The 57,671-nt window shown below is 38.9% G+C and carries 53 protein-coding genes and 2 riboswitches (1 of these 55 only partly in view); of the genes, 36 read left to right on the top strand and 17 right to left on the bottom strand.

Features of this window, described 5'->3' with window-relative positions:
- Positions 1-147: 147 nt before the first annotated feature.
- From NC797_RS08230 to NC797_RS08210, 5 genes are all read left to right on the top strand, one after another.
- A complete protein-coding gene (locus NC797_RS08230) occupies positions 148-690 on the top strand; it encodes an NfeD family membrane protein (RefSeq protein ID WP_272436299.1) in 543 nt (180 codons plus the stop codon).
- Positions 691-779: 89 nt separating this feature from the next.
- On the top strand, positions 780-2,324 hold the full coding sequence (locus NC797_RS08225) for a flotillin family protein (RefSeq protein WP_272436298.1): 1,545 nt from the start codon (positions 780-782) through the stop codon (positions 2,322-2,324).
- Between the two features lie 41 nt (positions 2,325-2,365).
- Positions 2,366-3,076, top strand: coding sequence for a gamma-glutamyl-gamma-aminobutyrate hydrolase family protein (locus tag NC797_RS08220; protein ID WP_272436297.1), 711 nt, complete (start codon positions 2,366-2,368; stop codon positions 3,074-3,076).
- Between the two features lie 279 nt (positions 3,077-3,355).
- Positions 3,356-3,613, top strand: coding sequence for a hypothetical protein (locus NC797_RS08215; protein WP_272436296.1), 258 nt, complete (start codon positions 3,356-3,358; stop codon positions 3,611-3,613).
- Positions 3,614-3,854: 241 nt separating this feature from the next.
- Positions 3,855-4,235 (top strand): GNAT family N-acetyltransferase, encoded by a 381-nt coding sequence (locus NC797_RS08210; RefSeq protein ID WP_272436295.1) that lies wholly within the window; start codon positions 3,855-3,857, stop codon positions 4,233-4,235.
- Positions 4,236-4,301: 66 nt separating this feature from the next.
- On the opposite strand, the gene NC797_RS08205 is transcribed toward NC797_RS08210, so the two are convergent.
- The 8 genes from NC797_RS08205 to NC797_RS08170 form a co-directional block, all read right to left on the bottom strand.
- Positions 4,302-4,634, bottom strand: coding sequence for a helix-turn-helix domain-containing protein (locus NC797_RS08205; RefSeq protein ID WP_272436294.1), 333 nt, complete (start codon positions 4,632-4,634; stop codon positions 4,302-4,304).
- A gap of 95 nt (positions 4,635-4,729) precedes the next feature.
- On the bottom strand, positions 4,730-5,749 hold the full coding sequence (locus NC797_RS08200) for an ABC transporter ATP-binding protein (RefSeq protein WP_272436293.1): 1,020 nt from the start codon (positions 5,747-5,749) through the stop codon (positions 4,730-4,732).
- A 24-nt stretch (positions 5,750-5,773) separates the two neighbouring features.
- A complete protein-coding gene (locus NC797_RS08195; RefSeq protein WP_272436292.1) occupies positions 5,774-6,694 on the bottom strand; it encodes a S66 peptidase family protein in 921 nt (306 codons plus the stop codon).
- A 183-nt stretch (positions 6,695-6,877) separates the two neighbouring features.
- The gene (locus NC797_RS08190) at positions 6,878-8,521 is read right to left on the bottom strand and encodes a peptide ABC transporter substrate-binding protein (protein WP_272436291.1); all 1,644 of its coding nucleotides are present in this window, start codon (positions 8,519-8,521) and stop codon (positions 6,878-6,880) included.
- Positions 8,522-8,546: 25 nt separating this feature from the next.
- Positions 8,547-9,554: an ABC transporter ATP-binding protein gene (locus NC797_RS08185; RefSeq protein WP_272436290.1), complete on the bottom strand. Its 1,008-nt coding sequence runs from the start codon at positions 9,552-9,554 to the stop codon at positions 8,547-8,549.
- A gap of 9 nt (positions 9,555-9,563) precedes the next feature.
- The gene (locus NC797_RS08180; RefSeq protein ID WP_272436289.1) at positions 9,564-10,517 is read right to left on the bottom strand and encodes an ABC transporter permease; all 954 of its coding nucleotides are present in this window, start codon (positions 10,515-10,517) and stop codon (positions 9,564-9,566) included.
- Entirely contained in the window at positions 10,518-11,450 is a 933-nt protein-coding gene (locus tag NC797_RS08175) for an ABC transporter permease (RefSeq protein WP_272436288.1), read from the bottom strand.
- 11 nt (positions 11,451-11,461) lie between these two features.
- Positions 11,462-12,286 carry a M55 family metallopeptidase gene (locus tag NC797_RS08170; protein ID WP_272436287.1) on the bottom strand — a complete coding sequence of 275 codons (825 nt, stop codon included), beginning with the start codon at positions 12,284-12,286 and terminating at the stop codon, positions 11,462-11,464.
- A gap of 173 nt (positions 12,287-12,459) precedes the next feature.
- On the opposite strand from NC797_RS08170, the gene NC797_RS08165 reads away from it, so the two are divergent.
- The 9 genes from NC797_RS08165 (at position 12,460) to NC797_RS08125 (ending at position 22,179) form a co-directional block, all read left to right on the top strand.
- On the top strand, positions 12,460-13,284 hold the full coding sequence (locus NC797_RS08165) for an ABC transporter permease (protein ID WP_272436286.1): 825 nt from the start codon (positions 12,460-12,462) through the stop codon (positions 13,282-13,284).
- Positions 13,285-13,315: 31 nt separating this feature from the next.
- Positions 13,316-14,095, top strand: coding sequence for an ABC transporter ATP-binding protein (locus NC797_RS08160; protein WP_272436285.1), 780 nt, complete (start codon positions 13,316-13,318; stop codon positions 14,093-14,095).
- Positions 14,096-14,121: 26 nt separating this feature from the next.
- The gene (locus NC797_RS08155) at positions 14,122-15,228 is read left to right on the top strand and encodes an ABC transporter substrate-binding protein (protein ID WP_272436284.1); all 1,107 of its coding nucleotides are present in this window, start codon (positions 14,122-14,124) and stop codon (positions 15,226-15,228) included.
- A 253-nt stretch (positions 15,229-15,481) separates the two neighbouring features.
- Positions 15,482-15,608, top strand: a riboswitch (adenosylcobalamin (AdoCbl) riboswitch).
- A gap of 87 nt (positions 15,609-15,695) precedes the next feature.
- Positions 15,696-16,697, top strand: coding sequence for an ABC transporter substrate-binding protein (locus tag NC797_RS08150; protein WP_272436283.1), 1,002 nt, complete (start codon positions 15,696-15,698; stop codon positions 16,695-16,697).
- Positions 16,697-17,701, top strand: a complete 1,005-nt coding sequence (locus NC797_RS08145) for a FecCD family ABC transporter permease (protein ID WP_272436282.1) — start codon at positions 16,697-16,699, stop codon at positions 17,699-17,701. The genes NC797_RS08150 and NC797_RS08145 overlap by 1 nt, the downstream gene beginning before the upstream one ends.
- Positions 17,698-18,483 carry an ABC transporter ATP-binding protein gene (locus tag NC797_RS08140; RefSeq protein ID WP_272436281.1) on the top strand — a complete coding sequence of 262 codons (786 nt, stop codon included), beginning with the start codon at positions 17,698-17,700 and terminating at the stop codon, positions 18,481-18,483. Before NC797_RS08145 ends, NC797_RS08140 begins: the two co-directional genes overlap by 4 nt.
- Before the next feature lie 144 nt (positions 18,484-18,627).
- Positions 18,628-19,317 (top strand): adenine nucleotide alpha hydrolase, encoded by a 690-nt coding sequence (locus NC797_RS08135; RefSeq protein WP_272436280.1) that lies wholly within the window; start codon positions 18,628-18,630, stop codon positions 19,315-19,317.
- 172 nt (positions 19,318-19,489) lie between these two features.
- Positions 19,490-20,968, top strand: coding sequence for a D-alanyl-D-alanine carboxypeptidase/D-alanyl-D-alanine endopeptidase (gene dacB / locus NC797_RS08130; RefSeq protein ID WP_272436279.1), 1,479 nt, complete (start codon positions 19,490-19,492; stop codon positions 20,966-20,968).
- A gap of 377 nt (positions 20,969-21,345) precedes the next feature.
- The gene (locus NC797_RS08125; protein WP_272436278.1) at positions 21,346-22,179 is read left to right on the top strand and encodes a halocarboxylic acid dehydrogenase DehI family protein; all 834 of its coding nucleotides are present in this window, start codon (positions 21,346-21,348) and stop codon (positions 22,177-22,179) included.
- Positions 22,180-22,294: 115 nt separating this feature from the next.
- On the opposite strand, the gene mgrA is transcribed toward NC797_RS08125, so the two are convergent.
- Entirely contained in the window at positions 22,295-23,287 is a 993-nt protein-coding gene (gene mgrA, locus NC797_RS08120; protein WP_272436277.1) for an L-glyceraldehyde 3-phosphate reductase, read from the bottom strand.
- A gap of 334 nt (positions 23,288-23,621) precedes the next feature.
- Here mgrA and NC797_RS08115 point away from each other — a divergent pair, with 334 nt between their 5' ends.
- Positions 23,622-23,954 (top strand): MerR family transcriptional regulator, encoded by a 333-nt coding sequence (locus NC797_RS08115; protein ID WP_272436276.1) that lies wholly within the window; start codon positions 23,622-23,624, stop codon positions 23,952-23,954.
- A gap of 118 nt (positions 23,955-24,072) precedes the next feature.
- Here NC797_RS08115 and NC797_RS08110 read toward each other — a convergent pair whose 3' ends face one another.
- From NC797_RS08110 to NC797_RS08090, 5 genes are all read right to left on the bottom strand, one after another.
- Positions 24,073-24,231 carry a hypothetical protein gene (locus NC797_RS08110; RefSeq protein ID WP_272436275.1) on the bottom strand — a complete coding sequence of 53 codons (159 nt, stop codon included), beginning with the start codon at positions 24,229-24,231 and terminating at the stop codon, positions 24,073-24,075.
- A 21-nt stretch (positions 24,232-24,252) separates the two neighbouring features.
- A complete protein-coding gene (locus tag NC797_RS08105) occupies positions 24,253-25,656 on the bottom strand; it encodes an NAD-dependent malic enzyme (RefSeq protein WP_272436274.1) in 1,404 nt (467 codons plus the stop codon).
- Positions 25,657-25,705: 49 nt separating this feature from the next.
- Positions 25,706-27,142, bottom strand: coding sequence for an aldehyde dehydrogenase family protein (locus NC797_RS08100; protein WP_272436273.1), 1,437 nt, complete (start codon positions 27,140-27,142; stop codon positions 25,706-25,708).
- An 8-nt stretch (positions 27,143-27,150) separates the two neighbouring features.
- Complete coding sequence (locus NC797_RS08095) at positions 27,151-28,782, bottom strand: acetolactate synthase large subunit (protein WP_272436272.1); 1,632 nt, start codon at positions 28,780-28,782, stop codon at positions 27,151-27,153.
- A gap of 817 nt (positions 28,783-29,599) precedes the next feature.
- On the bottom strand, positions 29,600-30,790 hold the full coding sequence (locus NC797_RS08090; protein WP_272436271.1) for an MDR family MFS transporter: 1,191 nt from the start codon (positions 30,788-30,790) through the stop codon (positions 29,600-29,602).
- 342 nt (positions 30,791-31,132) lie between these two features.
- Between NC797_RS08090 and NC797_RS08085 the strand changes: the two genes are divergently transcribed.
- The 13 genes from NC797_RS08085 to NC797_RS08025 all read left to right on the top strand — a co-directional run bounded on the left by NC797_RS08085 (position 31,133) and on the right by NC797_RS08025 (position 46,457).
- On the top strand, positions 31,133-32,044 hold the full coding sequence (locus tag NC797_RS08085; RefSeq protein ID WP_272436270.1) for an NAD(P)/FAD-dependent oxidoreductase: 912 nt from the start codon (positions 31,133-31,135) through the stop codon (positions 32,042-32,044).
- A gap of 313 nt (positions 32,045-32,357) precedes the next feature.
- Positions 32,358-33,704: an MATE family efflux transporter gene (locus tag NC797_RS08080; protein ID WP_272436269.1), complete on the top strand. Its 1,347-nt coding sequence runs from the start codon at positions 32,358-32,360 to the stop codon at positions 33,702-33,704.
- Between the two features lie 31 nt (positions 33,705-33,735).
- Entirely contained in the window at positions 33,736-34,824 is a 1,089-nt protein-coding gene (locus tag NC797_RS08075) for a CdaR family transcriptional regulator (RefSeq protein ID WP_272436268.1), read from the top strand.
- A 133-nt stretch (positions 34,825-34,957) separates the two neighbouring features.
- A complete protein-coding gene (locus tag NC797_RS08070; protein WP_272436267.1) occupies positions 34,958-36,082 on the top strand; it encodes a glycerate kinase in 1,125 nt (374 codons plus the stop codon).
- A 13-nt stretch (positions 36,083-36,095) separates the two neighbouring features.
- Positions 36,096-37,457: a GntP family permease gene (locus tag NC797_RS08065; RefSeq protein WP_272436266.1), complete on the top strand. Its 1,362-nt coding sequence runs from the start codon at positions 36,096-36,098 to the stop codon at positions 37,455-37,457.
- 186 nt (positions 37,458-37,643) lie between these two features.
- Positions 37,644-38,570, top strand: coding sequence for a fumarylacetoacetate hydrolase family protein (locus tag NC797_RS08060; RefSeq protein WP_272436265.1), 927 nt, complete (start codon positions 37,644-37,646; stop codon positions 38,568-38,570).
- Between the two features lie 268 nt (positions 38,571-38,838).
- Positions 38,839-39,876 (top strand): N-acetyl-gamma-glutamyl-phosphate reductase, encoded by a 1,038-nt coding sequence (argC, locus tag NC797_RS08055; protein WP_272436264.1) that lies wholly within the window; start codon positions 38,839-38,841, stop codon positions 39,874-39,876.
- Between the two features lie 85 nt (positions 39,877-39,961).
- Positions 39,962-41,188, top strand: a complete 1,227-nt coding sequence (gene argJ / locus NC797_RS08050) for a bifunctional ornithine acetyltransferase/N-acetylglutamate synthase (protein ID WP_272436263.1) — start codon at positions 39,962-39,964, stop codon at positions 41,186-41,188.
- Positions 41,189-41,202: 14 nt separating this feature from the next.
- Positions 41,203-42,009 (top strand): acetylglutamate kinase, encoded by an 807-nt coding sequence (gene argB / locus NC797_RS08045; protein ID WP_272436262.1) that lies wholly within the window; start codon positions 41,203-41,205, stop codon positions 42,007-42,009.
- A gap of 28 nt (positions 42,010-42,037) precedes the next feature.
- Positions 42,038-43,186 (top strand): acetylornithine transaminase, encoded by a 1,149-nt coding sequence (locus NC797_RS08040; RefSeq protein WP_272436354.1) that lies wholly within the window; start codon positions 42,038-42,040, stop codon positions 43,184-43,186.
- A 14-nt stretch (positions 43,187-43,200) separates the two neighbouring features.
- Positions 43,201-44,097: a formyltetrahydrofolate deformylase gene (purU, locus tag NC797_RS08035; protein ID WP_272436261.1), complete on the top strand. Its 897-nt coding sequence runs from the start codon at positions 43,201-43,203 to the stop codon at positions 44,095-44,097.
- Between the two features lie 958 nt (positions 44,098-45,055).
- A riboswitch (PreQ1 riboswitch) is annotated at positions 45,056-45,103 on the top strand.
- A 175-nt stretch (positions 45,104-45,278) separates the two neighbouring features.
- On the top strand, positions 45,279-45,776 hold the full coding sequence (gene queF / locus NC797_RS08030) for a preQ(1) synthase (RefSeq protein WP_272436260.1): 498 nt from the start codon (positions 45,279-45,281) through the stop codon (positions 45,774-45,776).
- Positions 45,777-45,824: 48 nt separating this feature from the next.
- Positions 45,825-46,457: a queuosine precursor transporter gene (locus NC797_RS08025; RefSeq protein WP_272436259.1), complete on the top strand. Its 633-nt coding sequence runs from the start codon at positions 45,825-45,827 to the stop codon at positions 46,455-46,457.
- A gap of 558 nt (positions 46,458-47,015) precedes the next feature.
- On the opposite strand, the gene NC797_RS08020 is transcribed toward NC797_RS08025, so the two are convergent.
- Both NC797_RS08020 and NC797_RS08015 read right to left on the bottom strand, forming a co-directional pair.
- Entirely contained in the window at positions 47,016-48,800 is a 1,785-nt protein-coding gene (locus NC797_RS08020) for a sensor histidine kinase (RefSeq protein WP_272436258.1), read from the bottom strand.
- A complete protein-coding gene (locus NC797_RS08015; protein WP_272436257.1) occupies positions 48,797-49,480 on the bottom strand; it encodes a response regulator transcription factor in 684 nt (227 codons plus the stop codon). Before NC797_RS08015 ends, NC797_RS08020 begins: the two co-directional genes overlap by 4 nt.
- A 753-nt stretch (positions 49,481-50,233) precedes the next feature.
- On the opposite strand from NC797_RS08015, the gene NC797_RS08010 reads away from it, so the two are divergent.
- From NC797_RS08010 to NC797_RS07980, 7 genes are all read left to right on the top strand, one after another.
- The gene (locus NC797_RS08010; RefSeq protein ID WP_272436256.1) at positions 50,234-51,382 is read left to right on the top strand and encodes a hypothetical protein; all 1,149 of its coding nucleotides are present in this window, start codon (positions 50,234-50,236) and stop codon (positions 51,380-51,382) included.
- The gene (locus tag NC797_RS08005) at positions 51,383-52,165 is read left to right on the top strand and encodes a hypothetical protein (protein ID WP_272436255.1); all 783 of its coding nucleotides are present in this window, start codon (positions 51,383-51,385) and stop codon (positions 52,163-52,165) included.
- Positions 52,152-53,003 (top strand): hypothetical protein, encoded by an 852-nt coding sequence (locus tag NC797_RS08000; RefSeq protein WP_272436254.1) that lies wholly within the window; start codon positions 52,152-52,154, stop codon positions 53,001-53,003. The genes NC797_RS08005 and NC797_RS08000 overlap by 14 nt, the downstream gene beginning before the upstream one ends.
- Positions 53,004-53,023: 20 nt before the next feature.
- On the top strand, positions 53,024-53,677 hold the full coding sequence (locus NC797_RS07995) for an ABC transporter ATP-binding protein (protein ID WP_272436253.1): 654 nt from the start codon (positions 53,024-53,026) through the stop codon (positions 53,675-53,677).
- 565 nt (positions 53,678-54,242) lie between these two features.
- Positions 54,243-55,031 (top strand): C40 family peptidase, encoded by a 789-nt coding sequence (locus NC797_RS07990; protein WP_272436252.1) that lies wholly within the window; start codon positions 54,243-54,245, stop codon positions 55,029-55,031.
- Between the two features lie 345 nt (positions 55,032-55,376).
- Positions 55,377-55,721: a DUF2680 domain-containing protein gene (locus NC797_RS07985; RefSeq protein WP_272436251.1), complete on the top strand. Its 345-nt coding sequence runs from the start codon at positions 55,377-55,379 to the stop codon at positions 55,719-55,721.
- Between the two features lie 138 nt (positions 55,722-55,859).
- On the top strand, positions 55,860-56,234 hold the full coding sequence (locus NC797_RS07980) for a RidA family protein (RefSeq protein WP_272436250.1): 375 nt from the start codon (positions 55,860-55,862) through the stop codon (positions 56,232-56,234).
- 100 nt (positions 56,235-56,334) lie between these two features.
- Here the strand turns inward: NC797_RS07980 and NC797_RS18450 are convergent, their stop codons facing one another.
- Positions 56,335-56,487, bottom strand: coding sequence for a Spo0E family sporulation regulatory protein-aspartic acid phosphatase (locus tag NC797_RS18450; RefSeq protein WP_417168695.1), 153 nt, complete (start codon positions 56,485-56,487; stop codon positions 56,335-56,337).
- Positions 56,488-56,768: 281 nt separating this feature from the next.
- On the opposite strand from NC797_RS18450, the gene NC797_RS07975 reads away from it, so the two are divergent.
- Positions 56,769-57,671: the 5' portion of a DUF1002 domain-containing protein gene (locus tag NC797_RS07975; protein WP_272436249.1), read on the top strand. Its footprint extends 3 nt past the window's final position; only the first 903 of its 906 coding nucleotides appear in the window; it begins with the start codon at positions 56,769-56,771; its stop codon lies off the right edge, out of view.

Here is a 57,671-nt window from a genome sequence, read left to right as displayed (position 1 = left end):
TTTTCATAAAATTTAGTGAAATACGAAACTTTTCACTGTTTTATTCGTACTAGTAAATGACAGGATATTTATGAAGGTTTTTACTTTTTGAGATTAATAGGTATGATAAAATAGTATTAAAAATCCAAAAGTAAAGGAATTTTTTGTATGGAAATTTTAGGATACTCATTAGAAACTGTCTATTTGTTTGGGTTAATTGTTGGTGGTTGTTTCACTTTTATTTACATCATTCTGGGAGATGTATTGGAGGGGATGTTCGAATTCTTATCTGATGGCATATTCAATCCTACTCTCGTACTTTCTTTTATAACCTTTTTAAGTGCTTCAGGGTACTTATTAGAAATATCCACATCTCTTAACAGCCTGCTGATTCTTGTCATTGCACTCGTTCTAGCATTCATATTAGTGATCTTGTTAAATGTGTTCATCCTTATTCCGATTTCATCAGCGGAAGAATCACTTGTTTATTCTGAAGATGATTTAAAAGGGAGAATGGGAAAAGTAATCGTGTCCATTCCGGAAGATGGATTTGGTGAAGTATTTCTATCTGGAAAAAGCGGGTCTATTTCTAAGTCCGCGAAAAGCTTTGAAGATCAACCGATACGAGAGGGGACGGAAGTGTTAGTGGTTGATATTGCTGACGGCGTACTTTATGTATCACCCCGAGAGTCGCTGTTTTTAGACAATTAATAAGTGCGATCAGGACTCATTTGATAGGAGCTCGTATTGCGAGTTTTTATATAGAAGAATTCAAAAAAATATAATAGGGGAGTGGAAGAATGGCGCCAATCATTATTGTCATTGGAATTGTTGTTGTTTTGTTATTAGCTTTAATTGGTGTGTTCGTATCAAAATATCGAACTGCTGGGCCGGATGAGGCATTAATAGTAACAGGAAGTTATTTGGGATCTAAAAATGTGAATGTAGATGAATCTGGGAACAGAATTAAAATTGTTCGTGGTGGGGGAACGTTTATCCTACCTGTTTTCCAGCAAGCTGAGCCGTTAAGTCTACTCTCGAGTAAGCTTGACGTACAAACACCAGAAGTATACACAGAACAAGGTGTTCCCGTAATGGCAGATGGTACGGCCATCATCAAAATAGGTGGCTCCATTAATGAAATTGCTACTGCTGCGGAACAGTTTTTAGGAAAAACAAAAGAAGATCGCGAAAATGAAGCTAGAGAAGTTTTGGAAGGCCACCTTCGTTCAATTCTAGGCACCATGACGGTTGAGGAGATCTATAAAAATCGCGAAAAATTTTCACAAGAAGTACAGCGTGTTGCTTCTCAAGATCTAGCTAAAATGGGTCTTATTATTGTTTCGTTTACGATTAAAGATGTACGTGATAAAAACGGATATCTAGAATCACTTGGTAAACCAAGAATAGCACAGGTGAAGCGGGATGCAGATATTGCAACTGCTGATGCGGAAAAGGAAACACGAATTAAGCGTGCGGAAGCAAATAAAGATGCGAAAAAATCTGAATTAGAACGAGAAACAGAAATTGCTGAATCCGAAAAAACGAACCAAATGAAAACTGCCGAATACCGCCGGGAACAAGATAGCGCAAAAGCACGTGCTGACCAAGCCTACCACCTTGAAGAAGCGCGCTCGCAACAAGAAGTAACGGAACAAAGAATGCAAGTTCAGATCATTGAACGACAAAAGCAAATTGAATTGGAAGAGAAAGAAATTGCACGTCGTGAAAAGCAGTATGATTCAGAGGTCAAAAAGAAAGCAGATGCCGATCGTTATTCTGTGGAACAAGCGGCAGAAGCGGAAAAAAGGAAAAGGCTTGCTGAAGCTGATGCACATCAATACCACGTGGAATCAATGGCAAAGGCAGAAGCTGAAAAAGTCCGCATCGATGGTTTGGCTAAAGCAGAGGCAGAAAAAGCACAGGGTGAGTCAGAAGCCGAAGTCATTCGCTTGAAAGGTCTGGCTGAGGCAGAAGCGAAACAGAAAATCGCTGAGGCATATGAGCAATATGGGGAAGCGGCAATATTAGATATGATTCTGAACATGCTTCCAGCGTATGCGAAAGAAGTAGCCAGCCCTATTTCAAATATTGATAAAATTACGGTTGTTGACACAGGTAGTAACGGTGAAAATGGTGGCGCAAATAAAGTGACGGGCTATGCAACCAATTTAATGTCAACACTACAAGAGTCATTAAAAGCTTCGTCAGGAATTGATGTAAAAGAGTTAATCGAAAGTTTTTCTGGTAAAGGGACTCCAGGACCTTTGGCACAACCTCAAACACCTGATAAATCACAGCTAAGCTCCAGCAAAGGAACAAAAGCAGACAATACGTTAGAATAGTTTTAGAGATATCAAGTATTATCTAATGGAGAGGATAAACTTTGAAACCATTAATCGGAATAACATCATCAATTGACGTTGATGAACAATCATCGACAGTTGGTACGGATAATATTAAAGCAATTACAAGGGCTGGAGGGCTACCTATTATATTGCCAAACTTTTTGCAGGAGGAAGATATTGATCAAGTTGCAGATACGATCGATGGATTCTATGCGACAGGTGGCTATGATATTGACCCAACATTGTTTGGAGAAGAACCGCATCCGAATTTAGGGGTGATCACTCCAGAGCGTGATCGGTTTGAGGTGGCACTTATCAAGAAGTTATTGGAACAAAATAAACCGATTCTTGCTGTGTGCCGAGGTTGTCAAATCGTGAATATTGCAGCAGGCGGAACGATGTATCAAGATATTTATGCTCAAATGAATCAAGAATTACTGCAACACCAGCAAAAAGCGCCTAAAGGGCATGGGTCCCATTATGTTCAAGTTGAGACCAATTCATTACTGTATGACATAATTGAATCGAGAAAATTAAAAGTGAATAGTCGTCATCACCAAGCAAATAGGGAAGTACCGTCAACATTCAAGATCAGTGGAAAAGCAAACGATGGTGTGATTGAGGCGATAGAAAGTAGTAAACATACCTTTGTTCTTGGACTTCAATGGCACCCAGAAAACATGGCAGCAACTGATGACATAACTTCCTTAAGAATTTATCAGTCGTTTATTCGTGCATGTCAGAAGTGAAAGAAGTATAGGTGAAAAGATTCAGATATAAGAATCTGTTTATAAAATTAGGAAGATTAACAAGGAGTTTAGCAGGCCAAATCACCAGGTCTGCTTTTTCCTTATTATTTTTTGTAAAAACATAAAGGTGGGATTAGGTGCTTTCAATATTTTATGGAGCTTGTTTTTAGAGGATGTTCAAAAAGTCCCCAAATGATAAGCTGCGCATCTCGGGCCCACACGATGTGGGTCATGCAGGCGTTGCCACAGGACGTGGCGGTCTTAGCCTGTATTCCTTAAATGGCTTGTTTTTCCGTTACTCAAAACTACGCCGCCTCGACCTGCTTGCTTCTAATTTATCGACTTTTTGAACACGCACTTTTAGTAATATTTATTATTGTTATGACTTACCTTGATAAAAGAAAACAAAAAAAGAGATTTCATAGTCCATATCGTGAAAAAACAGAGCAGGAGAAAGAAGTTGAACGAGAAGTTGCAAAAGCTAAATCTCAACGAGGTGGTTCATCAGGAGGAATTGGTGGAGGAGGAAGTAGTTAATTTATTTATCAATCTAACTTATTAAACTAATGCAAACTGGCGATTATGGAATAAGCAAGTAGGTACTAACTAAACAGATGAAATTAAAATTTTAAATAGAGAAGGTGTGCGAATATGCCCTATGTGAAAACAGATAGACTAATATTAGCTACTTTTACAATTGAAATGATGAAAGCCTCGTTAGTTAGCAATAGAGAAATTAGAAAAGCTCACAAATTTTAATGTTCCTTCCGAATATCCTATGGATGTTTATAAAAAATTACTTCCATATAAAATTGAACGATTTAGTCAGTATCCTGAAGAAAATGTGTGGGAAGGTATTATCATTCGCACCGAAGATAATGTCATTATTGGTGATATGGGATTTAAGGGTGGACCAGACGAAAATGGAGAAATGGACCTAGGATATAGCATTCTCCCAAGCTATCAAGGTAATGGTTATGCTACTGAAATGGCAACTGCATTTGTTCAGTGGGGTCTTAAACAACCAAAAGTTAAAAAAATAACAGCAAGCTGTTCTAACCAAAACTATCCTTCTATACGGGTGTTAGAAAAAGTAGGTTTTAAACAAATTGGGAAAGAAGACAATGAAATCTACTGGGTTATTGAAGATTTTCGCTAGACTCGGGGCTGTTCCTCCACTCCCATTACAGGAGATTCATCAGTTGTACCCCTACCTTCGCAAGAATTACTGTCCAACTTTTAATGTTCCTACTTCAACTAACCATTTATCAATTGCCTTAACTGAGAAATAGAACTCATTTCCAATCTTTATATATGGAATTCCGCTTTTTATAATATCTTCACTAATAAACATTTGAATTTCCTCTTCTGTGATTCCGAGATAGTCTCCTAATTCAGATTGGGTTAACAATAGTGTTTCATGTGTCGTTTCCATATCATTTTTTTCAATAAGCATACGTTCTCCATTATTATTTAATCCACTTGAAATGAACCAACTGCCAATAACAATAGCAATCGCTAATGAAAAAATTGACGTAGCAATTAAATTATTTTTCATTTTATTTCCCCCCATTGTCTTAAATGTCCTTATTCAATTAACGGGCCGTTAGTTTGATGGGTATTTGAAATATCCGAGGGTACATCAAACATGTCCTAATTCGGGATGGTTTCCGTAGCCCTGCCATGAATTGGCCTTTTATCTTTAATGTCATCGTTATATATATGACATGCTACGTAATGCTTATCTTCTACCTTTTGCCACTTAGGTATCTGTTGTGCACATGCTTCCATAGCAAATGGGCAACGGGTACGGAAAACACAACCACTTGGGGGATCAATAGGGCTAGGCAATTCACCTTGTAAGATCATTCTCTCCCTGGTTTCCTCTACATCGGGATCTGGTATCGGGATTGCCGATAAAAGTGCTTTCGTATAAGGATGTAATGGATTGCTGTAAAGCTGTTCACTTTCAGTAAGCTCTACCAGGTTGCCTAAGTACATCACACCGATTCGATCGGAAATATGTTTAACCATGGATAGATCATGTGCAATGAATAGATAGGTTAGTCCTTTTTCTTCTTGCAGCTTTTGTAACAGGTTTACGACTTGTGCTTGTACAGATACATCTAAGGCAGAAATTGGTTCATCTGCAATAATAAAATCTGGATTTAATGCTAAAGCACGTGCAATTCCTATTCGTTGACGTTGACCGCCGCTAAATTCGTGAGGATAACGATTTGCATGGTCCCGACTTAATCCAACTTCTTCTAGTAGTTGATACACACGCTCAAGACGTTCCTTTTTGTTTCGATACAGGCCGTGAATTTCCATAGGTTCGGAAATGACCTCGCTAACTGTTGAGCGCGGGTTTAGCGAAGCATAAGGGTCTTGAAATATCATTTGCATGTTTTTTCGAAATGAAAAGGTCTCTTTTTCATCTAACTCATGAATATTTTTTCCGTCAAAAAGAACTTCTCCGTCGGATCGATCATATAACCCCATAATAGTCCGGCCAATTGTTGATTTCCCACAGCCTGATTCACCAACAAGCCCAAATGTCTCACCTTTATACACATCAAAGCTTACACCGTTCACTGCTTTTAATGTCTGCCCTTTTCCGATGTGGAAGTGCTTCTTTAAATTCGTAACTTTTAATGTACGATCTTTCTTCATGTTTTACCCCTCCATTCCAGTAAATCACTGCACCCCAGGTTGAATTTGTAATGTTTTGTCTACACTTGATAGCTTTGCCATTGCACCTAGTGGTACGGAGAAATGTGGAGAACAATGTCCGATTTTAAAGCCACTCATAACAGGAATATTTAAATCAGCAAAATAATCTTGTAGGACCTCTTCCAATGTTAGGGATGATTTTCCTTCTTTCGGTATGGCATTGTTAAAGTCACCAACAACAATACCCGCTGCATCATCAAATTTTCTAGTCATTTTAAGCTGATTAAGATAACTGTCAATTCGATATGGCTCTTCGCCAATGTCTTCGATCACTAGTAATTTGCCACTCGTGTTGATTTCAAATTTCGTACCAAGTGTGCTTATTAAAAGGGAAAGATTTCCGCCGACTAATGGGCCGATTGCTTCACCGTCTGAGAGTACTTGTAATGGACTAATTGCCTCGGTATAAGCTAAGTGCGTTGGTTCGAAAGTTTGTTTAAACATTTTTTTGGAGAGTGTTGCAAAATCCTTTGTACCAATATCGGAACTCACCATTGGACCATGGAAGGTAACGAGATCTGTTTGTTGCCGTATGGCGGTATGCAAAAAGGTGATATCACTATACCCCCAGAATATTTTTGGATTTTTCATAATCACATCATAGTCTATTTGCGAGGCTAATCGTGCTGTCCCATAACCACCTGATGCACAAATAATACCTGAGATGGAGTTATCTCTGAACATATCATGCACATCGTCTAAACGTTTCTGGTCAGTGCCAGCTAAATAACCATACGTACTGGTTACGTGTTTTCCTAGCTTCACATGTAAACCAAGGGATTTTAAGAAAATGATGCCTTTTTCCAGATTCTCAAGGTTGGGAGGACTAGCTGGTGCAATTATTCCAATTGTATCCCCTATGTGTAATCTTTTAGGTAAAAGCATGTTGTTCACCTCTATCGTTCGTTTAGAGAAAAGAAAATGGGTCTTCACATTTTTGCTCGGGTGGTACGCGTTCGATCCATTCACTTAGCGGTATGTATGTAAATATGGAAAAGGGTTGGCTCAAAGGGAACATCATCCCGTTTGGTGGAATGTACATAGAGCCAACCCTTTCTTTATTACACTCTAATTCTTATCTGCCCATTTCAACTCCATATACCCTACTGGATGACGCACAATTCCTGTCACATTTTCCTTTTGCAGTAATACTTGATTATAGAAATAGATTGGGAAAATTGGCATTTCGTCAAATAGAACTTTTTCTGCTTCATACATATATTCCCATCGTTTTTCTTCATTGGCTTCTGCTTTTGCCTTAGCAATTAGGCCGTCAAATTCTGCATTAGACCATCCTGTACGGTTCATGGATGAGTCAGTAATAAAGCTTTCCAATGCATTAATTGGATCGGCATAGTCATGTAAGAAAGAACTACGGGATAATTGATGCTTTAGATCCTTTTGATCTTGTAGGAAGACGTTCCATTCCGCGTTAGCAAGCTCCACATCAACACCGATATTTTGTTTCAACATCTGTTGAAGTGTTTCTGCGATTGCTTTGTGGCTATCGCTAGTGTTGTAGGATAATGTCACAGGAGGAAGCTCGTCATAACCTTCTTCCGCCATTCCTTCTTCTAGCAAAGTCTTTGCCTTTTCTGGATCAAATTCTACAAGATTACCGTTTGTTTCGCGAAAATCATTACCAGATGGCCCCGTAAATCCTGGTGCAACAAATCCGTATGCGGGTTTTTCACCGTTTTTCGTTACATATTCAACGATTTGCTGTTGATCAACTGCCATTGCAAATGCTTTTCTAATTTTAGTGTTTTGGAATGGTTCTTTCGTTACATTAAAGCGATAGAAATACGTACCTGCTTGATCTTCGATGATCACATCGTCGCCACTCATGAGCTCTTCCGCCATGTCGGATGGTACTCCAGATGTGTCCAAGTCACCACTTTGATACATTTGGTATTCGGTATTGGAGTCATTGACCATTGCCCAGTTTACTTTATCTAGTTTGACTGTTTCTGCATCCCAGTATTGATCGTTCTTGGCCATCACCATGGAGGTATCATGCTTCCATGATTCTAGAATAAATGGTCCATTTCCTACAAATGTGTCAGCTTCCGCAAACCATTCAGGATTTTCTTCCGCGACTGCTTGGTTGATTGGGAAAAATGCAGGGTTAGCGATCACATTTAGGAAATACCCTGTTGGTGCTGTTAAGGTTACTTTAAAAGTCTTGTCGTCTTCAGCTACGACTGCAACATCATCTGCAGAGCCCTCACCACTATTAAAGGCTTCTCCACCTTCAATAAAGTAGCCTAAAAATGCTGCAGGTGAGCCTGTTTCTGGATCTAACATACGTTTCCACGCATAGACGAAGTCATCAGCAGTTACGTCATCTCCGTTAGACCATTTTGCATCGTCGCGAATATAGAAAGTATATTCTTTTCCATCATCTGAAATATCCCAGTCCTCTGCAGTTGCGGGCTGAGGCTGATCATCCTTTCCAAGTCGTGTTAAACCTTCCATTAAGTTGTTTAACGCCTGCCACGAATTAGAATCAAATCCAATTGGTGGGTCAAAGGAAGTTGGTTCTACCCCGTTATTAAGATACAAAACTTTTTCACTCGGTTCTTCAGTTTGTGCATCATCTGAATCGTTTGATTCTGATGGATCGCCTTCACCAGCACTTTCATTTGCTGTACATGCTGTCAAAACAATAACTGCTAGTACGGCGAATAAAAAAAACAACCACTTTTTCATCTGTATTCCCCCTCGTATGTTCTTACTATTTACTGGTAACTGTTGAGCCAGCTACGAGCTTTGCCCTGTCATCCTGAAGCCAGCATTCTACATGGTGTGAATCGCTTATCTTCGAATGAGTAGGGTAAACTTTATCACACACCTCCATCGCATAAGGACATCTTGCTGTAAACGGACATCCAATTGGAGGTGAGAATAAATCTGGTGGTGTACCATCAATCGGAATTAATTTAGCCTCTTTTAAATCCAATCGTGGAACAGAATGTAACAGGCCTTTCGTATATGGATGCTGGGCGTGATAAAAAATTTCTCTTTTTGTCCCAGTTTCAATAATCTTCCCAGCGTACATAACAGCAATTCGATCCGCAATTTTAGCGACAACACCTAGATCATGCGTAATCAGTATAATAGAAACACCGAGTTGTTCTTGGATCCGTCCAAACAGGTCAAGAATTTGTGCCTGTATCGTGACATCAAGTGCAGTTGTTGGCTCATCTGCAATAAGTAGCTCTGGCTCACAAATGAGTGCGATCGCAATCACGATTCTTTGCCGCATTCCACCGCTAAACTGGTGTGGGTATTGCTTCATTCGCTCTTCTGGATTTGGAATACCGACAAGGTGCATCATCGCTATTGCTTGTTTACGGGCTTCATTATTAGATAACGTTTTATGATGCTTTAACCCTTCGACAAGCTGGGTTCCAACCGTTAAGGTGGGATTTAGTGCTGTCATCGGGTCCTGGAAAATCATTGATATATCCACACCACGGATTTTGCGCATTTCTTTGTCAGTCGCTTTTGTTAAATCTTTCCCTTTATACATGATTGAACCATTTACAATCTTTCCAGGAGGCGATGGAATCAGTCCCATAATGCTACTGGAGGTAACGCTTTTGCCACAGCCTGATTCCCCAACAATTGCTAGTGTCTCCCCTTTATTTAAATGAAAAGTTACTCCTCGAACAGCCTTAACTTCTCCACCATACGTAGTAAAGGAAATATGAAGGTTTTTTACGTCTAATACTTTATCCATAAGTAGTAATCACTCCCTCAGCTTTGGATCGAGTGCATCCTGAAGCCCGTCACCTAGTACGTTAAAGGCAAACATCGTTGCAGAAATAAAGAAAGCAGGAAAAAATAATCTCCACCAGTGTCCGGATAGAATCGTAGATAAACCGTCATTTGCCATGACGCCCCAGCTCGCATAGGGTGCTTGTATACCTAGCCCTAAAAAGCTTAAGAAAGATTCCGCGAAGATAGCGGAAGGAACCGTTAATGTCATTTGGACGATGATTGGCCCCATTGTATTCGGTAACAGATTTTTTCTAATAATTCGTTTTGTTTTTGCTCCAAAGGATTGAGAGGCAAGAACAAATTCATAGTTTTTCAATTGCAGGACCTGACCTCTAACAATTCGAGCCATTCCAACCCATCCTGTTACAGATAGTGCAACGATGATGGTGGTTAAACTAGGTCCCATAACAACTAATAATAAGATGACAATAAGTAAGTATGGAAGCCCATATAATATTTCGACAATTCGCATCATAATGTTATCGACTCGACCACCTTTATAGCCAGAAATCCCTCCATAAATGATTCCAACAAAAAAATCAATCAGGGCAGCCATCAGTCCCACGAACAGGGAAATACGTGCTCCATACCATGTTCGTGTAAATACGTCGCGGCCAAGGTCATCTGTTCCAAACCAGTGTGATGATGATGGCGCTAGATTTTGATTAGGCAGGTCTATCGTAGTTACAGAGTAGGGTGACCATATCGGGCCAAAGATGGCCATAATGGCTAAAAAGAAAAGAAACACCAATCCAGTCATAGCTAATCTGTTTTTTAACAATCTGTGCCACGCATCCTGCCAATAGGATAGAGATGGTCGAGATACTTTCTCAGCATTCTGTTCTGCTCTATTTATCGGCCTAAACCATTCATCTGGTACAGATGGAGAGTGTTGATTGTTTACTTCTTTTCGTAATCCCAATTATTTCACTTCCTTCTGATGCAGCTTGATCCGTGGGTCTAACAGTCCGTATACAATATCAACAAGAAATAACATAAAGATCAGGAATGCACTATAAAAAACAGTAGTCCCCATTATGACAGGATAATCACGTGTATTTATACTCTCAACAAAATACTTGCCCATCCCTGGAATAGCAAATATTTGTTCCAGAACGAATGTCCCAGTTAAAATACCTGCCAGTAAAGTCCCAAGAATCGTAACAACAGGCATGAGTGCATTCCTTAACGCATGTTTAAAAACAATCTTCGCGGGGGAAAGTCCTTTTGCTCTCGCCATTTTTATATAGTCCTGTGTTAATACCTCTAACATCGTTGATCTCGTTAGCCTCGCAATAATTGCCATTGGTCCAGTAGCTAATGCGATAGTGGGTAGGATCATGTGCATCGGACTTGACCAAGTAGCTGCAGGCAAAATTTTTAAATTCACTGCAAATGTTTGAATCAGTTGAGTAGCAAGGATGAAATTGGGAATGGAGATCCCTAATACAGCGATTGTCATTGCTATATAATCAATTATTTCATTGTGTCTTAGGGCAGCAATAATTCCCAATAAAATTCCTGATATGACAGCTATAATGATCGAAACAAGCCCTAGTTCAAGGGATACTGGAAATCCTCGACCAAGTAAGTCATTGACCGTTGCTGTTGGTTGTTTAATGGATGGACCGAAGTCAAAAGTAGCAACCGCTTTTAAGTAGATAAAGTATTGAACGTAAAGTGGTTCATCCAAATTATAAAATTCCTCAAGATTTGCTTGTACCGCTTCATTCGTTCCACGTTCTTGGTTGAACGGTGATCCTGGAATCGAATGCATGAGTATGAAAGTTAACGTGACAATGATAAAAAGGGTAACAGCCATTATCGTAAAACGCTTTAATATGTAACGTAGCATCCAACTTGCTCCTATCTAAATGTAGTATGCATGGCCAACTCCGTCATCACTAACATTGCTTGGTAAGCTTCAAGGATATCTTTTGCTTCAAATTTCACTGTGGGTGTGCCTGGTTCCATTTCCGTACCAGGCATAAGGTTGGCCCATTCTGCCTCACCATAATTCGTAAACTCAATGCGTAGTGTTGGCTGTTTTGGTGGAATTAATGGTTCTACGTTTTTCATGTTTTCCAAAGCAACCTTGGTCTGTTGCTGAAGGAGCTCCCCAGCTTTCTTTGGTGTTAAGGTTTTCGCTGAAGACCGAGAAATGTACTGTTTCACGGGGGCAGTTGTGATGTTCGGAATTAACTCCTCCGCTTCTTCACATGCTTTATCATCACCAGCCACCATTAAAAGGGGCACACCAAAATGACCAGCAACGTAAGCGTTAAAGCCTAATTCTCCAACACTCTTATCATTTATGTAAAAATTACGTACACCAAAGATCATCGAATGAGACATTACCCCTGGTTGGGCAGCTTTCGCATGATAGCCGAGAAACATAGCACCTGCAAAGCCACTATCTAATCCCTGTACCATTGAATACGGTTTTACATCTCCTGTAATTAAATAAGCATCTGGATGAAGCTCATCGATTAAAAGATTATTCATTTTGGAATGACTATCATTTATTAATACTTCCTCACATCCATGAGTATAGGCCGCATCAATGACATAATTCGTTTCTTGTGTCATGATCCGTCTGCCTCTTTCGTAATTAAGTTTATGGGAATCCACATATGTATGATCTGGCAATCCTGTAATTCCCTCCATATCAACGGATAAATAGAGCTTCATAAAGTCCAGCACTCCTTTACAATGGTGTTAAAATTTTCTGATAATTGCAGTTATATTGTAACACTTTTGTATGTTCTTGTCATTATGGTAATTTTCAAAATTTACCCTAATTTGTTTGAACGGTTCACACATCTGGGCGATCGCACATATTATACAGCGAGAGGTGGTACTGTATGAACCGGGAAAAAATACATGGAGTTGACTACGATCCATTCGAAATAGAACAACAGGAATGGAAAAAAAGGCAAGTAAGAGAACGATTAAAGCAAATTCTCACGATTACCTCACCAATATTTATTTTGATTTTGTGGGAGTTTTTGTCTAGAACGGGACTGGTCGATGCTCGGTTTTTTCCAGCGCCGACGGCAATTATAGCAACATTTTTGGATATGGGAGCGAATGGGGAACTTTATCAACATATCGGAATCTCGTTATATAGAATTTTTGCAGGTTTTTTACTTGGTGTCATCCCTGCCATTATTCTAGGGCTGTTAATGGGGTTATATTCGCCAATCAGACATTTCTTTTCTCCACTTGTTATGGCACTGATGCCGATTCCAACTCTAGCCTTACTACCGATTATATTAATTATTTTTGGTATAGGTGAAGTATCTAAAATCGTCACGATAGCGGGAAGTGTATTTTTCCCCGTTATTATTAATACGGTTGCCGGTGTGGTGAACATTGACAGGATCTATCTAGATGTTGCAAAAAACTATGGGGCTAGCACAAAGGACTTTTTCTTCAAAATAGCCTTGCCTGGTTCCTTACCAGTCATGCTTGAAGGGATTCAAATGGGTCAGGCAATTGCACTTCTTACAATTGTTGCAGCTGAAATGATGGGTGCCAATTCGGGTATTGGCTATTTAATCTGGACTTCTTACAGTTCCTTTATTTTAAAGGAGATGTATGTTGGGCTCGTGCTCATTTCATTTTTCGGTTATCTATTTTCGCTTCTTTTGCGCGGTTTACAGAGAAAACTTTTGCCATGGAAATAGAGCTATATAGATAACGAAGGAGGCAGGTACTATGAGTGATAACGCAAAAATTTCAATAGACGGATTAACAAAGGTTTTTTATAAAAAGAATAGTAGCGTCGTAGCCTTAAAGGACATAAATGTCGAGATTCAGGATGGCGAATTTGTTTGTTTAATTGGGCCCAGTGGCTGTGGAAAAACTACTTTATTACGTATTTTAGCAGGTTTAGAGACACCGAGTATTGGCGAATTTACAATTGCACAAGGAAAGGAAGATCGTCCGATACAGTCGATGGTCTTCCAAGAACAAGGGGTTATTCCTTGGTTGACAGTGTATGAGAATGTCGCATTTGGCCTTAAAATGCGGCATCTCCCAAAGGATACCGTTCAAGAAAGAACCGATTATTATTTGAGAAAAGTGGGCCTGGATAAGTTTGCAAATCTTTACCCTAAGGAACTATCTGGCGGAATGAAGCAGCGGGTTAGTATTGCTCGTGCATTTGCAAATGACCCTGAAATTTTGCTAATGGATGAACCATTTGGGGCATTAGATGAACAAAACAAGTTTATTTTACAGGAAGAGTTATTAAATATATGGTCCGAAACAAAAAAGACCGTTTTATTTATTACACATAGTATTGATGAGGCGCTTTTGTTAAGTGATCGTATATTGTTGATGAGCTCCCAGCCTGGTCAAATCATTGATCAAAAGACGATTGATCTAGCGCGACCAAGAAATATGGAACAGGTTCGATCGAACAAAGAAATGGCAGATGATTTCGTTAACATATGGAAGCATCTGCAGGTTGAGGTACAAGGTTCAAGAATCTAAATTTTTAGTGAAAGGAGAAAGTTTATATGAAAACATGGGCTAAATGGTTGTTTTTTATACCATTCATCGTTTTGGCTTTTGTCATCAGTGGTTGCTCATCGAATTCATCAGGTAGTTCAAATAGTGATGACCTAGATAAATTAGCGGATGATGTTAGTGAGGAGAATCCTTCAGGAGATCTAGCACCATTAGAAGAAAAAACGAAAGTGGTAATTGCTGAGGATGGATCGGCTTCAGGTGCAGGGTTCTATATTGCAAAGGAAAAAGGATATTTTGATGATTACAATATCGAGGTTGAATTTGCAAAATTTGCAAACAGTGACGACATGCTTCCTGCTCTGGCATCGGGTGAAGTGGATATCGCTGGTGGGATTTCGTCTGCATCTTTCTTTAATGCGATTAGTCAAGGAATCAATGTCAAAATTATTGCGGATAAAGGACATAACGTTAAAGGGAGTTCCTACTTTTCATTTGTCATAAGAGAAGATCTACAGGATGAGATCAAGGAGTACTCCGATTTTAAAGGGAAGCGGATTGCCGTTTCTACGAAAAATGCGGTGGATGATTACATTTTTCGTAGAATGCTAGATTATGCAGGATTAACAGTAGATGATGTGGAATTTGTGTTAATGCCTGACTTTGGCAACATGTTAGCGGCGATCGAAAAAGGTTCTATTGATGCAGCGCTGCAAATTGAGCCTTTTATTACAAAAGGAAGTGAACAAGGTATTCATACCCGTTTTGGCGATACAACGGATTATGCACCAAAAGCACAAATTGCAATGGTTCTTGGCTCCCCTAAATTTGTAACAGAAGAAAAAAATGTATCGCTAAGGTTTATGGCAGCCTATTTAAAAGGAGTACGCGACTACAACGATGCGTTCAATAAGGATAAGGGGTTAGACGAGATTATTTCCATCATGACAGAATACACAGCCATGAAGGATCCAGAGTTATGGAAAAATGTAGGGGTAACAGGCTTAAATCCTAATGGAGAAATGTATAACGAAAATATAAAGGACCAATATGAAATGTATAAAGAAAATGGAGCAACAGAAGGTGAATTAGACTTTGATAAAGCAATTGATACAACGATCACGGAAAAGGCGGTAGAGGTAATCGGAGAATATTAATGATAGAAAAAGCACCCACCCCCTTGTGTTTTAAGTTAACAACAGGGGGGTGGGTGTTTTCTTGCACAAATAAAATAAATCCACTTGCCTATTAAGTCTAAGGAATTGATTTTATGGTGAAATCGGGTTATATTTGAGAAGGAAAATATATTTTATATTTAATTAGAATTCCCCACTTTAACAAAAGTGAACTTTCTTTTGTAAGTGGAGCGTAGTTCAATACTAGGAAAAAACTATATCATTTGAACGAATAATTTAATTGCATTTAGATACTGGATGGCGGAAGTTCGGTGAAATTCCGACACTGTCCCGCAACTGTTAAAGTCAGATACGTCCCCAGTATCTTTAGCTATATCCTTCGAGGTAAAAGGATGGCTATGGGATACATATGCCCTAACCACCCTCTACTATCTGGTAGAGGGTTTTACTTTGTGAGGAAAAGAATACAAAAAAAGGGAGAGGTCAAGATGGACAACATGTTCAGACGAATTGCAGTCCTATTGTTTCTATTTATTGTCACGATAGGGTTAGTAGGGTGTAACACACAGGAGGAAAATAAAGAAGAGTCAAGTCAAGATCAAAATTCAAGCGCAGAGGTAGAAGAACAGGAAGATGGATCACAAGAGGAATCAAAGCTAGAGACAGAATATCCATTAACGGTTACAGATGCAACTGGAACAGAGGTTACGTTTGACTCAGAACCTACTAAACTTGTGTCTTTAATACCAAGTGATACAGAGATTCTATTTGCTTTAGGTGCAGGGGATGAAGTATTAGCAGTTGACGATAATTCGAATTACCCTGAAGAGACGGCAGACTTGCCAAAGTTAGGGAGTACGTATTCTGGATTGAATGAGGAAGAATTAATCGCTTTACAACCAGATGTAGTCTTTATTAACACACAATTGCAGCCAGAAGTGGCAGCACAGTTACGAGCAAAAGACATTAAGGTATTTGGTTCAAATCCACAGTCCATAGAAGAAATCATGGAAGCAATTACAAGAACAGGGACTATTTTAAATAATCAAGAAGAAGCAAAAGCTGTTACCGATCAAATGAATGAAGACCTACAATATGTAAAAGACAAGCTAGCAAATGTAGAGCCTAAGAAAGTATATGCTGAATACTCAGCAGGCTGGTCGTTTGGTTCAGGTGAATTCGCTAATGATCTGATAAATCTAGCTGGTGGAGAGAACATTTTTGCAGATCAAGAAAGCTGGTTTGAAGTGAATCCAGAAGAGGTTATTAAAAGAAACCCAGAAGTTATTCTTTATACTTCCGGTGAAGAGGGAGCAGGTCAAGAAAACAAAGAGCAAATCTTATCGAGAGATGGATGGGATGTAATCGATGCCGTTAAAAATGAGAGAGTAGTTGGCGTGAATTCAACTAAGGCTAGTCGTGTGGGGCCACGAATTACAGAAAGCTTAATTGAAATTTTTGAAGCGATTCATCCGAAGTTGGCTGAATAATGAAAAAAAGGTTACTTCTCTATGGAGGAGGGGCAGCTTTGCTCCTTCTCTTTTCCTTCACATTAAGCCTGTCAATAGGGTCCTCTATGATACCTATTACAGAGGTGTGGTCCGTGCTTTTAGGTAAGGGGGATGAAGTTAGTACAGCCATTGTGATAAACGTGCGGTTACCGAGGATTATTTTAGCGATCCTAGTTGGTTCTGCATTGGCAGTGGCAGGTGCGGGATTCCAAGGAGTCTTACGCAACCCTTTGGCAGATCCATACATATTAGGTGTATCTTCAGGAGCCTCATTTGGAGCGGCATTTGTTATTTTATTTGGTTTGCAATCAGCATTATTTGGGATGTATTCTATACCGATTGTAGCATTTTTAACAGGAGTATTGACCTTATTATTAGTCATCAAAATTGCCATGACGAGCGGACAGATGAAAAAAGAGACATTAATTTTATCTGGAGTGGTCGTCCAAGCATTCCTAGGATCTTTCATTTCGTTAATGGTATCCATGTCTGGCAAAGCGATAAACGAGATCGTCTTTTGGATGATGGGTAGTTTAACAATGAGAGGGTGGGAATATCCGAAGATTATGGCACCCTATTTATTCATTGGAATTGTAATTTTACTGTCACAAGGAAGAGCATTGAACTTATTTACATTGGGTGAAAGGCAAGCACTGCATCTTGGGGTAAATGTAGAAAGAACGAAGATGGTCGTCCTTGTAACATCGACCCTATTAACAGCCTCAGCAGTGTCGGTATCAGGAGTGATCGGTTTTGTTGGTTTAGTCGTTCCGCATTTAATTAGGATGGTTGTAGGGCCGGACTATCGACTGATCATCCCGCTATCCGTTTTTGGTGGATCGATTTATGTATTATGGGCAGATACGATCGCGCGAATGGCTTTAATGCCTAAAGAAATCCCCTTAGGTGTTGTAACATCTCTTCTAGGAGCACCTTTCTTTGCATACTTACTAAAAAAAGGTAAAAAGGGAGTAAAATTATGATTGTAGCAAAGGAATTATGTAAGAGATATGGATCAAGAGATATTTTGATGAATATAAACCTTAGCGTACAACGTGGGGAGGTACTGGGAGTAATAGGGCCTAATGGTTGTGGTAAATCTACTTTGATGAAGCTTCTATCTGGTGCCGAGAAACCAACGAAAGGCACGGTTGAAATTAATGGAAAATTTATTAAGAGTTACAAGCAGAGAGAGTTAGCGCAAACCCTAGCAGTTCTCCCACAAGAAGCAATCCCAGAGATAGGGTTCACCGTTCGTGAAATTATCGAGATGGGAAGATACCCTTTTCAAAACTGGTTGGGTGAAGAGACTAAGAATACCTTTCAGGAGGAATCTATTGTAGATCAGACGATAGAGATATTAGCCCTTAAGCATATCGTAAATCAAACGATTGAAAATATAAGTGGAGGAGAAAGGCAGCGAGTGGCATTGGGCAAGGTGATGGCACAGGATCCAACCGTGCTAATGCTTGATGAACCTACCACTTATTTAGATATCGGCCATCAGCTGCAGATGATGGAGGCTGTAAAGCGATGGCAACAAGACAAGGAATTGACAGTAGTAGTGATTCTGCATGACCTCAACATTGCTTCCATGTATTGCGATCGGCTTGTCTTAATGCAGGATGGAAAGATTCAAACGATTGGCGAGCCTGCTGAGGTAATAAAAGAAGAAACAATTGCTTCTGTTTATGACACCGAACCGATTGTGATTGACCATCCAAGGCGAACCGTGTCACCACAGATTATACTAGATCCGCAGTAACAAAGCGAACTCGTTTCAGCAAGCTGAAACATCGGGGAATCAGATGGAGTCTCGACTCCACTTAGAGGTGGGGGTCTAAAACCCTAAAACTATTTAAAGATTATGGAAGAGAAAAAAGTTTACTATGATTGGGCGTGTTAAAAAGTGACAAAGACAAAAATTGTTGTTTCATTTAGTGGAAAAGACTCAACTTTAGCACTGCATGATCTCATGCATTCAGATGAATTTGAAGTAGATTCATTAATGGCAACAGTCACTAGTGGGTTTGACCGAACAAGTATACATGGCGTTCGTGAGGAGCTATTAGTGGCTCAAGCTAATTCTATTGGTCTCCCCCTTAGAATCGTGCGTATTCCTCAGAAATGTTCAAATGAAATATATAATGAAATCATGGCCGAAGCAATGAGCAAAATGAAAGTGGATGGTATCAACCATATCGCCTTTGGTGACTTATTTCTTGAAGACATTCGTGATTACCGCGAAAATATGCTAAAACCTACAGGGGTTACCCCTTTGTTTCCACTCTGGGGTTTCAATACGGACGAGCTCTTGCATAGATTTTTATCACTTGGATATAAAACGGTCATTACATGTGTAGATTTAACAAAATTGAGTGAGGAATTTTCAGGAAAAATAATTGAAAACGGGTTTATGGATCAGTTACCAAAAGAGGTGGATCCATGTGGGGAATATGGCGAGTACCATTCTTTTGTTTTTGAAGGTCCAATTTTCAAATCAACCATAAATTTTACTCTGGGTGAGAAAAAAGTGACTCCTGATATGTTCACCGGCAAGGATCGGTTTTGTTATACAGACTTAATCCCTGATGAATAATGTCAGAGCGTAAAAAGAAAAAGAACCCCCACCGTCAGCAACGGTGAAGGTTCGGCTTCTGTCACAGGTAAGAGGATTATCCCCTTTCCAACCCAATTTCACATAATCCTATTCAATTTAATGAATACTAAAACCTTGTTACTTGTAAAAGTAGAAGGGTGGATTGATTGTGATGAGACTACATAACAAATGGATGGTCATGTTTCTGGCTGCTATTTTTATTTTGACCATTTCCGTAAAACAAGAACCAATTCAAGCCATGGACACACAAAGCAGACTAAAAGAACGGCTAGATCAATTAATACAACAGGATCCAGACCTAAAAGGTGCGTTAGCGGGGATCAGTATTCGTTCTCAATCTTCAGGTGAAATTTTGTACCAACACTTAGGTGATGTACGTTTAAGGCCAGCCTCCAACATGAAACTGTTAACGGCTGTTGCAGCCCTGTCTACACTAGGTAAAGATTATCGCTTTGAAACGGAAATTAGAACAGATGGGGAACACAAGGATGGACAATTAAATGGAAACCTTTATTTAAAAGGAAAGGGCGACCCCACATTACTACGTGCGGATTTTGAAGCATTTGCCAAGAGGATAAAGAAAAAAGGAATAAACGTAGTGACTGGCGATGTAATTGGGGATGATACATGGTACGATGACACACGTTATTCTATTGATTTGCCTTGGAGTGATGAGGAAACTTATTATGGGGCGGCAATTTCTGCTTTAACGGTAGCACCTAACGAGGATTATGATGCTGGAACAGTTATCGTTGATGTAAGTCCGAATAAAAAAATAAATGAGCGACCGACGATTCGATTGACGCCCAAAACAGACCTTGTCAAAATGATAAATAACGCAAGAACAGTGGCAGGTGATCAGGCAACCGACATTGTGATAAACCGTAAGCACCATACTAATACGATCACGATTGACGGAACGATCGCACAGGATGATGCTGGACAGAGACAATGGGTTGCGGTTCAGGAACCAACAAGGTACGCCTTGGACATGTTTAAACAGTCGTTAGAAAGATATGGCATCAAACTAAAAGGGGAGGTTCGAACAGGGAAGACTCCCTCAAATACAGAGCTTCTCTTTGTCCACCGATCGATGCCTTTATCAGAGCTTATGATTCCATTTATGAAATTAAGTAACAATGGGCACGCAGAGGTATTGGTTAAAGAAATGGGCAAGGTCTTATTAGGGGAAGGGAGCTGGGAAAAAGGACTTGAGGCCATGGCAACAAAGCTGTCAGAATTGGGCGTTGAGACCAGTTCGCTCGTGTTAAGGGACGGTTCGGGAATATCCCATGTCGATTTAGTTCCAGCCAATGAAATAACGAAGCTGTTGTATCATATTCAAGATCAGCCTTGGTTTTCTACCTATATCCAATCACTACCTGTTGCTGGCATAAGTGAACCGCTTATTGGTGGTACATTGCGCTACAGGATGACAGACAAGGTAACAAAGGGAAAAGTGAAAGCAAAGACAGGATCCATTTCAACGGTCAGTTCTTTATCTGGTTACCTTAAAGCGAGAAGCGGTAAGCGGTTTGTCTTTTCAATCCTGCTAAATAATTTGGTGGATGAGGAGAAGGGGAAAGCAATTGAGGATAAAATTGTGGGAGTTTTATCGGAAATGAAGTAATAAGAATTTTGTTATAAGTGAGTGTTCAAAAAGTCGGCAAATCAGAAGGTCGACTAATGCCGCCACGTCCTGTGGCAACGTCGACACTAGCACGTCCTGTGCGTCGCAAGCAGATCGAGGCGGCGCAGTTTTGAGTATCGCAGCGAAAGCTTGTTGCTTCGAAAGCATTACCTCGCACGAAGAAAAAGTGTTCTTCTTTTTCTAAGGATATGCTTTTAATACGTGAGAAACGGAAAAACAAGCCAACGAAGAGATGCGCCGCTTATCATTTGGTGACTTTTTGAACATCCTCTATAAGACACTTCAGTCCGTTTGGTCATTTCATATCACTCAACCTAATATATTGATGGTAATGATCAATGAAAGGTTGTGCTGGAATGAACGAATACGGAATTCCTGAAGTGTTTGAGTCTGAAGCAGTGGGAAGGCTTAAGGTGATTTATCAAGATATAAAATTTGTGTTAAAGATACCTGTTGTCAATTTCATTTTTCGGACACTTGCCAACTACCCAGAATTTTTAGAGATTGCATGGAACCAAGTGAGACCCAATATGTTAACCGTAAATATGGAGGAAGCAGCAAAGCATTTACGTTATCCAAATATTTCAGCACAGGTACCAGATCTGAATTGGAACAATTATGATGATAGAAAAATCCAACAACAGATCGAAGCTATATTGACCGTTTTTAATTATGTAAACCCAAAATTATTACTTATCGCAAGTGCTTGGGAGGAGGCTTTAAGTGATCGCCCAATTGTGCCGAAGAAAAAAAGTAACGGTTTCTTAGCTCCAGGCATTATACAAGGGTTTCCATCGATTGAATTAGTCCACATTCCACATGCAGATCCATATATGAAGGACCTGCTTAAAGACGTCGCGCAAGCACATCACACATATGATGTGGCTAGTGATTATCGTACACTAGCCAAATTTCCTCATTTTCTCGGGGGAATATGGCCTTCTTTAAAAATATACATCCAAGGTAATGAATATCAACTACTATCGGCCCAATTAAAAAGTCAATCGGTTCAACTCATACAACGTGAAGCTCCATATCCCGTTCACATTAGTAAACATCAGTTAAAACAGATTTATGAACCATCTCAAATTGCCGGAATAATGGGGCTAGTAGCATTTTTTCAGAGCTTTTTACCGGGGTTAATAATAGAGGGTGAATACATGAGAAGGTCCCTTATTCGTCCACATTAATCCTTTAGAATCTCTTTAGGATCATCAAAACATTCCACAAAAACAAAATCCAAATAATGGATAACACCCATGAGTGAAAGATGCTCAGGCTAGACAAGTGCTAGCCTGACGTCTTTCACTTTAATATTTCTTCTATTTTACTTAATTCTACTTCTGTAAAGCTTGCATGCTCTAATGCTTTTACATTTTCCTCTATTTGCTTCACTTTACTAGCGCCAATTAAAGTAGAGACGACGGATTTTTCTTGTAATATCCAGGCAAGAGCCATTTGGGCTAGAGACTGCCCCCGCTCATTAGCAACTTCATTTAATTTTTGAACTTTCTCGATGACATCTGTTGATATATCTTTTTCGTTTAACGACCGAATATATTGTTTGGCTGCTCTTGAATCACTTGGGATTCCGCCTAAATACTTATCTGTTAACAGCCCTTGTGCTAGTGGAACAAATGCAATACAGCCAGCACCCTCTTTTGCCAATACGTCTGTTAGTCCATCCTCCACCCATCGGTTTAGCATGGAATATGCAGCTTGATGAATAATGAATGGAGTGCCTTGCTTTTTCAAAATCGCTATTGCCTTTTGGGTAGTCTCTGCGTCGTAATTAGAAATTCCTACATAAAGTGCTTTTCCTTGGCGGACGACTAAGTCAAGTGCTGCCATCGTTTCTTCTAAAGGTGTCTCGGGGTCAGGCCGGTGGTGGTAAAAAATATCTACGTAGTCTAAGCCCATGCGTTTTAAACTTTGATCAAGGCTTGCTATTAAATATTTTTTTGATCCCCAGTTCCCGTACGGCCCTGGCCACATATCAAATCCGGCTTTTGTTGATATTACTAATTCATCCCGATAGGAAGAAAAATCCTTTTTAAGTATTTTGCCGAAATTTTCTTCAGCAGAGCCATATGGCGGTCCGTAATTATTTGCAAGATCAAAATGTGTAATGCCTAAGTCAAACGCTTTTTGTAACATTTTTCTTTGGTTTTCAAATACATCCTCACCACCGAAATTATTCCAAAGCCCAAGCGAAATTGCTGGTAGCTTTAAACCAGAATTGCCGCATCGGTTATAAAGCATGGAATCGTATCTTTGTTCATTGGGCGTATATGTCATGGGTATTTCCTCCTTTATTCAATCAAATATCTGCTAACATTAATGTTCTACATGTTAGGTAGGAAATCCTTTTCTTGTCCTTTGGGAAAATAATTTATTTTCGCCGAGTTGAAGTATACAATTATACTGATAATGTAAACAAAATTTACACATAAAGTGAAGCTTCAATCAGTGGGGTTTTCTTCATCCGCACTGATTGTTAGTTGAACCAATCGGACTTTTACTGCACGTTAATGCGGGATAAATTAAATTGTGTTAGATAATCTTACAAACGTGCTGTTATGTAACGATCGTTCTATTAAACTTATAATAAACAACTGTAGGGGGAGTGGCATTGGAAGGAGAGTCATATAAGACAAGAAAGGTAATCACGATTGGGATCGTTAGCGAGCTTACAGGGTTATCAGAAAGGCGGATAAGGTATTATGAGGAAAGAAAGCTAATTACTCCTGAACGATCAGAGAAAGGTAACCGAAAATATTCGTTTTCGGATATTGAGCAATTAATGGATATTGCAAACAAAAGGGAAGAGGGGGTCCCTACACAAGAAATCAGACAAGACATTTTAAAAGAGAAAAAGAAAAAAGAAGAAGAAAATGAAAGAGATATCCGCAAGAAAATGCTTCGGGGTCAAATAAACGCCCAATTTGGATTGAGGGATAAGTGATGAATACAAATAGAATGCAAAAGCCTAGAAAAGCAAGGAAGAGCTGATAATTCAACCCTATCCTTGCTTTTCTAGATTGTCTTGCTAAGAAAAGTTAACTTTTTTACATTTTTTAAAATTAAACGTCTCTCCCTGTTGCCCCTATGTTTTTATCGGTATTTCCTCGTTCGTTATCTTTAAAATTTTTAGTTTTAGCTTGTTTTTGTTTACCGCCTGGGTACCAGCTTTTATGTTTTTCCTGTTCATGAATAAATCGATCAAAGTTCTGGTTTACCATTCTTTATTACCTCCTCTAATATCAGACTTCTTTTCTTTTTGCCACACCCGTCTTATAGCTTGCTTCTACGACGGCTTCTCGGATGTTTGGTACGATTTTTTCATTAAACACACCTGGAATGATATAGTCTTTATTTCGTTCATCTTCTGGAATAACTGCTGCAATTGCTTTAGCAGTTGCAAGCTTGATTTCCTCATTTATCGACGTTGCCCTGCAGTCTAAAACACCACGAAAGATTCCAGGGAAACAGAGAACATTGTTCACTTGATTAGGATAATCCGAGCGTCCTGTTGCTAACACGCCTACGTGCGGTTTAGCAAGTTCGGGTGAAATTTCCGGATCTGGATTGGCTAGGGCGAAGACGATTGGGTTATCCGCCATACTTTTAATATCGCTTACTTTTAAGATATTTGGTGCGGAAACTCCAATAAACACGTCTGCATCCTTCATGACTGTTGATAAAGTGCCTTGTTCATTGTGTGGATTGGTGTTTTTGGCATACCAATTCCAGGTTTGATTTTCATAAGTATCCTTACTAGATAATGCACCAGTTTTATCAACGCCTATGACATTCTTCGCACCAGCATTTAACAGCATTTTCGTTATTGCAATACCCGCAGCCCCAATTCCGCATACAACGATTTTACAAGCTTCCAAACTTTTCTTCGTTACTTTTAAGGCATTCAGCAGTCCTGCAAGAGTGACAATAGCGGTACCGTGTTGATCATCATGGAAAACGGGGATATCTAACTCTTGTTTTAATCGTTCTTCTATTTCAAAACATCTAGGGGAAGAAATGTCTTCCAAATTGATCCCACCAAAAGTTGGACTCATTGCTTTTACAATTTTGATGATGTCTTCTGTATCCTGTGTGTTTAAACAGATAGGATAGGCATTCACACCTGCAAGTTGTTTAAACAACATCGCCTTTCCTTCCATGACTGGTAGTGCTGCTTCGGGTTTGATATTCCCGAGACCTAATACAGCTGATCCATCCGTTATGACAGCCACTGAATTTTTTTTAATTGTTAAGTTATAAGCGAGTGTAGGATCATCATTAATAGCGTTGCAAATTCGGGCAACTTCAGGGGTGTAGACTTGAGAAAGTTCCTCGCGATTATCGATCGTTAACTTGGATGTTACTTCAACTTTACCGCCTAAGTGTACTAAAAAAGTACGATCTGAAACGTGTTTTAATGTAACCCCGTTTAAATTATTTATTGCCTCGACCAATTTATGTTGTATTTGTTCATTTTCAATTTTGACACTAATGTCTCGAACCGTACTATTTGGACCTTCTTTTATGACATCTATTGCAAACATATCCGCTCCAGCGTTACTAATAATAGTGGATATTTGTCCAAAGGATACTTTTTGCTTATCCATTTCCAGTCGTAGAATGATGGTTAAGTTCATCAGTGCCATTTAACCAATCCTTTCATGTTATCGTAGCTAGCGGGAAAAATAATGATAATTACCCTTTTAGTTTTATACCAATGAATTTCATTTCTGTCATGTCTTCTACCGCATACTTGACTCCTTCTCTTCCAATTCCACTTTGTTTGACTCCTCCGTATGGGTGGTTGTCTTGACGGTAGGTGGAAATTTCATTTATCCAAACGCCCCCGACTTCAAGTCGATCGGCAACCCGGATCGCTCTGTCGATATCTTTTGTAAAAACACCCGCTTGAAGTCCATATATCGAGTCATTTGCAAATTCGATTACTTCCTCTTCTGTATCAAAAGGGATCACAGAAACAATTGGTGCAAATACTTCTTCGGCAATAATTTTCATGTTTTTATCGACGTTGGTCATGATGGTAGGTGTCAGCGTGCTACCATTTCTCTCTCCACCTGTTTCTATCTTTGCACCTTTTTCAACCGCATCATCAATCCATTGTTTAGCTCGTTTTGCTTCATCTTCAGAAATCATTGGACCGATATCAGTTTCTACATCAAACGGATCTCCAAGTTGTAACGCATTCGTAAGCTGGGTATATTCTTCTAGGAACGTGTCATAAATCGCTTTTTGAACATAAATACGTTGTGCAGAAATACAGACTTGGCCTGAAAATGCAAAGGCACCTTTTACGAGTTCTGTAGCTGCTTCCTTGATCGTTGCATCCTCAAAAATGATATTTGGGGAATTTGACCCGAGTTCCAGTGTGATTTTTTTGAACCCAGCCGTTTTTTGAATGATTTTCCCCACAGGAAGGCTACCTGTAAATGAGATTTTGTGTACCTTTTCATGTTTGACGAGTGGATCTCCTGTTTCTTCACCAGTTCCTAACACAAGATTTAAAGCACCCTCTGGGAGTCCAGCATTGTGTAGTAATTTGGTAAGCTTATATGCGGAAATTGGTGTCTTTTCAGCAGGCTTAAATACGATTGTATTTCCTGCAGCAATTGCAGGAGCGAGCTTGTGCAAGGAAAGGTTCAATGGAAAATTGAATGGTGTAATAGCTCCAACAACACCTAATGCTTTTCTCGTTACGAGCCCCATTCGGTGTTCCCCACCAATTGCCGCGTCCATGGGAATAACTTCTCCATTTATGTTCTTAGCTTGTTCTGATGCAAAACGTAGTATTTGAACGGAGCGTTGTACCTCCGCCTGACTATGTTTAATAGGTTTACCAGCTTCAGCAGTGATCGTTTGAACAAAATCATCTGCATTTTCTTCTAAAAGATCGGCTGCTTTTCGTAAAATATCTCCACGTTTATGTGCGGGCATCGCTTTCATTTTGTGGTGGAATGTATCAAAGCTACTTTCAACGGCATCATTCAGGTCATCACTGGATGCTAGTGCAATCGTTCCTACTGTCTCGTGATTATACGGGTTGTTTATATCTAGAGTTTTACGGTTTTGTTCATTTCGTTCTTTTCCGTTTATAATGGACCCAATTTTCATCATGTCACCACCTAACAAAGAATTTTTCCTAGTTTTTTAGTTAGTTTACGGTTTTCGTCATAATCAACAGGACAATCGATAAATACAGGTTTGTTTAATGAAATAGCCTTTTCAAGGGTTGGCTTCAGTTCCGCTGTGTCTGTTATTGTCATTGCTTCAAATCCGTATGATTCTGCCAGTTTGACAAAATCAGGATTACCAAATTTGATGTAGGAGGATCGATCAAATGTGTTTAGTTGTTTCCATTCGATTAGGCCATACCCACCATCTCTCCACATTAACACGATGATCGGTAAATTTAATCGCTTCGCTGTTTCTAGTTCTGCGCCTGTCATTTGAAAGGAACCATCCCCACAAACTGCGACGATATTTTTTTCGGGATGTGCTATTTTTGCTGCAATAGCCCCAGGTACAGCAACCCCCATCGATGCGAGCCCATTTGAAATTAAACATGTGTTCGGTTGGTAACAATGAAACATTCGGGCCATCCACATTTTGTGTGCGCCGACATCTGAAATGGCAATGTCTTCTTCCTTTAAAACTGCTCGTAAATCATAAATGATCTTTTGTGGTTTAACAGGAAAGCTAGTGTCTGTTTCAAATTGTTCAAGCTCAGCTAGTGCGTTTTTTCTTACGTGCTCAACCCATTTGTTGTCTCGATTTTGGGGCTTTACAAGTCTGGTTAACTTTTCTATATTTGTGTGAATATCTCCGACAACATTCAGGGTGACAGGATAATTTTCATCTGTTTCCGCTACTTCTGTATCGATATGCAGAATAGGTGTCCGTCCTTCTGGGTTCCAATTTTTTGGTGGATATTCTGCTATATCAAACCCAATAGCGATGATTAAATCTGAGTCATGAAAGCCACATGTGATATAGTCATTTCCGCCTAGTCCTGCGGTGAGTAAGCTATGTTCATCTTTCCAGGATACGGCACCTTTTCCCATAAACGAATGTACAACTGGAATATCAGCATTTTTTACAAAAGTACGCAATGTGTCAGATGCATCGCCTCTTGTTATGCCGTTGCCAGCGAGTATAATTGGCTGTTTAGCTTTCTCTATTAGTTGGGAGGCTTCTGTAATGACTTCATCATCTGCCGCTGTTTTGGTTGTCTTTACAATTTCTAGTGGTGCTGCATCACTGGCCATACCTGCTACATCTTCTGGAAGGTCAATGTGTGCTGCACCAGGTTTTTCTTGAGTTGCAACTTGTACTGCTTTTCGAACTACCTCTGGAATGATGTCAGGGGATTTAACCTGGGCATTCCATTTTGTTACTGGTTCATAAATGGATACGAGATCATAGTATTGATGGGAAACCTTATGCTGGCGTTCGAGCCCTGCTTGTCCGGTAATCGCAATCAACGGACTTAGATCCATGTTCGCGTTTGCGACACCAGTTAACAGATTCGTAGCACCTGGGCCAAGTGTAGCCAAACAAACACCAGGCTTACCTGTTAATCTTCCGTATGTTCCTGCCATAAAGGCAGCGCTCGTTTCATGATGTGTTACGACAAATTCAATGCTTGAACCAAGTAGCGCATCCATTACATCCAGGTTTTCCTCCCCAGGAACACCAAATATATATTCAACACCTTCTTGCTCAAGACATTTAATTAATAATTCCGCCACTCTCATTTGCATCCACCTTTTATTATGTGCCTTTTTTAATAGCGTTTGTAAAAGTTCGCTTTTTATTACAAGAGAAGGGAGTTTTTTTAGTCGGAGAAAAGGTTGCTTAACTCGAGCATGGCTGATAAGTAAACAAACGCGCTCTCATTTTGGGATATGAGGACGCAAACAAGGTCGAAAATGTAATCAACGCGCTCTCATCAGGGTTATGAGGACGCAAACAGGGTCAAAAATGTAGCAAACGCGTCTTCATCTGGGTTATGAGGACGCAAACAGGGTCAAAAATGTAGCAAACGCGTCTTCATCTGGGTTATGAGGACGCAAACAGGGTCGAAAATGTAGTCAACGCGTCTTCATCTGGGTTATGAGGACGCAAACAGGGTCGAAAATGTAGCAAACGCGTCTTCATCCGGGTTATGAGGACGCAAACAGGGTCAAAAATGTAGTCAACGCGTCTTCATCTGGGTTATGAGGACGCAAACAGGGTCGAAAATGTAGTCAACGCGTCTTCATCCGGGTTATGAGGACGCAAACAGGGTCGAAAATGTAGTCAACGCGTCGTCATCAGGGTTATGAGGACGCAAACAGGGTCAAAAATGTAGCAAACGCGTCTTCATCAGGGTTATGAGGACGCAAACAGAGGTGAAAAAGTAGTCAACGCGTCGTCATCAGGGTTATGAGGACGCAAACAGAGGTGAAAAAGTAGTAAACGCGTCGTCATTCGGGTAATGAGGACGCAAACAGGGGTGAAAAAGTAGCAAACGCGTCCTCATCCGGGTAATGAGGACGCAAACAGGGCTATAATTAATCTAAAGCGGGCACTTTACACACTTCTAGCGGATTCATCCTTCTTGTGACTTAATCCTTTATCATAATAATAGGTAGAAAAAAACGGGATGAACATTAAAAGAATGAAAGCATAAAACAACGATTGGATGTTCCATTGATCCACTACAAACCCGCCGATAATAGGGCCAATCATTCTACCGGATGTGGACACGCTATTGATGATCCCTTGGTAAAAACCTGCCCGCCCTTTAGGAGCAAGTTTATCTGCTAAAGTAGGGACGGCTGGCCAAACAAGCATTTCCCCCAATGTTAAAATGACCATTGCCATTACAAATGCTGGAAAGGTATCTGCAAACAATAGGGATATAAACGAAAGCAAAAAAATGGAAGTTCCAATATATATTTGTTTTTTGGAAGAGGGTATTGCCCTTGTGATGATACGGATCATAGGTTGTCCAAGTACAATTAACAGTCCATTAATTGTCCACAATGTGCTGTAGCTACTAAGTGGAATACCTATATCCTGTGTAAAGGATGCGATCGTTGTTTGCCATTGTACATATGCCATCCAACTAATAAAAAAACCAACACTAAGGATGACGAGTGCACGGAAATTTGCTTTGTTTTCAATTTTTTTATGGTGATCCAAAACACTTGAATAAGAATAGGCATCTTGCTTTTCTCCCAATGGTTTAAAGGTATTAACTGCCAGTAGAAAAAAGAACAGAAACAATATCGCATTTGCAATGAAAATGTAGGAAAATGAAATCGATGCGACATACCCTCCAATGGATGCGCCGATTGCAACTCCTAAATTTTGGGCAACGTAAAGTGCATTAAATGCTTTTGCCCTACCTTCAGGCCAAACGGAGCTTGCAAGTGCAAACATAGCAGGTCTCGTAATGCCTGACCCTAACCCAATAATAATTAGAAATACAGCATATTGGTAAATATCGTGAAACAGAACGAGTGAAAAAGAGGAGGTCATCGCAATAGACGTGCCAGTCAGTATTGTGCGATAGCCCCCCATTTTATCAAACAAAACCCCGCCAATTAAATTACCGATAATCGCAAATCCTTGATTTATCATTAAAATGACCCCCGCAAAGGCAAGGGACTTTCCTAATTCATTGTGCATGTAAATGGTGTTTAGTGGCCAAATGAATGATGCGCCAGTGATGTTAATGACTGTTCCGATAATGAGCAACCATATTTGTTTCGGCATTGCTGTCAACTCTTTCCTGTAAGAGATTGTTCAAAAATTCACCAAATGATAACTTCTAATTTGTCGACTTTATTAACACTCACTATAATAAGTACCCAAGAATTGTAATGCGATTATGTGCAAAGTGCAAGTCACATGATCACTTTGAATGATTTTAAAAGTTGGAAAACGGGGACTTGATCGACAGATACCTTTACTCGTTCGCTGCCTACTCCTATATTACATGATTCATTTGAACAATCCTCAAAAAAGTGGGAAAGAACTTGTTCCCTTTGCCCCAGAGTTTCAGCTGAATTTTTGGTTAAGATAAAAGTGATATTCTTAACGACTGGAGTGTTTATTTTGAAATATGACTGCATCATAGTTGGTGGAGGCATTGCAGGGTTGCAGGCAGCCATTCAGCTAGGGAGATATAAGCATAAGATACTTGTTATCGATTCAAATAACGGGAGATCCAATTTGTGTCACTGTTATCACAACATACTTGGATGGCCTGATGGGGTAGATGGTCAGAAGCTACGGGACATAGGCAAGAAGCAAGCGGAAGGATTCGGAGTAGTTTTTATTCAGGATGAAATAGTAGATGCGAAACAAATAAACGAGGAATTTTCCTTGATTGGAAAGCAAGGTGTAACATATCAAGGGAGGCTTCTCCTGCTGGCGACAGGTGTCATGGATCGTTTCCCTTATTTTTCTAATTTATATCCTTGTCTTGGGAACAGTATTTATATTTGCCCTGATTGTGATGGGTACGAGATCAACAACAAACGTGCGATTGTGCTTGGTTCTGGTGACGTTGGAGCGAATATGGCATTAACGCTAACTTATTGGTCACAGGATTTGGTATATGTGAATCATGAACAGAAAAAAATGGCTGATCGTACACGCAAGGAATTAGAAAAAAACAACATAGTCTATGCAGAAGAGCCAATCAAAAAAGTAGTTGCGGATGGTTCACAATTTAAAGGAGTAAAACTGGAATCTGGTTCATCTATTCACGCCGATCATGCTTTTTTGGCCTTTGGTGGAAATAAAGTGCGATCAGATTTGGCTGCAATGCTAGGAGTGGATTTATATAACAACAATCACATACTGGTTGATCCACGAACCAAAATGACCAATGTTGAAAATGTTTGGGCTGCAGGAGATGTTGTGGCGCATTCTGAACAGACAACGATTGCGATGGGTGATGGAATGCAAGCTGCCATTTGGATGCATAAATATTTAATGGGCGATGGTCCTAGTGAACTCTAGAATTACTTTTTGAACACACACTTTTAGAGGTTGTTCAAAAAGTCACCAAAAGATAAGCTGCGCATCTCTTCGTTGGCTTGTTATTCGGTTACTCAAAAACAACGCCGTCTCGACCTGCTTGCTTCTAATTTGCCAATTTTTTGAACACACACTTTTAGTAAAAAATGGGTGTCTGGTCTTTTGCTCATGGTAATCCGTTGTTTCAATTATTACAATTATATCTGAACTTTTGCTGAACGAAGGTCTTCTTTTAGGTTTTGTTATTTTTAAAGTGGTAACATAGGAAGGGAGTAGAAAATAAGGAGATTCAAAGATGAAGAAACAGCAGGATTTTACGAGTGGAACGATACTAAAACAATTGTTGTTCTTTTCTGGCCCCATTCTGTTGACGAACCTTTTACAGGTTTCTTACCAGTTTATTGATAGTTTATGGGTAGGGAATTTATTAGGTGCGAATGCACTAGGTGCCGTGGCAGTGGCAGGAACCGTGATTTTTACAATGTTGTCATTCATTATAGGGATCAATAATGCAACATTAACCATTTTATCCCAACAAAAAGGGAAAGATAATGAGGAAGGTCTAAAGAGGTATCTGAATGCATTTGTTGTCATTTTAACAGTATTATCTTCCATCCTTGGACTTATCGGATATCTTTTTTCGGAAACCATTCTTTCCATCCTAGGTACACCTGATACGATGATGGCACTAGCGAATACGTATTTGAAGATTAACTTTTTAGGGATTCTATTTTTGTTTGGATATAATTTTATCGGAACCGTACTCCGTGCTTTGGGTGACAGTAAAACGCCTATCCGATTTGTTGTAATTGCAGTAGTGTTAAATGCCATTTTAGATCCAATTTTTATTACTTTGTTAAACTTTGGTATAAGTGGTGCGGCTTATGCCACGATCGTATCACAAGGTTTTTCGTTTTTTTACGGGATCTACTATGTACTTCGCTATAAACTTGTCCCATTGATTAAGCCACATCTCCCTAAAAAGGAAGAAGTGTACCTTATTTTGAATTTAGGTATTCCTTCTGGGCTGCAGATGTCTGTTATTTCTGCGGGAGTTGCCGCAATTATGAGTGTTGTAACGTCGTTTGGAGAAGGGGTTGTCGGTGGTTTTAGTGCGGCACAGCGAATTGACAGTGTCATCATGCTTCCTGCCCAAGCACTTGGAACAGCAGTGAATAGTATGGCAGGGCAAAACATTGGAGTTGGAAAATGGAAACGGGTAAATCAAATTGCCAAATATGGTATTGTATATAATTTGACCATTATGCTTGTGATTGGAACACTTGTTGTTATTCTCAGTGAACAGATGATTCGCCTCTTTATTCAAGAATCTGAAGCAGTTGAATTTGGAACAAAATATTTACAAACGATCGGACTGCTTTATCCGTTTTTGGGGTTTAATTTCATTTTAAATGGAGTTGTACGTGCAGCTGGTGCTATGTATCAAGTACTTGCACTTAACATTGTTTCGTTTTGGATTTTACGTTATCCACTAACTTTTATTTTTGCAAAACTGTTTGGCGACGTTGGAATCGCGATCGGTATGGGAGCTAGTTTTGTACTGAGTAGTCTTATCGCGTTTTTATATTTTCGATACGGAAAATGGCGAGAGAAAAAGTTGTTTAAGGAACGATCAGCATAATGAATGGAACCTTTTTAGAGGGTGGAACTTTATGAAAATAACGAAAAAGCTTGGTCAAGAGATCATTCAACAGCTTGGACAGTACGCTGAGGTACCAATCAACATAATGGATTTAAATGGAAAAATTGTGGCAAGCACGGATTTGTTGCGAATAAATGAGATCCACGGTGGAGCAATCCGTGTCATCGAACAGAACGAAGCGGTAATTTTATCCAAACAAGACGTTGCACAATATCCAGGTACACGTCCTGGGGTAAACTTACCGATTGTTCATGGTAGCAGTATGACAGGAGTTGTTGGGGTCACTGGTGATCCTGAAGACGTAATGCAAGTGGCGCAAATGACGCGTGCTTCGGTGGAAATTGCCATGAAACACATACACATTGAAAGGCAAACTTTTTATAAGGAAAGACAATGGGGGAATTGGTTACAACAATTGTTGCACCCGCTTGGAATCCATGAACAAGAATTAAGAGAGGAAGCAGTTTACACACTGGGCATAAATGTGATGGACGATTGGAGGCTCATTGTATTACATAGTGAGTTTGTACATGATTTTTTAGAAGAAATAAGAATAGAATTGCAACAAATGCACGTAAAAGCATTATTCTGTCAGTCGTTTGGCGAAGATGAAATCATCATCGCATTGCCAGCTAAGTTCAATAGGTATTGGTCAGTAGCAGAAACGTTGGTGAAACGTTTTAACAATAAATTACGTGCTGGAATTGGCAGTGTTAACCACGGGGTCATTGGTTTACGAGAATCATACATGCATGCCAAACAGGCAATAGAGTTTGCTGACGAACAAATTAGAGTAACATCGATTGAAGAGTGGGAATTAGAACGAATCCTTTCATCTATACCAAAAGAAGAATATGAAGCTGTTTGTAACAACTACCAGTCTATTTTAGCAAGCCTTGGTAATGACTACCTCAAAACCATTGATGCCTATTTTGAAAATAGTTTTAAGGTCAAAGATACTGCTAATCAACTACACATTCATCGAAACACACTTTTTTATCGATTAGACCAAGTCAAAATGAAAGTCGGTTTAGACCCACGTCACTTTCGCGATGCATGTTTGCTTAAAATAATAATAGAGGTTTTGAACACGCACTAAGAACTCAAATATGATTGTGCAAATGCACAAACCTCCATCCGTGATAGTCTAAAAATTTAGTCTATCAACTAATTGAAGCGCATTCATTTTCCCTATAAACTAAAATTATACTTGTTAAAAGGAGCTTATCCTAATGAACATTGTAATATCTCCAGATTCGTTTAAGGGGAGTTTAACATCCACCAAAGCAGCTGTAACGATCGAACGAGCTATTCAAGAAATTGATAGCGGTTACCAAACAGTGATTAAACCAATGGCAGACGGTGGGGAAGGGACGCTAGATGCATTCATTTCATCCAGTAACAGTAAGCGAATCTCTTTAACCTGCACGGGTCCATTAGGTGAGAAGATCGACACAAACTATGCCATCACAGAGCAAGGTGTAGCGATTATCGAATTGGCTAGTATTGCAGGATTGCCTCAAGTACCTTCAACGAAAAGGAACCCAGATTTGACCACATCGTTTGGCTTAGGAGAAGCAATGTTGGATGCGATGGAAAGAGACTGTACATCGATTGTCATTGGTTTGGGTGGTAGTGCCACGAATGATGGTGGGCTTGGTATGCTTCTTGCATTAGGGATGAAAGCTTGGGACAAAAAGGGGAAGGAGGTAGGCCCATTCGGACGGGAGCTATTGCTAATAGAAAATATAAGCTGTGAGGACGTAGACCCTAGGTTAGCAACTGTTAACATTCGGGTCGCGTGTGATGTAGATAATCCTTTGTGTGGTTTACGAGGTGCTTCCTCCGTATATGGGCCACAAAAAGGTGCAACGAAAAAGCAGGTACAAGTGTATGATCAAGCAATGGGGAAATATGCAGGGAAAATAGAACAATTATTGGGCTTGCAATTACAAGAGGTTGCAGGGGCAGGCGCTGCGGGTGGTCTTGGATTCGCCATGTTAAGTATTGGTGCAAGCCTTGAATCAGGGGCAAAGTTACTGGCTGAATCGATTCTTTTAGAGGAAACAATTAAGGAAGCGGATTTGGTTATTACTGGTGAGGGACAAAGTGATGAACAAACCCTTTATGGGAAGGCACCTGGATATGTTGCTGAATTAGCTAAAAAATATCATGTACCTGCGATTTTAATTTCTGGAAGCCTTAGTGGGGATTTAGATGCACTTAGAACAAAGTTTGCTGGCTGTTTTTCGATCATCAATCGACCACTTACCATCGAAGAATGTATGGAAAAAGCGGAAGAATTACTGTTTGAACAGACAAAGCAAGTAATTCATTTTGCACGATCACTAAAATAAAGGGAGTGGAGAAATGGAAGGTTTAGGACTTATTTTTGTCATATTGTTAGGTGTTTTGTTTGTTATTTTTGCTACTGCAAAATTAAAACTTCACCCATTTTTATCGCTACTTTTTGCCGCATTTGCCATTGGGATTGTTGCTGGTCTTCCGTTAAGTGAAGTAACAGAAGCAGTTAACAGTGGATTCGGCGGGTTAATGGGCGGTATCGGGCTTGTCATTATATTTGGTACTATAATTGGGGTTATTTTGGAAAAGTCGGGTGCGGCATTAAGGATGGCAGAGGTTGTACTAAGATTAGTTGGAGAAAAGCGACCTCAGCTCGCTATGAGTCTAATTGGAGGCATTGTTAGTATTCCTGTATTCTGTGACTCTGGCTATATCATTTTGTCGTCCTTGAAGAAAGCGCTTGCTAAAAGAGCAAAAGTGACGATTGCATCGATGGCAATTGCACTATCAACTGGATTGTTTGCAACACATACGCTTGTTCCTCCTACTCCTGGACCAATTGCAGCTGCTGGAAACATTGGTGCAGAGGACTATTTGGGAACGGTTATATTAATGGGTCTTATTGTCGTTATTCCAGTGATTTTTGTAGGATACATTTGGGCAATGAAAATAGGAACGAAAATGAAGGTCGAAGGTGAAGATAGAGAAGATCCTGCATACGATTATGACACTATTTTAAAACAATTTGGCGAGATGCCGTCAACTTGGAAATCCTTCGCGCCTATTCTTGTCCCAATTATTTTAATTAGTTTGAGTTCTGTTATTACCTTTGCTGGTTGGACTGGCGCAATTTTTGATATTCTACTGTTTGTAGGTGCACCGGTTGTTGCGTTATTAATTGGCGTCCTATTTGCATTCCTGCTTCTACCAAAGTTTGATCACGAAACGTTAACAGACTGGGTCGGAATCGGTATTAAAGAGGCTGCACCAATTTTATTAATTACTGGAGCTGGTGGGGCGTTCGGCTCTGTTATAAAAGCGACTGCAGTAGCAGACTTTATCGAAGGTTTTGCAGGCAATGATGTCTTTGCCGGTGCCATGTTTGTCTTTGTACCGTTTCTCATTGCGGCAGCATTAAAAACGGCTCAAGGATCGTCTACAGCAGCTATCGTCATAACTTCTTCCCTAATGGCACCAATTGTCACGCAGGTTGGTATTGAGGGAGCTATACCACTGGCACTTGTTGTAATGGCAGTAGGGGCAGGTGCAATGGTAGTTTCCCATGTAAATGATAGCTATTTCTGGGTGGTAAAAGAATTTAGTGGAATGTCCGTGACACAAGCATACAAGGCACAAACAGCAGGCACATTGATGCAAGGTATAGTGGCAATCGCGGTCACATTCATTTTGTGGATTATATTTGTATAACCTCTATAGAAAAGATTTTATTGCGTATGTAGTCAAACATTGGCTACATACCTTTTTTTATTGATTTGTCGGCTTTTTGAACTCGCCCTATACCAAAACAGCAGTGGCTAACATATAAAGATTGGAAATGATTACGGTTTCATTGTACACTATTATTTAACAACATAAATGAAGAGGAGTGCTACAATGAAACTGGTATCCTATCGATGTAAAAAAAGCTATGGTGCATTTCGGATCGGCATAGTAGATGGAGATAAAGTAATGGATGTGAATGAGGCGTTTCGGCAATATTTGTTAGCTAACGGAGAAAAGGATCATGCTAACACTGTTGATTCCTTACTGCCATCTGCACCTAACTCCTATTATGCATTAGGGGAGCAGGCCTTTAAACGCAGTCAAATAGCTTATGATTTTGTAAAAGATCATTCAATCGAAAATGTGAGCTTCAATCGAAATGAAGTAGTTTTATCTCAGCCTATTCCAACAACAGCAAAGGTAATCTGTGTTGGAAAAAATTATAGTGAACATGTAAAGGAAATGAAAAGTGAGATTCCTACATTTCCAGTTTTATTTGCAAAGTTTCCAAATGCAATGATTGGCCCAGAAGATCCAATCCTCAAATCAGTACATACAAATGAACTAGATTACGAAGCTGAACTTGCAGTTGTCATTGGAAAAACAGCCTCCCATGTCCATCAACAGGATGCACTAGATTATGTTGTGGGGTATACGATTGGAAATGATAGTTCTGCACGTGATTTACAAAAACGAACACCACAATGGCTGCAAGGGAAATCGTTGGATCACAGTTCGCCAATTGGACCATGGGTAGTGACCACAGATGAATTACCTGATCCTTCAAATTTAGATATTAAGTCATTTGTTAATGGAGAGCCAAGACAATCTTCTAATACAAAACACTTAATTTTTGATGTGCCATTTTTAATCGAATTTATTTCAGGTCTTATTACACTGAATCCAGGTGATGTTATTTTATCTGGAACCCCAGATGGAGTTGGATTTGCAATGGATCCACCTCAATTTTTAAATGCAGGAGACAGCGTAAGAATCGAAATCGAAAAGATCGGACAATTAGAGAATAAGGTAAAGTAGATAACTAGGGGCATCCTTCTTTACGAGGTTGCCCTTTTTATTTTTTTGAATAAAACGATAATAGTGCATACCAACATAATATAATTTTCGAAAAATTCCTGTATCAATATTGCATAAAAATACATTATAAAGTATAATAATTAACTAATTAACTCGAAACTTTACTTGTAGACTTTGAAAACAATAATGAATGGTGTGAAATAATAGGCCACGAACTACTAATCTAAAAAAAAGGAATAGGAAATATGATCCATTGAGGAGTGAGCAAATGAAGGTTGCTATAGTTGGAGGAACGGGGTACGGTTCCATAGAATTAATTCGTCTATTACAGATGCATCCGCATGTTGAAGTAAGCGCGGTTGTATCACATTCGCAAAGTGACAGTGCATTAGCTGACATATACCCCCATGTAACGGGTGTACTGAATTATACGTTGGAGAGCATGGATATAGCAAAATTAAAGGAATCGATTGACCTCGTTTTTTTTGCCACACCCTCAGGGATCAGTATGAAATACGCTCCTGAGTTTATTGAAAATGGGGTAAAGTGCATTGATTTATCTGGAGATTTTCGTTTGAAAAATCTAGATGAATATGAACAGTGGTATAAAGGTTTACCAGCACCGAAAGCGTTTGTTGAAAGTGCAGTTTATGGTTTAAGTGAATTTTATGAAAATCAAATAAAGTCTGCTTCTCTTATTGCGAATCCAGGGTGTTATCCCACCGCTACATTATTGGCACTATTGCCGATCCTGAAACGAGGAATCATTGATCCCAATACGATCGTGATCGACGGAAAAACGGGGGCTTCAGGTGCAGGCAGGGGATTATCCCTATCGACTCATTATACGGAGTTAAATGATAACGTTCGCGCATACAAGATAGGTGAGCATCAGCATACACCTGAAATGGAACAAACGATTTATGCGGAAACGAACCAACTTACTAAGGTTACTTTTTCAACCCATTTACTTCCAATGACAAGAGGGATTATGTGCACAATTTATGCAGCCTTAGAGGAACCACTCTCAACTGCAGATGTCCTTCAACAGTACCGCGGATTTTACCAAAATAAACCATTTGTTCGAGTCAGGTCAGAGGGTAACCTACCGACGACAAAAGAAGTGTATGGGAGTAATTTTTGTGATATTGGTGTCCATGTCGATGATCGGACAGGAAGAGTCACGATTGTTTCGGTTATTGACAACTTGGTGAAAGGTGCTTCAGGTCAGGCGATTCAAAACATGAATATAATGAATGGTTGGAATCAAACAACAGGTCTTATGCAATTACCTGTTTATCCATAAAAAAGTTTAGACAGTACCAAGGTGTATACCTGAGCACGGAACATGGTATTACCTTAAAAAAACGAAAAGAAAGGATGAAGATCAAATGCAAACCGTATCAAAAAAAGAAATGCAGCTTGTGCAAGGAGGGAACGTGACAACTCCTCAAGGATTTTTTGCAGGTGGTCTTCATTGTGGAATCAGGAAAACAAAGCTGGATCTAGGTTGGCTATATTCAGTAGTGCCAGCGACGACAGCTGGGGTGTATACTACAAACGTTTTTCAAGCCGCACCACTATTAGTTACACAGGAAAGCATATCGAACAATAATAAAATTCAAGCAATTCTCGTAAACTCAGGTGTAGCCAATGCATGTACAGGAGAACAAGGTCTGACAGATGCCTATGAAATGCGAAGGGTATTTGCTGAGGAAATGAATATTTCAGAATTAGATGCAGCCATCGCTTCAACAGGTCTTATTGGAGTTCCGCTACCAATTGACAAAATCAAAGCTGGCATTTCCAGAATCCATATAGATGAAAATACAGATGCGTCTAAATTCGAACAGGCAATTTTAACAACAGATACATGTGTGAAAAATGCTGCGGTTGAATTTGAGGTTGGTGGAAAGAAAGTAACAATTGGTGGTGCAGCCAAGGGATCTGGCATGATACATCCCAACATGGCAACAATGCTTAGCTTTGTGACTACCGATGCCGCTGTGAAAGAACAGGATCTGGCCGACGCACTAAAAGATATTACGAATCAATCTTTTAACATGATTACGGTAGATGGAGATACGAGTACAAACGACATGGTACTTGTAATGGCAAACGGGAAAGCAAATAATGAAACCCTTACAAAGGAAAGCCACGACTGGCCAGTGTTTGTTAACGGATTGAAAAAGGTTTGTCAAATACTCGCAAAAAAAATTGCCCGTGATGGGGAAGGTGCAACCAAGCTAATTGAAGTCCAGGTAAATGGAGCCGCAACAGATGTAGCTGCACGGGCGATTAGTAAAGCAATTATTTCTTCCAATCTAGTAAAAGCAGCAATATACGGTGCAGATCCGAATTGGGGAAGAATTGTGACAGCTATTGGGTATAGTGGTCAACAGGTCAATCCAAATAACGTAAAAGTAGCAATTGGGTCAATCACAGTGGTGGATAACGGCTTACCTTTATCCTTTGATGAGGAGAAGGCAAAGGATTATTTAAGTAACGAAACGATAAATATTTACGTGGATCTTAAGCAAGGTAACACAACTGCAACAGGATGGGGCTGTGATCTTTCATATGATTATGTAAAAATTAATGCCTCATACCGGACGTGAGGGAGGACACACAAATGAACTATATGATCATTAAATGTGGTGGTAGTGTACTCGATGCACTACCATTGTCCTTTTATGAAAATATTGTAGATCTACACAAAGCGGGCAACATTGTCCCTATTATCGTACATGGTGGTGGGCCAATTATTTCTTCATATTTAAAAAAGCATGGTGTCAAAACGTCTTTTGTACAGGGATTAAGGGTGACGACCGACGAAGTTTTGGATGTCGTTGAAATGGCTTTAAGTGGTTCGGTGAACAAAAAAATTGTAAGGAAATTAAACCACGTCGATGGAAATGCGTATGGTATTAGTGGAGTCGATGGCGGATTACTCACTGCAACAAAAATAACGGGCGAAGTGGACCTAGGATTTGTAGGTGAAGTGACCCATGTGAAACGTGCAATCATTGACCGAATCGCTGAACAAGGGTATATTCCAGTCTTATCGCCATTAGCTTTGGATACATCTGGACAACGTTATAATATCAATGCAGATATGGCGGCGTCCGCAATTGCACAAGCACTTGGAGCTAAACTCTGTTTTATTAGTGACATACCAGGAATTTATACAATGGAAAATGGAGAAAAAAAGGTGTTTCGTCATTTATCGGAACAAAAAATCAACCAACTCATTAATGAACAAGTGATATATGGCGGAATGATCCCTAAAGTACAATCAGCTCTCAAAGCATTGTCTGATCAAGTACCAGAAGTGGCGATTATTAACGGTAAAGAAAAAGGTAGTATCATTCAGCATGCTAGTGGCAAAAGTGTTGGAACAAAAATCACATTAGAAAGTGAGGTAGCTCACATTGAATAAAGAAGACACAACGATAAATCAAGCGATAATGCCGACCTACAATCGGTTCCCAGTTACTTTAGTAAAAGGAAGCGGAAGCTATGTTTGGGATGAACTTGGCAATAAATTTTTAGACTATACCTCTGGGATCGCAACGTGTAATCTCGGCCACGTTCCAGATATAGTGAAAGTGGAGGTAGAAAAACAGCTGCAGCAGCTTTGGCACTGTTCGAATCTGTACCATATTCCAAGTCAAGAACAACTGGCATCGGCATTAACAGAGGCTTCTTTTGGTGATCAAGTATTTTTTTGTAATAGTGGAGCGGAGGCAAATGAAGCTGCACTAAAATTGGCAAGAAAGTACGCGCAAACTGTAAAAGGAACGGACAAATTTGAGATTGTCACCTTTCAACATTCGTTTCATGGAAGGACGCTTGCTACACTAACAGCTACCGGACAGGAAAAGGTAAAGGAAGGTTTCTCACCATTACCAGCAGGATTTCGACATCTCCCATACAACGACATGGAATCACTTGACGAATTGATTCAACCTGAAACGTGTGCGGTAATGTTAGAGCTCGTTCAAGGTGAAGGAGGCGTCAATCCGGCAGATCCAGAGTGGGTTAATCAGCTAGTCAAAATGTGCCGCGAGAATGATGTCTTAATCATCATTGACGAAATTCAAACTGGAATGGGTAGAACTGGAACCCTGTTTGCGTATGAAGGATACGGCTTTGAACCCGATATTATGACGGTTGCTAAAGGACTTGGATCAGGATTTCCAATCGGGGCGGTCATTGCGAATGAGCAAGTAGCAAAAGCATTTGGTCCTGGTTCACATGGTAGCACATTTGGAGGCAATCCGATTGTAACGACTGCTGGACTAGCAACGTTAACGCATATAACAAATAGTTCCATTTTAACAGAAGCAAAACAAGCAAGTGCCTATTTGATTGAGCAGCTTTTTGCATTGAAGGAGCAATTTGATACAATAGAAACAATTCGAGGAAAAGGGTTACTTCAGGGAATGGTCGTCAAAGAAGAAGCAGCAACGATCGTAGCGAAACTCCGAGATCAGCATATCCTTGTCCTTTTAGCAGGCCCATCCGTTATTCGAATCCTTCCTCCATTGACAACAACAAAGGAGGAAATAGATCAGTTCATCACTGCGTTAAAGAGCGTATTTCAAACTAGTTAAAGAGGGTATGATAGATGAAAGATAGTGTGGCAGCGGTCAACACGTTTAAGAATCAACATATAAATCGAGCTAGGCTTCTAATTAACTGTCCAGATCAGCCAGGCATTGTTGCGGCTGTATCTCAATTTTTGTTCGAGAATGGAGCAAATATTATTGAATCGAATCAGTACACAACCGATCCTGAAGGTGGGAATTTTTTTCTTAGAATCGAATTTGAGTGTACAGACTTGAAAGAAAAAACAACTGCACTACAACATGAATTTATCCCAATTGCAGAAAAGTTTTTAATGGATTACGCGTTTACGAATGTAGCGACAATTAAAAAAATGGCTATTTTTGTTTCTAAAGAGCCCCATTGTTTACAGGAATTGTTATGGGAATGGCAAAGTGGGGATCTGATGGCTGAGATATCCCTAGTGATTAGCAATCACGAGGATGCGCGGACTTTTGTTGAATCATTAGGCATTCCGTTTTACTATATCCCTGCAAACAGAGAGATACGTGAGCAAGCAGAAAAGCGGCAGTTACAGCTGTTAGCCGAATATGATGTTGATTTTATTGTATTGGCTCGCTACATGCAGATTCTGACGCCTCAATTTGTTACTGCACACCCGAAGCGGATTATCAATATACATCATTCGTTCCTCCCAGCCTTTGTTGGGGCTAATCCTTATGAGCGAGCCTATGAACGAGGGGTCAAGCTCATCGGAGCAACCTCGCACTATGTAACCAATGACTTAGATGAAGGACCAATTATTGAACAATCAACCAAGCGAGTCAATCACCGTGATCGGGTGGATGATTTAAAGAAAATTGGTCGTGCAATCGAGAGAAATGTTTTAGCGCGAGCGGTAAAATGGCACATAGAAGACAGGGTCATCGTCCATAGAAATAAAACAATCGTCTTTTAACCTAATGGGTTTACTTACAGGTGCCAACGCGTCGTCATCCGCGTTATGAGAGCCGAAACAAGGACGAAAACCGTTGGAACGCGTCTTCATCCGCGTTATGAGAACGCAAACGAAGTCGAAAACCGGTGCAACGCGTCGTCATCCGCGTTATGAGAACGCAAACGAGGTTGAAAAACAGTGCAATGCGTCCTCATTAGCGTTATGAGAACGCAAACAAGGACGAAAACCAGCGCAACGCGTCCTCATCAGCGTTATGAGAACGCAAACGAGATCGAAAACCGTTGGAATGCGTCTTCATTGGCGTTATGAGAGCCCAAACGAGGTTGAAAACCGTTGGAACGCGTCCTCATTAGCGTTATGAGAACCCAAACAAGAACGAAAACCAGCGCAACGCGTCCTCATCAACGTTATGAGAACGCAAACGAGGACGAAAACCAGTGCAACGCGTCTTCATACGAGTTATGAGAACGCAAAAACAAGGTCGAAAACCAGTGCAACGCGTCCTCATACGAGTTATGAGAACGCAAACGAGGACGAAAACCAGCGCAACGCGTCCTCATCAACGTTATGAGAACGCAAACGAGGACGAAAACCAGCGCAACGGGTCGTCATACGAGTTATGAGAACCCAAACAGGGTCGAAAACCAGCGCAACGTGTCCTCATCAGCGTTATGAGAACGCAAACGAGGTCGAAAACCAGCGCAACGCGTCTTCATACGAGTTATGAGAACCCAAACGAGGGCGAAAAACAGTGCAACGCGTCTTCATATGAGTTATGAGAACCCAAACGAGGTCGAAAAACAGCCCGACGCGTCCTCATCATCGTTATGAGAACCCAAACGAAATCAAAAAACAGCTCAATGCGCACTCATACGAGCTAGCTAGAAATAGTTGTTGACTTGTGCCTACCATGTCTTTATAATGAACCAAGTAAATTAGATAAATTCCAATTATATTTTTGGGAGAGGTTCTTAGCTGTAAACCCTCTATAAAAAACTAAGGACATATGATGCGCACAAGACCATGTCTCTTAGGATGTGGTCTTTTTTATATTTAACGGATCGCACTATAGCAAAAAACTTTGATGAGACGAATGTCGATTTTTTTAACTTTTTCTGGGAAGTATAACTGGTAAAATTGTTTGAAACGTTTTACATGGTTTAAAGAAAGGAGGAAAAATAGTGGCTGGAAGAAAAGATGAGGAATTAAAGGATCTGTCCTTGCTCGGAAATCAGGCAACAACGTATACGTTTGATTATTCGCCTGATGTTCTAGAAACCTTTGACAATCAGCATCCAAACCGAGATTACTTTGTAAAATTTAACTGTCCTGAGTTCACAACACTTTGTCCTAAGACAGGGCAGCCTGACTTTGGTGCCGTATATATTAGTTATATTCCTGACCAAAAAATGGTGGAAAGTAAATCACTAAAGCTATATTTGTTTAGTTTTCGGAACCATGGTGATTTTCATGAAGATAGTATGAATATTATTATGAATGATTTAATCAAATTAATGGAACCTCGCTATATAGAAGTATGGGGGAAATTCACACCGCGTGGAGGCATTTCGATTGATCCTTTTTGCAACTATGGCAAACCAAATACGAAATATGAAAAAATAGCAGACCACCGTTTGATCAATCATGACTTGTACCCAGAAAAAGTCGATAACCGTTAAAGAGGGGAAAGCACGAGATACCTCCCTATTTAAAAAGGAGAGGCAACCATGTTTGTTTATTTAAATGCATTATTTGTAGGATTGTTAATAGTATCTAATATTTTAGGAGTCAAATTATTTAGTATTGGTTCATACGTATTACCAGCTGCAGTAATTGTGTATGTGATTACGTACCTTATTACCGATGTGATCGGTGAAGTATACGGTAAGAAAGCAGCTCAACAGACGGTTCAAGCAGGATTTGTCACACAAATTGTCGTAATGGCATTTATTGTAATTGCTATTAATTTACCAGCAGCACCATTCTTTGCATCACAAGAGGCTTTTAAAACGATTCTAGGTGGGAGCTTTCGTGTCATGCTAGCTAGCTTAATATCCTATTTCGTTAGTCAAAATCTTGATGTTTTTCTTTTTCATCGTTTAAAACAAATGCATGGGGAAAAGAAGCTATGGGTTCGAAATAATCTATCAACTATGTCTAGTCAGCTGATCGATACGACTATCTTTATTTCAATTGCTTTTTATGGAACCCTTCCTACAACAGCGCTTTTAGGGATGATTGTCACACAGTATGCCTTCAAATTTATAGTGGCTGTGGTGGATACACCTATTGTTTATCTACTAGTGAACCTCTCTAAACGTCAAAGCAAACACTCTGATTTAGTATCTGTTGAAAAATAAGCTTGAAAAAGGTGCTCGTTTGCATAGTGGGTTCAATTATCCTTGGGAGTACTTTCTTTGTGATGGAAAAAAGGTGCGGGGTGTAGTCCTGTGAGCGCTAAACCATGGAAACCAGTCTTTTTTCAGAAAATAAGGGCCTCTGAGTCCGCATCGAAATTTTAGCGGACTGAGAAGCCGCTATTTGGCAAAAAAACGTAGAATTGGCGGGTTTAGCGGACTGAGAGGCCGTTAATTGCCGAAAAGCCGGCCATAACAAGCCAGTTTAGAGCAAATAGCGTCCTGTGAGTCCGCTTAACCAATGAAAACATGCCTTTTACTGAGAATAAGGGCCTCTGAGTCCGCATCGAATTTTTAGCGGACAGAGAGGTCCTTATTTAGCTTTAAATAAAGATTGATCAAAAAGGATTCATTATTTGTGAGTAGTTTACAATTTTTATAAAATAGTTTGATCATTTCTCCCTTTCAGTAACTCATGGGTATTCGAAAACATTGAACTTTTCATCTTTTATAAGGACAAACAATCATTTTCACGGTGCAACCATATTGTTATATTGTTAATTAGGAATGGCTTTTAATTAAATAAAAGTAGAACAGGACGCCAGTTTGAGTGTTTTGAACGCCGTATTTAGCTTGATGTAATTCTAGAATATTTTTGGAGATTGCCAACCCTAAGCCTGTTCCACTTTGCTTACGCTTTCGCGACGGGTCATGGCTATAAAAACGTCCCCATACTTTATCCAAATCTTCTGTCGGGATTGAGACTCCCGTATTCTCTATCGCTATTCTTACTCTTTCTTTTTCCTCTGTCACCGAAATAATAATTTCTCCCTCTTCCGGAGTATGACTAATCGCATTCGTAATGAAATTGGTCAGAACTTGTTCAATCTTTAATTCATTAGCCACAACCTTTAACGGCAACAGCTTCAAACTGAGCTTCAAATGTCTTTTTTCCATTTCAACAGACTGGGTATTACATAAATACGCAATCATCTCATTAATGTAAAATGATTCCATTTTCATTTTGTATGTTCCTGATTCCAGCTTTGCCAGTTCTAACATATCAACGATTAATCGGTTCATTTTTTTCACTTCTTTTTCCATGGAGACAAAATAATAATCTCTTTTATGTCTCGCCACCCCATCTCTTAAAATAGAAATGCAGCTTTGCATCACACTTAACGGTGTTTTTAATTCATGAGAAACACCAGAGATAAATTGTTTTCTAGTACTTTCTAACTGTCGCTCTTTTTCAATATCATGCATTAATTTGGCTATATATGATTGTAACGTATCTGAAAGGGCATTAATATTCTCTGAAATTTCTCCGATTTCATCCTTGGAAGTAATCGGTAGCTTTTCGGTAAAATCTAAATTGGTGATTTTTTTAGTAGTCTTGTTTATTTGTAACAATGGCTTTGCAATCTTTCTTGAATAATAGAATGAAGCCAATAAAATAAGGATGAATACAAATATGACAATGTATACATAATAGTCCTTCATCATGTTAATCGCTTCACTAAGCGGCTGCAAGGAAGTCATTGAGATTATATAATCAGTTGATCCATTCGCAGTTTTAAAAGGTTGAATAAGTAATGTGTATTCGATCTCGTTATTTTCAAAATTCCTCACCATTAAGCCAGAGTCTTCACTTGAGCTAGCAGACGGTAGTTGATTTGTTAACAATTCAGATTGAAACTCTCTTATTTTATTTAAAAATAAATCGTTAGTCGTAAGAGACTTGGAAACAGTGCCGAAATTGGGAATAGTTACATTAGTAATATCTCCTATAAATGAATAAAGATCACTGTTGAGCGATTTTTGAAGTTCGTCATTCTGGATGGGTTCAGGGAAAGATGAGCTAATTTCAACTGGAATTATTTTTTGACCTCGTTTTAATCCGACTATTTTAACAGACATGTCTTCTTTCAACAAAGAGGTGTTGTTCCAAATCGTGTTAATGTTCATTAAATTAAACAGTGGAACAACCACGACATTTTTAGGAGTGGATTCATTTTTCGAATTGGGTACTTTTGAATTATTTATATTCACTTCGATATTAAAATCATTTTCACCCTTAATATTTCCATTAGCATCCACGACGGTGATCCATGAATTATAATCATTATAAAACTTATCCTTCAATTTTATTCTTTCTTTTACATCACTGCTATTTTTGAGGTAATCTTTTTGAAATGTTTCCATACTAATCTTTATATCATTTGTTTTTCTTTCTACATAAAACCCATTAAAAAAGAGCATTTGTCCGATAAAAATGGTAGCAAGAATAAAGGTACATAATGCTGTGGTAAGTAAAAATAATTTTAAAGATAGCCCAATTCTCATATTGTTTCCTCAAATTTGTATCCTGTTCGTACAATTGTTTTAATCATATACGATTTTGAACCCAGCTTGATTCGCAGGTTCCGAATATGTGTGTTAATAGTCCTGTCATCTCCAGCAAAATCATATCCCCAAATCGAGGTGATTAACTGTTCGCGTGTAATTACCCTACCTTTATTCTTTATCAAGAAAACCAAGATTTCAAATTCTGTGTGAGTTAAGTGAATCATTTCTTCATTTATTTTAACCAAGCGTGAAGGGATATGAATGGTAATTCCATTAATTGAAAAGGAGTTCTCATTTAACTGTGGCGTTGATTGTCGGTTGCTATCTAGTAATCGCTTCGCTCTTGCTAATAGGATTGGCGGACTGTAGGGCTTTGTCACATAATCATCCGCACCCAGTTCAAATCCTAACAATGTATCGTCCTCATCCGTTCGGGCTGTCAGAATAATGATCGGACAATTTGATTTTTTTCTAATCCTTCGGCACACAGACCACCCGTCAACACCGGGAATCATAATATCTAAAATGATTAAATTAACGTTATTTTCATCAAATAATGCTAATGCTTCTTCGCCATCCTGGGCTTCCAACACATTAAATCTTTCTGATAAAAAATAATCCTTTTCTATTTCTCTTAAAATATCTTCATCTTCTACGATCATTACCGTTTCCGCCATGTTATTTCACCACCTTATCTTTAAATCATAAAATCTTTATTTTATCTTTATACTATTTTTATTTTATCTTTTGAACTCTTTTTTATAATAATATCATACCAAATGTTAATGAAAACATTTTGAAAAGTAATGCTAGTTAACCATTCCATTTATAGAATTCTAAACGATGGAACTAAAAAAAGATAGTAATCTATCATGCAGGTCACTGACAGATTCTATATAAATTCTATTTAACAAGGAGAGAGGTACAAGGAAAAAGAAATTAATCTCTAGCTTATTAATTGGAGCCTTTGTTTTTTCAATATTAACTCCTTCTGCATTTGCAGCCAATAAAGGCTTTTCATTTAGTGTAAGTCCTGATGAAAACAGTGGAGTAGCATATTCCGCACCTAATCCAAAAGACGATAATGAACAGGCCACATATATTTATACGACAAATCACAACATTATAGATAGTGATCTATTTTTCTATAATGTAAGGGGTTATGCGAGCACTAGTGCAACTTCTTATACTGGGTACATTAGAGTAACTCCGGATAATGCATCAAGAATAGTAGAGAGTTACTCTACGTATGCTCCTGCTGAAAAGAATTTATACCTAGAATCTGACACTGATAGATACAGTGTATATGCTGAAGGATATTGGTATTCATAATACCTAGTTTCCTTTCTCTACTTTAAAAGGAATAGGCCGATTACCTGCATCGGCCTATTCTTTCTATCTATATTTTTTAAAATTTAGGAGGTTTACAGATGCGTAAAATACTGGCTTTATTGTTGGGCGTTTATTTTCTATTTGTACTTAGTGCTTGCAGTTTCCCAAATGGTGGTGAACAAATAGATTCTTCATCGGAAAAAGTGAATAAAGATAAATCTGATGTCTCTACACCTGACTCTATTAATCAAGAATTAGATGAAAACTTAACAATTAAAGCCGATATTACCGCGGTTGACACTAATAATTTAAAAACGAACTCTATTTCTTTAAAAAAATTTAACGAAGACAAAATTATTAACACTTTTTTAAAAGACAGGACAATAGTTAGAAAAGATGAAATTAAAAATGTACTATTTCCTGAATATAAAGATAAGTACCTTGAATTCTCTGATGGATCATATTTAACTATTCAATTAGGTTCGCTGAGATTCAGAACTCCTTATTTTAAAGACCGTGAATATGACAATGTCATAAGCGGGTCTACTTACTTTATTCGACCCGATTTAAAGGATGTTTTCACAGAAACAAACTTAGGAACTATTGATAAAAATTTTGCAGTTGATCAAGTAAAGGCCGTTTTAAACGAAATCAAAATCCAACAGTTAGGAACTCCTGAAGTGATTGCACTAGATTACAAAACACTAGAAAGTCAATGGGAAGACTATGAAACAAAGGACGGTAGCCAACCGTTAAAATTTGAAAAAGAGGATGAAGCGTATGTCGTGATTTTTCCTGTTGTTCTTGACAAAACAAATATTACAAACAAAGGGTATTATAATGCTGGAAATCAAATGAATGCAGTTGGGAGTCGTATAATGGGGGTTGTTAATAAGGATGGATTAATTTCTCTAACAGTACAGGGTATTTATGAAATAGAGGGAACACTCAAAGAAAATATTACCCCTATTCCCTTAGAAACCGCTCTTGAAAAAGTTAAAAACAAATATAAAAACACATTAATAACAGATCCAATCGTAATAAACAAAATAGCATTAGAATACGTTCCCACAGTATCTAATGATCAGTCTATAGAGTTCAAGCTGATACCAGCTTGGGTCTTTTCAGCCAAGCAAGATATTACCGTTAATGATAAGAAGGGCGGAACGTTCCAGTCTTCTCAAAACTTTACTATATTGATCAATGCGTTAACTGGTAATGAGTTACGTAACGGAGGTGAACGTTAAATGAAAAGACGAGCTTTTACAATGTCTTCTTTGCAAGTGTTTTCCTCACCAGCTTTTTACCTCTCAATCATTGGGGTCACTGGATTGAGTTTTATAAGTATTTGGGAGAGAATTTCTGCATCTGAGGTGGGCTTAACGGTTTCCTATAGTTTAGATATTTTTGTTGGTTTAACTATGTTAAAAAAGCTTGTTGTCTTATTTGCTGCCCTTCCCTATGCAGCGAGCTTTTGTAGTGACTGGAAATTTCAATACATCAAACCAGTAGTGATAAGAACCGGGCTAAATAAGTACGTTTGGTCAAAGGTTTTCACTTGTTTTTTGAGTGGATTTTTAACTGTGTTCATCGGATTAATCATTTTCATTACCATTTTAGCGTTTAAAATGCCTTTGATCTCATATGAAAACTTGGATACGTCAATCTTTCCGCCTTTTGGACCACTAGCCTTAGATCTCCCAATTCTTTATTTATTAGCTAAAATTTTTGTATTTAGTTTGGCAGCTGCTTTATGGACAGTGGTAGGTCTGACTATCTCCGCATTCATTCCAATTCACTTCGTTGCAGTAGCTGCACCAGTGATTGCGAGTTACATCCTGGAAGAACTTACAATGTCTCTACCAAAATGGTTAAACCTTTATTTACTAACCAGAAGTGCAAATGTTATTCAACAGGGCGCGCTTGTTAGTTTCACTTACTTTATTTTTATATTTATATTATTTTCAGTTTTAGCAGGTATGCTCTTTAGTTATCAGGTGAGGAGGCGGATTCGTAATGAAGTTGTTTAATACAGCGAGATATGTTTGTTATCAGAATTTACGTAAATGGACATCAAATTATCGAGTCTGGATTGTAGCCATCCTGCTTATTATTTTGACCCAAAATTTCACAAAGGAAATCATTGATTTTGCAAATGATATTAATATCAATGTTTCTCCATGGCTGTTTCCTTTTCTTTTTACCCAGAAATTCATTAAGTTACTTTTCTTTTTTCCATTGATATTACTATTTAGTGATGCGCCATTTATTGACGATAATCAGCCTTATGTTATTGCAAGAAGCGGTCGAATTCCTTGGAGTGTTGGCCAAATAGGCTATATTTTTGTCTCTACCGCTATTTATTTTATCTTTTTGATATTCCTGACGATCGTTATAAACTTTTCTAGTATTCAGTTTACATCAGAATGGGGGAAGGTACTTGGAACACTTGCAAATACAAATGCTTCCGTTGTTGTAGGGTTAAAAACGATCATCCCATCCAATACTCTATATTACTTTACTCCTCTTCAAGCCATGTGGTTTTCTTTAATGCTTTCATGGCTAGCTGGTGTTTTTTTGGGGCTTATCATCTATGTGATGAACTCACTTACTAATACGAGGATTTTCGGCATATTAACGGCATCGTTTTTTCTAGTTTTAGAAGCAGCAGTTAATAATAGACCTGAATTATACCGTTATTCTCCGATTTCTTGGAGTAACCTTAATCGTATTGATATAGACGGTACCACCCAAATGCCTTCTATAACCTATATATATTTTGGTTTTGCACTACTTATTGTGATCTTGATCATATTAGCTATCAGTTCAAATCGTAAACAATCTATCAATGTTTTACCACCAATTTAAGGAAGAGAGGATTAATAAAGATGCAGAATGCTATTGAGATCCAAAACTTATCCAAAAAATTTGGAGAAACAACAGTTTTAGATGGAATTTCCCTTACACTTGAGAAAGATAAAATACATGGCTTAATAGGCAGAAACGGATCAGGCAAGACGATGTTATTAAAGTGTATATGTGGTTTTGTCATTCCTTCAACAGGAATTATTAAGGTAAATGACAAACAAATGGGAAAAGATTGTGATGTCCCTAATAATGTAGGGATCATTATTGAAGCCCCAGGATTTCTTCCTAATTACAACGGTTATACTAATTTAAAATTTCTAGCTGCTATCAAAAATAAAATTTCAAAAGAACAGATAGTTGCCGTTATTGAAAAAGTAGGACTAGATCCCAAAAGTAAAAAGCATGTTGGGAAATATTCTTTAGGGATGAGGCAACGTCTCGGACTTGCCCAAGCTCTGATGGAAGAGCCGGATATCCTTATACTGGATGAACCTATGAATGGATTAGATAATCAGGGCGTTGAAGATATGCGAAAGCTGCTTCTGGGACTTAAAGATCAAGGAAAAACAATTATACTTGCAAGCCATGGGAAAGAGGATATTGCAATCCTATGTGACACAGTCCATGAGTTGGATCACGGACACATTATTAACTCCATACAAAAACAAAAGTAATGTTTCGTAACAGTTTAGAGTGGGAACAATCGATCAATACTAAAATATCATCAAACAATAGAGTGGTAGATTAGTAATTGATGCAATGGCCTTGAATTTTGGAGCAGGTTGGGAAGTCTGTCAATCTAAATTGGTTGGAGAAGACAAATATAGTTTGTTATTTATGCACAAGACGATTAAAGGAAGCTTGTTTCCATGGAGAATTATACGTGACGAGTCTCTGTGTCCAATCATCTGGTTGTCAAAAAAATTTGGATAATTAGAGGGGAGTAATTTCCTCTGTACACACAATAAGATGTAATTTTAAGATAAAGTGAGCAATTTAAAGTATGTGTCCGAATTAAGGGGTGCCTAGCCATATAAACAGCCCGTTTAGCGCAAATAGCGTCCTGTGAGTCCGCTTAACCAATGAAAACATGCCTTTTACTGAGAATAAGGGCCTCTGAGACCACATCGGAATTAGTTTATTTTGGAAATCCGATGACACGCTTTTTTTCTTAAAACTAGACATAATAATCACATGTGTCACGTCCATTGAATAGACTACATCGGGACGGTGATACATGTGAGAACATACTTTAAAGTGAAACAAGATGATTACTGGTTTCTCGTTGAAAAAGAAACAAATTATCCGTTTTATTGTTATGTCGACCAAAGGCTTGTTGCAACTATATTTATTGGGGATCAATATCGTCTAAACAAAGCTTGGTTCACACCTGGAAAGCACATGCTAACAGTTGTTACCCATTATCCAGAAAACGGGAAATGGAAAACATTAGCTGAACAATACGGTTTTATTAGTTATGATTATAGTAAGTGGAATAAACAGGGCAGTACTTCGCGCCAACGAACATTTCGAGCGGGAGATATTCTTGTGGCAAGTGATAACTTAAATGAAACAACAACAGGGTATATGGGTCATTCTGCAATTGTTGTGGATGAGCAAAATTTGATTGAATCTCCTGGTGGTCATCCAGCTATATTAATGGATTCTATCGAACAGTTCCTGGAGAAGCATCCAGCACATGCTCAGTTTAGACCGAGATCACCAGAATTAGGATTAAAAGCTGCGCAATACGGTAGAGAATACCTTGCCCAATATGAACAAAATTTACAACAAGGAATAAACAAGCCTGTGTTTTCTTTTTCATTAAATACCTCACTCGAAGATAGGTGGGAGCATATTTACTGTTCAAAATTAGTATGGATATGTTACTACTATGGAGCTAATTATAGGTTTGAAAATGATTATCTTTGGTTCGCCCCAGAGGATTTATATACGAATTTAAAAAAGAACAGTGACTTTGAGATACTCTATGAGCATCCTCAAGTTGGTTTCAAAATTAATCTTTAATGGTTTTAGGGTTTTAGACCCCCACCTCTAAGCGAAGCGTAGGTGGGAACTTCCAATCAGGTGGAGTCGAGACTCCATCTGATTCCCCGATGTTTCAGCTTGCTGAAACGAGTTCGCTCGGTAAGGAGCCTTAACTCTGGTCACGGCAGAGTGCAGGTTCCTTTTTTTATACTTGAAATAGAACTACGCCCCACTTGCAAAAGAAAGTTCACTGTTGTTGAAGCGGCAATCCTTTCACCCGCATAAAAATGATTTTTAGAAATTTGTTTTCCAATGTTAAAAATATGTATAGCCGCTATTAAAAAGCAAAAAATAGTAATAAATAAAGAAAGGGGTTTTACCAAGATGAAAAAAATAGTGACCATGCTACTAGCGGCTGCGTTTTTTATTACACCACTGTCAGGGTTAGGGCCAATGAATATCCAAGCAAAAGAAGATGTGCAAAAGCCGAAAGAAGTTAAATTGGACGATCAACAACAAAAGCAGCTAGCGATTTTGTATGAAGGATTGATTAATAAAAAGAAAGGGATTGTAAACCGCTATGTTGAATACGGCGTCTATAGTAAGGAAAAGGGTGAAATGATAAAAAAACACCTTGATAAATATTATCAAAAGCTCAAAGAAAATAATTTTCTTCCATTAAATAAACATAAGGAACATGGGAAACACGATAAAAAAATGCCAAAATAAAATGATGACTCCATTCTAGAAAGGATGGGGTCTTTTGTGTTTTATCATTTCTTCCCTTGTAAATAAAGGGAATTAAGAATAAATGGAGAAATGATAAGGTGAAAGTTAAATTTAGTTAGAAAGAAAGGTTGATACATTATGTCAAAAGCAATTGAAACAAACCAAGCACCAAAGGCAATTGGGCCGTATTCACAAGCGATAGAAGCTGGTGACTTATTATTTATCTCTGGTCAAATTGCGATAAATCCTGAAACGAATGAGATAGTAGAAGGAATTGAGAACCAGACGGATCAAGTGATGAAAAACCTAGAGGCAATACTTAAGGAAGCAAATCGATCCTTTGCCAATGTTGTGAAATTCACGATTTATTTAAAATCGATGGATAATTTTCCGGTTGTAAATGATTTATATAAACAATTTTTAACTACTCCGTATCCTGCAAGAGCTACTGTTGAGGTTAGTCGCCTCCCGAAAGATGTTGAAATTGAAATAGATGCGATTGCAACTAAATAACATAATTGCTTGAACAGCTTTCATTTCATCCATGAGATAATTGATTGGAATAAGTCCATACTGCCATTGTCTCATGGATGATAAGATAAAATACAGATTGTTATGACGAACTTTTTGACTTTCCCAAAAGGTTATCCAGTTGGTTTAAAGCGCGATCAAGGGATTGCGAAATGATTAGAACTTCTTTACTGTCGGGATCTTTTTGATATGCCTCGTAAAGTTTCAGTCTCAATGCCTCGATTTTATTTTCCATCTTCACAATCATGGTGATTTAACCTCATTTCAACTTTGACTTTTGGACTCTGGAGGAACTATGCTTTCTTTTTTAACAAAATGTTGATGAATACCATTTTACCAAACGTTTGTTCGTTTGTCTAATATATTAAAAAAACTTATTTCCATATTTATCGGAACGAAGCATAATAATATCAAATGAGGTATTTAAAAATGACACGTTCGTCACATAGGAAGTTGTTAGAAGTATTAGATGGAAATAGAACTTTGATAACCAAATGGTAATGGGAGGAAATGACAATGAAAAGATGTATACTATTTATCAGTATGCTTTTAGTGCTCACTTTTCAGTTTGAGAACAGTGCTTTTGCTGATTCAGATGATGCAACGGCACCTAGCGTTAATGAAAAATTCGGTGTTCCGATCGTCGTATATGGAGAGACGTTGACAACGGAACAGAAGAATCAAGTTAGAAAATTGTTAGAAGTTGATGATCCAGAGGCAGTAGAGGAAATAACTGTAACTGCTGAAGACTTGGTTAAGTATATTGAGGGATCAAACCCCAACTCGCGAATGTTCTCATCAGCAAAGATTGTAAGGAAGGAACAAGGTGAAGGACTTGTTATCAATATCATTTCTGCGGATAACATAACAGAGGTGACAAGCGAAATGTATGCGAATGCCCTAATAACGGCAGGTGTGGAAAATGCCTTAGTTGAGGTAGCATCCCCTGTAAAGGTCAGTGGTCATTCTGCATTAACTGGAATCTATAAAGCATATGAAGTTAGTGGAGAGACATTGAACAAGGATCGTATGGAAGTAGCAAATGAAGAATTAAATATTGCAACAAAATTGGCAGACCAAGCTGGATTGGACAAAGAAAAAGCTAGTGAACTATTAACAGAAATCAAGAAGGCAATCGCAAAGCAAAACCCAGCTACACGTGAAGAGGTTGAAAAAATTGTCACGGAACAATTACAAGGTTTAAACATTTCCTTAAATGAGCAAGATAAAAAGCTTCTCATTGATCTATTTGATAAAATTCGTTCACTTGATATTAACTTTGATAATGTCGGTCAACAATTAGAAGATATAACAGTAGATATAAAAAATAAGATTGATAAAGTGATAGATAACAAAGGATTTTGGCAAGGTGTGGCGGATTTTGTTAATAATGTAGTAAGTTTTTTAAAAGGATTATTT

This window comes from Terrihalobacillus insolitus (assembly GCF_028416575.1).
In the GTDB taxonomy this organism is placed as follows: Bacteria; Bacillota; Bacilli; order Bacillales; family Amphibacillaceae; genus Terrihalobacillus; species Terrihalobacillus insolitus.
The sequence above is the reverse complement of the archived record's forward strand: the minus strand, read 5'-3'. Positions and strand labels throughout refer to the sequence as shown.

Coding starts and splice junctions, on each gene's coding strand:
- dacB (WP_272436279.1), top strand. CDS start 19,490: ATGAGACTACATAACAAATGGATGGTCATGTTTCTGGCTGCTATTTTT.
- NC797_RS08225 (WP_272436298.1), top strand. CDS start 780: ATGGCGCCAATCATTATTGTCATTGGAATTGTTGTTGTTTTGTTATTA.
- NC797_RS07985 (WP_272436251.1), top strand. CDS start 55,377: ATGAAAAAAATAGTGACCATGCTACTAGCGGCTGCGTTTTTTATTACA.
- NC797_RS08105 (WP_272436274.1), bottom strand. CDS start 25,656: ATGGCACTGATGAACTTAACCATCATTCTACGACTGGAAATGGATAAG.
- NC797_RS08150 (WP_272436283.1), top strand. CDS start 15,696: ATGGACAACATGTTCAGACGAATTGCAGTCCTATTGTTTCTATTTATT.
- NC797_RS08230 (WP_272436299.1), top strand. CDS start 148: ATGGAAATTTTAGGATACTCATTAGAAACTGTCTATTTGTTTGGGTTA.
- NC797_RS08195 (WP_272436292.1), bottom strand. CDS start 6,694: ATGCTTTTACCTAAAAGATTACACATAGGGGATACAATTGGAATAATT.
- purU (WP_272436261.1), top strand. CDS start 43,201: ATGAAAGATAGTGTGGCAGCGGTCAACACGTTTAAGAATCAACATATA.
- NC797_RS08075 (WP_272436268.1), top strand. CDS start 33,736: ATGAAAATAACGAAAAAGCTTGGTCAAGAGATCATTCAACAGCTTGGA.
- NC797_RS08080 (WP_272436269.1), top strand. CDS start 32,358: ATGAAGAAACAGCAGGATTTTACGAGTGGAACGATACTAAAACAATTG.
- NC797_RS08005 (WP_272436255.1), top strand. CDS start 51,383: ATGAAAAGACGAGCTTTTACAATGTCTTCTTTGCAAGTGTTTTCCTCA.
- NC797_RS08205 (WP_272436294.1), bottom strand. CDS start 4,634: ATGAAAAATAATTTAATTGCTACGTCAATTTTTTCATTAGCGATTGCT.
- NC797_RS08110 (WP_272436275.1), bottom strand. CDS start 24,231: ATGGTAAACCAGAACTTTGATCGATTTATTCATGAACAGGAAAAACAT.
- NC797_RS18450 (WP_417168695.1), bottom strand. CDS start 56,487: ATGGAAAATAAAATCGAGGCATTGAGACTGAAACTTTACGAGGCATAT.
- NC797_RS08140 (WP_272436281.1), top strand. CDS start 17,698: ATGATTGTAGCAAAGGAATTATGTAAGAGATATGGATCAAGAGATATT.
- argJ (WP_272436263.1), top strand. CDS start 39,962: ATGCAAACCGTATCAAAAAAAGAAATGCAGCTTGTGCAAGGAGGGAAC.
- NC797_RS08175 (WP_272436288.1), bottom strand. CDS start 11,450: ATGCTACGTTACATATTAAAGCGTTTTACGATAATGGCTGTTACCCTT.
- argB (WP_272436262.1), top strand. CDS start 41,203: ATGAACTATATGATCATTAAATGTGGTGGTAGTGTACTCGATGCACTA.
- NC797_RS08185 (WP_272436290.1), bottom strand. CDS start 9,554: ATGGATAAAGTATTAGACGTAAAAAACCTTCATATTTCCTTTACTACG.
- NC797_RS08070 (WP_272436267.1), top strand. CDS start 34,958: ATGAACATTGTAATATCTCCAGATTCGTTTAAGGGGAGTTTAACATCC.
- NC797_RS08165 (WP_272436286.1), top strand. CDS start 12,460: ATGAACCGGGAAAAAATACATGGAGTTGACTACGATCCATTCGAAATA.
- NC797_RS08040 (WP_272436354.1), top strand. CDS start 42,038: ATGCCGACCTACAATCGGTTCCCAGTTACTTTAGTAAAAGGAAGCGGA.
- NC797_RS07980 (WP_272436250.1), top strand. CDS start 55,860: ATGTCAAAAGCAATTGAAACAAACCAAGCACCAAAGGCAATTGGGCCG.
- NC797_RS08060 (WP_272436265.1), top strand. CDS start 37,644: ATGAAACTGGTATCCTATCGATGTAAAAAAAGCTATGGTGCATTTCGG.
- mgrA (WP_272436277.1), bottom strand. CDS start 23,287: ATGACATATACGCCCAATGAACAAAGATACGATTCCATGCTTTATAAC.
- NC797_RS08215 (WP_272436296.1), top strand. CDS start 3,356: ATGGCTTGTTTTTCCGTTACTCAAAACTACGCCGCCTCGACCTGCTTG.
- NC797_RS08160 (WP_272436285.1), top strand. CDS start 13,316: ATGAGTGATAACGCAAAAATTTCAATAGACGGATTAACAAAGGTTTTT.
- NC797_RS08095 (WP_272436272.1), bottom strand. CDS start 28,782: ATGAGAGTGGCGGAATTATTAATTAAATGTCTTGAGCAAGAAGGTGTT.
- NC797_RS08200 (WP_272436293.1), bottom strand. CDS start 5,749: ATGAAGAAAGATCGTACATTAAAAGTTACGAATTTAAAGAAGCACTTC.
- NC797_RS08065 (WP_272436266.1), top strand. CDS start 36,096: ATGGAAGGTTTAGGACTTATTTTTGTCATATTGTTAGGTGTTTTGTTT.
- NC797_RS08025 (WP_272436259.1), top strand. CDS start 45,825: ATGTTTGTTTATTTAAATGCATTATTTGTAGGATTGTTAATAGTATCT.
- NC797_RS08090 (WP_272436271.1), bottom strand. CDS start 30,790: ATGCCGAAACAAATATGGTTGCTCATTATCGGAACAGTCATTAACATC.
- NC797_RS08010 (WP_272436256.1), top strand. CDS start 50,234: ATGCGTAAAATACTGGCTTTATTGTTGGGCGTTTATTTTCTATTTGTA.
- NC797_RS08210 (WP_272436295.1), top strand. CDS start 3,855: ATGGATGTTTATAAAAAATTACTTCCATATAAAATTGAACGATTTAGT.
- NC797_RS08190 (WP_272436291.1), bottom strand. CDS start 8,521: ATGAAAAAGTGGTTGTTTTTTTTATTCGCCGTACTAGCAGTTATTGTT.
- NC797_RS08170 (WP_272436287.1), bottom strand. CDS start 12,286: ATGAAGCTCTATTTATCCGTTGATATGGAGGGAATTACAGGATTGCCA.
- NC797_RS08015 (WP_272436257.1), bottom strand. CDS start 49,480: ATGGCGGAAACGGTAATGATCGTAGAAGATGAAGATATTTTAAGAGAA.
- NC797_RS08125 (WP_272436278.1), top strand. CDS start 21,346: ATGAACGAATACGGAATTCCTGAAGTGTTTGAGTCTGAAGCAGTGGGA.
- NC797_RS08020 (WP_272436258.1), bottom strand. CDS start 48,800: ATGAGAATTGGGCTATCTTTAAAATTATTTTTACTTACCACAGCATTA.
- NC797_RS08155 (WP_272436284.1), top strand. CDS start 14,122: ATGAAAACATGGGCTAAATGGTTGTTTTTTATACCATTCATCGTTTTG.
- NC797_RS08000 (WP_272436254.1), top strand. CDS start 52,152: ATGAAGTTGTTTAATACAGCGAGATATGTTTGTTATCAGAATTTACGT.
- NC797_RS07995 (WP_272436253.1), top strand. CDS start 53,024: ATGCAGAATGCTATTGAGATCCAAAACTTATCCAAAAAATTTGGAGAA.
- NC797_RS08145 (WP_272436282.1), top strand. CDS start 16,697: ATGAAAAAAAGGTTACTTCTCTATGGAGGAGGGGCAGCTTTGCTCCTT.
- argC (WP_272436264.1), top strand. CDS start 38,839: ATGAAGGTTGCTATAGTTGGAGGAACGGGGTACGGTTCCATAGAATTA.
- NC797_RS08100 (WP_272436273.1), bottom strand. CDS start 27,142: ATGATGAAAATTGGGTCCATTATAAACGGAAAAGAACGAAATGAACAA.